A 56,739-nucleotide genomic window follows, 5' to 3' on the forward strand; every position below is an offset into this window, starting at 1 on the left:
GTCCGCATTCGAGGCGCGCCTCGGCGTTCGTTTCACGCGTGTCTCCGGCATCATGCACAGACCCCAGCCGGAGCAGACTCTGGCGCGTCTGCAGGCAGAACTGGAAGCGTGCAACGACTTCCAACTCGCCGCGCTGAAGATGCTTTCCAGCCTTTCCGCCTCGCTGGTCATCGCATTGGAGGCGATCAGGCCCAGCGCCGATGCGGACGCCTTGTGGGTGGCCGCCGAACTGGAGGCCGACTGGCAGGTCGAACTCTGGGGTGAAGACTGGGAAGCCACCGAACTTCGTGTCACGCGCTTCGCAGCATTCAAGCTGGCGATGAAGCTGGCCGAACTGGCGCGTTAAGGGCGCGCACCACGCGCCCTCGCGCTCTGCGGCTCCCTGAGCAATCGACGCCCCACTTTCAGCCCATCCACAAAAAAGCCCGCACCGGACGAATCCGGCACGGGCCCTCCTGTCAGAGCGGGTGCATGAGGACACCCGCCCTTCTTCTTGAGATCAGAACTTCGCGCCAAGGGCGATCACGCCGTTGTGACGGCTCACGCCCATCTCGTAGTTGGAGTAGCGGTACTCGGCCTTGACGAAGAACTTCTCGTTCAGGGCGTGCTCGTAGCCCGCGCCGAGACGGAAGCCGTCGAGGTCGGAATTCGCCTTCACGTTGCCGATATCGAGGCCATATGCGTCGCCAACAGCGTCAAGGCTGTTGCCGGAGAAGCTCAGCTCTGCGCGGGCGTTGGCGTAGCCACCCATCAGGTACAGCTTGCCCTGCGGACCGACTGCGGTGCCGACGCGAACCAGCGCTGCAACGTCACGGCCGGCCTCGAGGCACAGCTTGTCGCCATCGGCGCGTGCGCAGCTCTTGGTCTCGCTGTCCGAATAGGTCGCCTGCACGCCGACGAACATGCCGCCCGACAGCTGCATGTCGTAACCGACCGAGCCGCCGTAACCGATGTTCGCCTTGGAATCGCCGTCGGCCGACACGACGTCGAGGCCGGTTTCGGCCTGAACGAAAGCCTGTGCATTGGCGGCAGCCGGAACGGCGAACAGCGCGGCAGCGGCCGCTGCGGTGACGAACTTCTTCATGGTATGCTCCTGCAAATTCTTATCGTGCCGCCGTCGAAAGCAGCGGGCCCGCGCCCCTTAGCCGGAGAGAATTTGCCGTCAAACCATGGAGTTGGAAGAAAGTGTCATCGAAACGTCATTGTGATGAATAAGCCACAGAGAACCAGATGAAGAACGGCGTTTCCACCATGCTCTATGGGCATTTCACGGAAATCGCGAATTATTGCCAGAACATGGCCAAACTATTTTCAGCACTCAGCCCTTTATTATCGGCCTGACGGTTCCTACGGGCACCACGCCAGCAAAAACCTGCTCATTCACCCCTTCACCCAGTCCGCAACCTGCCGCGCGACGTCGTTCGCCGCCTGATTGAGCGCAGCGCCCACAGGCTTCGCCTTCGCCTCGACGCCGTTCACGACCGCCTCGAAACGTCGGGTCTGCAACGGCGTCCCCCCGCGATCGGTGCGAACCGCATCGAAGCGCACGACGACGGCGCTACGCTGCGCGTCATATCCCATCTGAAGCAGGCGTCCGCCGATCAGGGTCCTGCCGGTAACTTCGAAATCACCGCCCTCGACCACCAGCTTTCCGGTGCGGGCGCGCAGGGTTTCGGCCAGAACCGAGCGGAATTGGCGCGTGGGCTTCTCAATCCACAGCGCGTCCTTGAGGTAGGCCACGCTGGAAGCATCGACCGTGACCGGCACGCGCAACACGTCCAGCCCGCGATCGGCCTCAGGGTCGAGAACCACGATAGCTTCGCTGAGCTGGCCGCTGGATGTCGTACCTGCCGGCGCGGTTTCCTGCGCGGTAAGACGCAGCAGTTCGTCCGGCGGCTTGGTGCCAAGGCTGACGCAGCCCGACAGGGTGAGCGCGGCGGCGACAGCCATGAAGCCGGCCCGATAGATGCTGCCTACGCGGATCTTGTGCAAGCGGGTCATCGCGCTTTCCTTCACGGCTTATAGTCGGGCAGCTTCTGCCCCTTGAGCAGCGCACCGGCGCCCTGCTCGTCGATCTTCTCGGTAACGCTGCGCAGCGCCTTGCTGGTCGCACGCAGGTCGCGGATCGCGGCTTCGGCGGCGGGCAGCGTCTGTTGCGACACCTGATCGAGCGCCGGCTGTGCATGCAGCATCGTGCTATCGAGCTGCTCCATCGACTTCTGGGCGGAAGCCAGCGTCTTGCGCAGCTGGTCGGCCAGCGAACTGCCCTCACCGCCAAGCAGATCGTCGGCCTTGCCGGCCACGCCCTGGAAGGCCTTGAGCGTCTGTGTCGCCTGAGCGAGGGTGCCGCGCATCTCCACCATCGTCGCGCGGAATTCCGGTGTCGCCTGCGAAAGATCAGCCGTCATCTTGTCGGTATTGTGGAGGATGCCGGTGATCGACTTGCGGTTATCTTCGGACAGCATCTGGTTGAGATTCTCTGTCAAAGTCGCCAGCCGCTCCATCAGTAGCGGTGCATTGCTAAGGATTTCGCCGAAGCCGCCGGGCTTGGTCGGGATCACCGGCACACCCTCAGGCCCCGGCTCCGTGATGAGCGGAGCGCCCTTGACCGCGCCCGCCAGCTGGATGTCGGAAACGCCCGTGAAGCTGCCCTGCACGGTCGCGGTGGTGCCGATCGTGATGGGCACCTTCTCATCGACCTTGACGCGCACGCGCACGAAGCTGGGGTCCTGCGGCCACAGTTCGATCCGCGTTACCTGCCCCGCCGGCACGCCGGCGTAGCTGACCTCAGACCCCTTCGCGAGGCCGTCGACCGACTGCTTGAAAAAGATGTCGTATTCGTTCTGGCTGCCCTCGTTAAGGCGCGCAATCCAGATGACGAACACCGCCAGAGCAGCCATCAGCACCAGCGTGACGGCTCCGACCCATACGTGATTGGCCCGTGTTTCCATCGCTTGTGCCTATGCCCCCGACTTTCTGATATCTGTCTTTCCAGCGCCGTCCATGCCGGACGGCTCCACCTCGTTCGAGGTCGAAGACGTGTCAACGGCCTTCGCCGTATCCTGTTCCGGCTTCACCGCCGGGTCGTCTTTTCCGGCCAAAGCCGCACGGCCGCGCGGGCCGTTGAAATATTCCTGAATCCACGGATGGTCGAGCGCCAGCAGTTCCGGGATCGTGCCTACCGCGATCACCTGCCTGTCCGCCAGCACCGCGACACGGTCGCAGATGGCGTATAGCGTGTCCAGATCGTGGGTGATCAGGAACACGGTCAGGCCCAGCGTCTCCTTGAGTTCGCGGGTCAGGCTATCGAACGCGGCCGCACCGATCGGGTCGAGACCCGCGGTCGGCTCATCGAGAAACAGGAGTTCGGGATCGAGCGACAGGGCTCGGGCCAGGCCGGCGCGCTTCTTCATGCCGCCCGAAAGCTCGTTGGGATACTTGAACGCCGCTTCCTCGGGCAGGCCGGACAGGCGGACCTTGAAGCGCGCGATCTCGCTGCGCAGTTCGTCGGTGATCTCGGGGAAGAACTGCTTGAGCGGCACTTCCACGTTCTCGCCCACGGTCAGCGTCGAGAACAGCGCGCCGCCCTGGAACAGCACGCCCCAGCGCGAACGCAGGTCGATAGAGTCTTCCTCCGTCGCTTCGCCCATCTTGTGGCCGAGCACGGTGATTTCCCCGGCGGTAGGCTGCTGCAGCCCGATGATCGAGCGCATCAGCACCGACTTGCCGGTGCCCGATCCGCCGACCACGCCGAGAATCTCGCCGCGACGGACCTTGAGCCCGAGATCCTCATGGATCACATGATCGCCGAAGGTATTGCGCAGCCCTTCCACAATGATCGGAAAGTCGTCGCTGCTGGCGGGGGAAAGGTCGGTCATGACCAGCCGATCTTGGTGAAGAAGATAGCAAAGAAGGCGTCGAGCACGATCACAGTGAAGATCGCGGTGACCACCGCCTGGGTGGTGCGTGCGCCCACTTCCTCGGCATTGGTGGTGACCTGCATGCCCTGATAGCACCCCGCCAGCGCTACGATCAGCGCGAAGACCGGGGCCTTGATGAGGCCGATCCACACGTCAGTGATGGGAACCACTTCCTGCGTGCGCTGGAGGAAGGTCCAGAACGGGATGTCGAGCGCGAAATTGGCGATCGTGGCGCCGCCGATGATGGCCAGCACCGAGGAATAGAAGCCCAGCAGCGGCATCATCAGCATCGAGGCCAGCACGCGCGGCACCACCAGCGCTTCCATCGGCGAGACGCCGATGGTGCGCATGGCGTCGACTTCCTCGGTCAGTTTCATGGTGCCGATCTGCGCGGCGAAGGCGGAACCGGAGCGGCCCGCCACCATGATCGAGGTCATCAGGATGCCCAGTTCGCGCATCGAGAGGCGGCCGGTCAGGTTGATCGTATAAATCTCTGCGCCGAACTGTGCGAGCTGGACCGCGCCCTGCTGGGCGATGACGATGCCGATCAGGAAGCTCATCAGGCCCACGATCCACAGCGAATTGATGCCCACATACTGCATGTGGAACACCAGCGCCGTGCCGCGCAGCCGCGAAGGGCGGCGGATAACGTGGCCGAAAGCGATGATAAGCTCGCCCAGGAAGCCGATCAGCTTGTAGAGACCATCGCCCCACATCGCCACCATATCGCCCAGATCGGCGAGTGTGCGGGGGATCAACGGCAGTATGGGTTCCGGCTCCGCAGCCGGCTCGTCCATGTTGCCGATGGCGGCGAAGAGGCGGCGCGCCTGTTCGCTTTCACCAGTGACTTCGAGGCCCCGTTCTCCCGCATAACGGGTGACGAGCCAGGCACCGGTGGTATCGATATCGGTGACGCCGGACATATCGACCCGCGTGAAATTCCCGCTGAGACCGGCAAGTTTGGCGTCGAGATTGCCCAGAGAATTGACGCGCAAAGGCCCCTTCAGCGCCAGGACATGGTCGGCGCCTTGGTCGTTTTCCGACAGGGTGAATTCAGCCCATTCCCGCATGTTCGCTCGTATCGTGGAAAAAGCGTGGACCGGCAAGAGGTTCCACGGGCGCGACGAATTGTGATCTTTAGGTTTACACGATGCTTGCCAGCCGCTTGCGGCAAAACCGTGGCAATGCGGCGGTATTGGCTTCTTGCGCGCAAACCCGCGCACTGGCAAAGCCCCGCGCCATGACCGACGAGATTTCAGAAGCCGCGCCGGAAGCCGCGCTCGACAAGACTTTCGACCCCGCCCGGATCGAGGCCAAGTGGTTCGCCCACTGGGAAGACAGGAACCTCTTCCGCCCCGAGCGCCCGGACGCCACCCCCTTCACCATCGTAAATCCGCCGCCAAACGTGACGGGTTCGCTGCACATCGGCCACGCGCTGGACAACACGTTGCAGGACGTGGTGATCCGCTACGAGCGCCTGCGCGGCAAGGACGCGCTGTGGGTCGTCGGCACGGATCACGCCGGTATCGCCACGCAGATGGTGGTCGAGCGCAAGATGGAAGCCGCCGGCGACAAGCGCACCAACTACACGCGCGAAGGCTTCATCGAGAAGGTCTGGGAGTGGAAGGCCGAAAGCGGCGGCACCATCACCGGCCAGCTGCGCCGGCTGGGCTGCTCGATGGACTGGAGCCGCGAGCAGTTCACCATGGACCCGCACTTCACGCGCGCCGTGGTCAAGGTCTTCGTCGACCTGCACAAGCAGGGCCTCATCTACCGCGACAAGCGGCTGGTGAACTGGGACCCCAAGCTCAAGACGGCGATCAGCGACCTTGAGGTGGAAACCCGCGAGATCAATGGCAGCTTCTGGCACTTCAAGTACCCGCTTTCGGACGGGTCGGGCCACATCATGGTCGCTACAACGCGCCCTGAGACGATGCTGGCCGACATGGCCGTGGCCGTTAACCCGGCGGACGAGCGCTACAAGCCGCTGCTGGAACGCGGCGCCACGGTGACGCTGCCGATCACGGGGCGCGAGATCCCCATCGTCGCTGACGAACACGCCGACCCGGAACTGGGTTCAGGCGCGGTGAAGATCACCCCCGGTCATGATTTCAACGACTTCGAGGTGGGCAAGCGCGCCGGTTTCAAGGCCGCCGACATGCTCAACATGCTCGATGCCGAAGCGAAAGTGCAGCAGACCTCGGACGGCCTGATCCCGCACGAATTCATCGGCATGGACCGCTTCGAGGCGCGGGGGCGCGTGGTCGAGATGCTCGACGACGATGGCCTGCTCGAAAAGGTCGAGGACCGTGTGATCGCAACGCCTTACGGCGACCGCGGCGGCGTGGTGATCGAACCCTGGCTGACCGACCAGTGGTACGTCGACGCCGAAACCCTCGCCAAGGCGCCGCTGGAAGCCGTGCGCACCGGCCAGATCGAGATCGTCCCCAAGACCTGGGAGAAGACCTTCTTCAACTGGATGGAAAACATCCAGCCCTGGTGCGTTTCGCGCCAACTGTGGTGGGGGCACCGCATCCCGGCATGGTTCGCCGAAGACGGCGAAATCTTCGTCGCCGAGACCGAGGAAGAAGCCCAGGCGCTTGCCGGCAACAAGAAGCTGACCCGCGACGAGGACGTCCTCGACACCTGGTTCTCCTCTGCGCTGTGGCCCTTCGCCACGCTGGGCTGGCCGGACGAGAATGCGCCGCTGCTGGCCAAGCACTACCCGAACGACCTGCTCGTTTCCGGCTTCGACATCCTGTTCTTCTGGGATGCGCGCATGGCGATGCAGGGCATCCACTTCATGAAGGAAGTGCCGTGGAAGCGGCTCTACCTGCATGGACTGGTGCGCGCCGCCGACGGCCAGAAGATGTCCAAATCCAAGGGCAACGTGGTCGACCCGCTCGGCCTCATCGACCAGTACGGCGCCGACGCGCTGCGCTTCTTCATGACCGCCATGGAGAGCCAGGGCCGCGACGTGAAGATGGATGAAAAGCGCGTCGAGGGTTACCGCAACTTCGCCACCAAACTGTGGAATGCTGCGCGTTTCTGCCAGTCGAACGGCATCGCGGCCAGCACTTCGGTCGCCGCGCCCACCGCCACCTCGGCCGTCAATCGCTGGATCATCGGCGAAGTCGTCGAGACCGCCGCCGCGCTCGACAAGGCTATGGCGGACCTGCGTTTCGACGCGGCTGCCAACGCGATCTACTACTTCGTCTGGAACCAGTTCTGCGACTGGTACATCGAACTCATCAAGGGTCAGTTCGATGAAGAGACGAAGGCCGTCGCCGGCTGGGTGCTCGACCAAATCCTCGTCATGCTCCACCCCTTCATGCCCTTCGTCACCGAAGAGCTGTGGAGCAAGATGGGCGCGCGCGAGAACGAGTTGATCGTCGCACGCTGGCCCGTCCCCGAGGCGAAGGTCGATGCCGCCGCCAAGGTGGAGGTCGAATGGCTGATCGCGCTGGTCGGCAACCTGCGCGGCGCCAAGGCGGAACTGGGCATCTCGCCCGGCGCCCGCCTGACCGCCTACCTGCCAGCTCCTTCCGAGGCTACGCGCGCGGTGATCGAGCGTAACGGCAAAGCAATCGACCGCCTCGCCCGTCTCGACGCGATCCGCTTCGAAGCGGCGCCCGCAGGCCCGGCGATGCAGGTCGGCGCAGGCGATGCGATGCTGGCGATCCCGCTGGACGGCGTGATCGACATCGCCGCCGAAAAGGCCCGCCTCGAAAAGGCGTATGCAACGTCGATCAAGGAGCGCGATTCGCTCGGCAAGCGGCTCGACAACCCGGCATTCGCGCAGAAGGCCAAGCCCGAAGCAGTGGAAAAGGCCCGCGCTGACCATGCTGCCCATTCGGCTGAAGCGGAACGCCTCGCAGCTGCACTGACAAGGCTGGGCTAAATTCCTCCCCTTTCGGGGGAGGAAGACCATCCGGAGGGTTGTGGAGGGGCACTCCCGCATTTCGGGCAATCCCGTAGCAGGAGGCCGCCCCTCCACCATGTTTCGAATGCAGCCCTCTCCCCATTTCGGGGAGGATTTCGCTACGCCGCTTCAAAAGGTGACACCTCTCCGAGCGGGATGACACCACACCTCCCCTCGGCCGTGTAAACCGTGTAAACCCCTGCCATCTTATGACCCTGACTCTCGCCACCACCACTCCGGGGGAACCGGAAATCTTCGCCTCGCTGCAAGGCGAAGGCCCATCCATGGGCCGACCCAGCACGTTCGTGCGCCTCTCGCGCTGCAACCTCGCGTGCCAGTGGTGCGACACCGCCTACACATGGCGCTTCACCGGCGACAACCGCTTTCACCGCGACGACCTGGCCTTCGAGCGCCGCGAGAACCAGGTGACGATGGAAGAAGGCGACCTCGCCCGCGCCGTCGCCGATCTCGTGCCCGACCGCCTTGTCATCACCGGCGGCGAACCGCTGCTGCAGGGCGCCGCGCTCGCCCGTATGGTCACCGCGCTCAACGATCTGCGCCCAGGCATGCACGTGGAGGTGGAGACGAACTCCACCGTCGCCCCCCACCCCGCACTCGACGGCCTGGTCCACCAGTACAACGTCAGCCCCAAGCTGGCGCACAGCGGCAACCCCGCCGAACTGGCCCTGCTGCCCGAGCGCCTAACCGCGTGGGCCGCGAATCCGCGCGCCTTCTTCAAGTTCGTGATTGCAGAGGAATCGGACCTCGATGAAGTCATGGCACTGCAAGAAACTTACGCCATTCCCGGCCAGCGCCTGTTCCTGATGCCCGAGGGCCGCTCCAGCGATGTCATCAGGCAGCGTTCGGGCTGGTTGGCGGATTTCTGTTCGCTGAACGGACTGCGTTTCACCGACCGCTTGCACATCCATCTCTGGGGCGACACGAGAGGCACATGAACGAAGCATCCCCCATTCCCCTCGGCGAGGAAACGCCCGGTGCTGCCTCGCCGCAGGAACAGGCCGCCGCAAGGCCGGCAATGCGGGGGGACCTGACCAAGGGGCCGATCCTCAAGACGCTACTGCTGTTTTCGATCCCGATGCTGCTGTCCAACGTGCTGCAGACGCTGAACGGGTCGGTCAACGCGATCTGGGTAGGCCGGCTGCTGGGCGAAGCGGCGCTGGCGGCGACGGCGAACGCGAACATCGTGATGTTTCTGGTCTTTGCCGCCGTGTTCGGCTTCGGCATGGCCACAACGGTACGCGTTGGCCAGCACTTCGGCGCGCGCGACATCGACGCCGCGCGGCGCACTTTCGGCACCGGTGTCGGCTTCTGCCTAATCATCTCGGTAGTTACAGGCGCGATCGGCTGGTTCGGCGGCGGAGCCCTGCTCGACGCACTGGGCACGCCCGCAGCCAGCCGCGGCGAAGCGCTCGCCTATCTACAGGTGATCTTCGTTACCCTGCCGCTGGGGACCATCAACATGATGGTCTCGATGGGCATGCGCGGCGCCGGCGATTCCAAGACGCCGCTCTACGCGATGATCCTGGCGGTGACGCTCGACATCGCCTTCAACCCGATCCTCATCATGGGCCTCGGCCCGATCCCCGCGCTGGGCGTGGCCGGGTCGGCCATCGCCACGGCCTGCGCCAACACGGCGGGCATGCTGTTCCAACTCTGGCACATCTATCGCAAGGACCTGTCCCTGCGGCTGCGCGGACCGGAACTGCGCTATCTCATCCCGCGCGGAGCAGACCTGCGCTATGTCGTGACCAAGGGCCTGCCGATGGGCGCGCAGATGCTGATCGTCTCTTCCGCCGGCCTCATCATGGTCAGCCTCGTCAACCGTGAGGGACTGAATGCCGCCGCCGCCTATGGCGCCTCGCTGCAGCTGTGGAACTACCTGCAGATGCCCGCCTTCGCCATCGGCTCGGCGGTGAGCGCGATGGTCGCGCAGTCGCTGGGCGCAGGGGATCATGGGCGCGTCGACAAGGTGACGATGACCGGCCTCGGCGCCAACCTCGTGATGTCCACGGTGGTCGCGGCGCTGATCGTCATCTTCGACCATCCGCTACTGGCGCTGTTCCTGGGCGGTAGCAGCCCGGCCATGCCGATCGCCGAACATATCCAGCTGATCTGCACCGCCTCGTTCGTGATCGTCTCGGTGACGATGATCATGACCGGCACGATGCGCGCCTACGGCTCGGTCGTGGCGCCGCTGGTGATCCTGTTCCTGGGGCTCTACCCGGGGCGCCTGGGCTTTTACGCTCTGGCAGTGCCGTACATCGGCAGCGAAGCGGTATGGTGGTCCTACCCGGTCGGCTCGGCGCTGACGGTACTGATCACGTTGGGCTACTACCGCATGGGTAACTGGCGCGCGGCGTATAAGGGCTGAGCCCTTACGCGCGGGGTCAACGACCCTGCGCGCGCCAGCGCTGGACGGTGCGCATGACCATCTCCTCCTCGCCGCCGGTGGAGTTCCACAGGCGGGTGAACGAAGGGTCGGCCGAGGCCGGGCGCTTGTGCTCCTCGAGGTCATCGAAGGAGACCCGCATCGGGATCGCCACGCCCTCGCCGCAGATGATGCATTCACGGTTGCGCAGGGCCGGGATCGAATCGAGGAACCCGCGCGCACCTTCCGGCATCGCAGCGCGCACGAAGGCCTGATCGCGGTCGTTGTTGAGGCGCATCGAAATGATCGTGCCGCACTGCGACAGCACACCCTCGGCAAGGTCCGAGGGCCGCTGGGTGATGAGACCCAGCGAAATGCCGTACTTGCGGCCCTCCTTGGCTATGCGCGAAAGGATGCGGCCGACAGAGGATCCATCGGCATTCTTCTCGTTCGGGACGTAGCGGTGGGCTTCCTCGCAGACGAGCAGGATCGGCCGGGTCTGCTCCTCACGCGCCCAGACGGCGAAGTCGAAGACCAGTCGGCTGAGCACTGCGACGACAGTGGAAGTGATCTCGGTCGGCACGCCCGAAACATCGATGATCGAAATAGGCCGCCCGCGTGAAGGCAGGCGGAACAGCTTCGAGATGAACTCGGCCATGATATCGCCCACCAGCATGCCCGAGAACATGAACTGATAACGCGGGTCGCTCTTCAACTCGTCCACCTTGCTGCGAATGCGCAGATAGGGCGCGCTGGTATGGCCCTTGTCGAGCTTGCCCATGGCATTGTTGAGGATCATGCCGAGGTCCGAAAGCAGATACGGAATCGGCGAATCGACAGTGATCTTGCCCATCTGCTCGGCCAGCCGGTTCTTCGAACGCGCCTCCAGCAATGCCCTGCCCAGGATTTCGGCGTCAAGCTGGCGATCGTCCCCGCGCGAGGTCAGCAGGACTTCGCAATGCTCCTCGAAGTTCATCAACCAATAGGGCATCTGGAGGTTGGTGACGTCGAGGATCACGCCGGTATCGCGAAACGCAGCGGCATATTCGCCGTGCGGGTCGACCATGATGACATGGCCTTCGGGCGCATGTTCGCAGATCCGGTGGAGGATCAGCGCGGCGCTGGTCGACTTGCCGGTGCCGGTCGAACCGAGCAGCGCGAAATGCTTGCCCAGCAGCGCGTCGACATAGAGGCCGGCGCGGATGTCTCTGGTGGGATAGACGTTGCCGACCTGAATCGAGGAGCGCCCGTCGCTGGCGTAGATCTGGCGAAGATCGTCGCTTGTAGTCGGATAGACCAGCGTGCCGGGGATCGGATAGAACGTGACGCCGCGCCGGAAGGCCTGAATGCGCCCGGTCAGCCGCTCCTCCTGCCCTTCGCCGAGGAAGTCGACGTCGGAGAGAACCCCGCCGGACATCTTGGCGTCCTGCTTCTGGTTACGCACGCTGGCCAGCAGCCAGCCGCTGCCGACGCGAATCTTGACCTGACTGCTTACCTGGCCCGACAGCGCGACGGAGGGGTCAGGGTCTGCGGCGATCTCGTTCAGGCGTTCGAGGTCGAAGGCGATGCGGCTGCCCGCGCCGCTGATCTCCAGCACGACACCGATCGGTTCATGGCCATATACGGGGGCAGCGCCGGTCATGGGAACCGCTCCTGCCTGCGGCATGTGAACCTCATCGAGACCGTCAACATGCATCTGTTCTTCAACCATCGGAATTGTTGGCAACCGATTGCAGGTCTTAAAGCTACCTGGGTTAATTTCCGGCTAAGAGCGGTACTGGGTCACTCATAGCGCCCCACCGCCCGGATCGATGGCCGTCAGATCAGCGCGAACAGACGCCCTGCAAGCCAGCCCATCGCCACCGAAACGAAGACCGCCATCAGGCCATAGACGAAGCCGTAGTTTTCGGAAAAATTGGCGATGGCGCGCTCGATGCCGAGCTTGCGCACTTCGACCTGACTACTGGCGGAAGCCACCACCCTGCCCTTGGAAACTGCATAGGTTTCAGCGGTGTAGATGCCGGTCGGCACGCGCGAGGGTAAGCCGATGCGTGCCTGATAGAGAACCTGCTCGCTCACTTTCACGCCGCCTTCTTCCTCCCGGTAGAGGCCATTACGCCGGTTGACGTCGACAAGCCCGGCGGAAAAACGCGCCTGTTCATCCGGGTCAATCGCGCCGATGGGCGAGAGTTGCAGCCATTTCAGCCCCAGTTCGTAGATCGCGGCAGTCTTGTCGTCGACGATATCGGCAATCGGCTTGGTGGAGGCGATAGCGTAATAGCTTGGCGCGCTGCGTAATTCTGTGCTGGCGACGTTGATCCAGATGCCGGCCACTTTCTGCTTTTCGCGCAGGACGATCGACTGGGTCGGACCCTTGAGAACGACGATGATGTCGTAATCCTGCGCCGCGCGCGAACCCTCAGGCGTGAGGATTGCGCCGAACAGCAGTAATTCGGTGCCGGTGAAGCCCTGCTGGAGGTCGACCTCGTGCTGCGAGACTTCGGGCACCAGGATCGGGTCGCGGGCGCCGGTGAGCATGACCAGCGCGAAAAGCGCCAGCAGCGACGACGCGAATGCCTTCACAGCGGCGCCACCGTGTAGATTTCATCAGGCCGATAGCCCAGTCCCAGCGCCATGCGCCCGGCAACGAGCAGGACGATCACGGCGAGCAGCAAGCGCAGTTTCACCGGGCTGGCCTTCTGCGCGAACTGCGCGCCCACTTGTGCGCCCGAAACCGAACCCAGCAGCAACAGCGCGGCGAGTACTATGTCCACCGCGTGGGTGGTGAGCGCATGCATCATCGTCGTCGCCATGGTGACGAAGAGAATCTGGAACAGCGAGGTGCCAACCACCACATTGGCGCTCATCCCCAGGATGTAGAGCATCGCGGGCACCAGTACGAAGCCGCCGCCAATGCCCATCAGCATCGTCAGGATGCCGGTGCCGATCCCAAGGAGCAGCGGCGCGAGCGGCGAGATGTAGAGGCCCGAGCGATAGAAGCGCCAGCGCATCGGCAGGCTTGCCACCATCGGATGGTGGCGCCGCTTGCGCGCGGGCAGCGGCACGCCCGAACGCTCTGCCCGGATAGACTGGATGCTTTCCTTCGCCATCAGCCCACCGATCGAGCCGAGCAACACGACGTAAAGAATATTGATGACGGTATCGATCTGCCCCAGCTTTTCCAGCAGGTTGAACAGGATCGCGCCCAATCCGGTTCCGATGATACCCCCGGCCACCATGACCGCGCCCATCTGGTAGTCCACCCCGCCGCGCCGGGTATGCGCGAACACGCCCGAGACGCTGGCACCGGTAACCTGACTGGCGGCCGATGCAGCCGCAACGGTCGGCGGGATTCCGTAGAAGATCATCAGCGGTGTCGTCAAAAACCCGCCGCCCACGCCGAACATGCCCGAAAGCAGGCCGGTGAGCGCACCCAGGCCGACGATGATGAGACCGTTGACCGAAAGGTTGGCGATGGGAAGATAAACGTCCATTGCGGGTTCTCGCTACCGCAGCATCAGCCGCGAGAAAAGCGGCGAATCAGAAACCTGCGGATAGCGTCAGGGCAGGCCCCGAATTCGGCACGGCATCCCCGGCCAGTCGGAAGCGCCAGTCGATCGCAACGCGGCCCGCCGTACCGCGGCCCAACGGCATGGCAAGCGAGGCGGACGGCCCCGCGTCGAGCCGCGCCGCGCCTTTCTGCGCGCCGCCCCAAACCCCGGCACCGATGCGCGCCTGAACCTTGCCGAGAGAGACAAGCGCCCGGTCAGCCTTAAACTGGCCATCGGCGAAAGGCGTGGCGAAACGGCCGGCAACATAGCCTGCCTGCCCATAGGCCTCACCCCGAAAATCCGCCGGGAGCGCGAACCATGGCAGTTCCGTCACCGCCAGCGCAACGGGCTGGAAACGGCGGCGTCCGCCTTGGTCGGTCAGCCGAGCCTCCAGTGCAGCGATGACCGGGAACGACGGCAATGGCCGCGCAGACAGGCCCAGCGCCGCCGACGTTTCCTGCAATTGCCCCAAGGTCGAAGTCGTGCGCATGTAGGCCGTTGGTCGATAGGCACTCGTCGGTGCCAGTCGGTAACGCAGCACTGCGCCTGCCTGACTGGCGCCGTAAGTTGCCGGCAAGGCTCCGGGCGAGGCCGGAGCGCCCGATTCGTCACGGCGCAGCAACGCCCACGCATCCGCAGACCATCGCCGCACGCGCTGGGGGCCGGCTTCCACGCTTGTCGACGCCGAAGATGACGGGGGCCGGGACATGCCCGGCGGCTCCGGAGCGTAGAAACGCGGCAGCGATTCGGTCAGCGCGAACTCGCTGCGCAGATGTCTGGGGATGTGAGCAGGATCGGCCGGGATAGACGAACTGCGGTTCCATCCCTGACCAGCTGTCAGCGCCGGCAGCGCGGCGTAGCGCCAGTAGGGCGTCGATGCCGCCGAAGCCGCTACGGAGCCCCCCGGGTAGACAGGTCCTGTATCGGCGGAAGCCAGGCCAAGCCCTGTCCCGGGCAGCGACTGCGGCCCGCCCCAACTATCGGCCACGGAGCCACCTTCCGGCCCGGATGCCCCCTGCGCGGCCACTTGCAGCGCTGCGGCAAACGGCGGCTCCCAGGTCGCCGCGCGCCCGCCGACCCAGCCACCCAGTACCGCGAGAAGGGCCATGACCGGGTGTCCGCGCGAAATGCCTCCCCCTCCGCTCATCGCGCAAGGCCCCTCGCCTGTTCACTCATGGCGGGGAGACCAAGGGCCGGATGCCCCTCGTGTTCCGTCTTCTCCCAGCGCACCGCCAGTCCTCGCAGCGACAGGATATAGCTGGCGAGCGCGCGCTGGCCCGCGAGGATCGCTATCACATTGGCGACGGGTATGCGCATCACCGCCCCGAGCCCTTCTACGACCCCATATTCACGCGTGGTGAATGCAAAGCGAAACGCTGCCCGCCACAGGAAACCGGCAAGGCAAATCTGGAGCAGCCCATGCAGCATAGGCGAAACCATGACATGCACCTGTATTCCGGCCACCGCGGCAAGCGCCTGAAGCGCCTCGATCACCAGCAGTACGTAAGCGCAGGCGAGGACTATCGCTGTCAGCGGCCCGCGGCGGTCGCGCAGGGCCATCCACAGTTCGGTTCGCCCGCTGCCCCACCCCATCCGGTCCCAGCCTTGGAAGGCAATGCCGTGAATCCAACGCGATTTCTGCCGCACGGATGCTTCGAGGCAGGCCGGGAAGTAGGCGCGGGTTGCCACCAGTTCGCCTTGCTCATCCCGCACCCGCAGGAACCGCGAACGCCCGCCCTCGCGCCGGACCAGCAGGCCCAGTTCGTAGTCCTCGGTGAGACATTCGGCAGCGAAGGGACCGCCCTCCCCGCATCCCGCCGCACCGCGCCGCCGGGCGATGCGCGCGATCATCTCGCGCGAAAAGCCGCAGCCCACACCCGCCGCAGGCATGGCTGCGCCCAGCGCATCGCGCACGACCATCGCCTTGGCGTGGGCTTCCGCGAATTCATCGGCATAGTGCCCGGCGATCCAGGGCGACTTCGGTTGAAGTTCGGGCCGGACCGGCAGTTGCACGAAGTCCGCCTGCGCAAGCCCGGCGTCGATCACCGCAAGTTCGGCGGGATGGACCATATCCTCCGCGTCATGGAGAATGACCGAGCTATAACGCCGGGCGTATCGCTGCTCATCCTTGCACAGCGCCGCGTATATGCGGTTGAGGCAATCGGCCTTGGTGGTCGGCCCCGGACGTTCGCTGATGACCAGCCTGACGCGCGGATCGTCCCCCGCCGCTGACATCGCCGCCGCAATGGTCTCCGGGTCGTTGCAGTAGCAGCCCAGGTACAAGGTGAAATCGCCCTGCCGCCATGCCGACAGCGCATGGCTGATGGTATGGCCGATGACGCCCGCCTCCTGCCAGGCGGCAATGAATACCGCCGCCCGGCCGCCCAGCGGGGCCGAAGCTGTCGCCCGCGTAATGCGGCCGTCGCGCGCGCGGCCGGTCAGCCTCAGCCAGATCCAGCACAAGTCGACGCCGAAATCGTCCAGCGCGCCCAGGATGAACCAGAATCCCGTGAAGAGCAGCAATTCGTGCTTCGCCACCTGCAGGCAAAGGGCGACATATTCCACCACAGGCGTTCCCGGCACCGATTCCCCCTTGGCCGCGCCAAATCATGCGGACTGCACCCCATGCAGTCCCTCACGGACGGGGAATATGATCACCCACGTAAAATTCACCAGTCGCGTTGAGCGCTGTTTCATAAAGTTAATAAATGTAAAATGGCAGGAGCAAGGCCCGCAGCCGGCCCGCGATCCCGCGTTTTGCCAGCGGCGGCAAAACGCGGGAGCCGAGGTCAGCTTACCAGCTGCCGACGTTCGGCATGCTCGCCCAGGGCTCTGCCGGGTCGAGGCGTCCGTCCTGTAGCAGCTCCACCGAAATTCCGTCCGGCGTAAGCACGAAGGCCATGTGGCCGTCACGGGGGGGGCGGTTGATGGTGACGCCGCCGTCCTGCAGCCGCTGGCAAGTCTCGTAGATGTTGGCGACCTGGAACGCGAGGTGGCCGAAATTGCGACCGCCGGTGTATTCCTCTGCCGCGCCGTCCTCTGCAGGCCAGTTGTACGTCAATTCGACTTCCGCCTCTTCCTGCCCCGGAGCGGCAAGATAGATCAGCGTGAAGCGCCCCTGATCGCTGGAGAAGCGGCGGGTTTCCTTCAACCCGACCAGTTCGAAAAAGCGGATCGTCGCGTCGGGATCGGTGACGCGGATCATGGTGTGCAGGTAGCGTGTCATGGAACAAGCTTTCTCGGTTCGTCTATGAAATTGAACGGTTCATCGTACATGCAGCCGCCACCCAGCATAACGAGGTGACGATAAGGGAGATATGCGATGAGCGAAGATAGTTCGGGCGGGACAGCAGGCAAGGGCACAGGCGGCATGAATTCCGTCACCACGCGCTGGCTGGCAAGTTCAGTGATCCTTGCGATGGGACTGGTGGTCGGCGGCTTCGCGCTGGGCGACGGCATCAAGCGTGCACAGCGGGCCGACCGCGCGGTGACCGTCAAGGGTCTGGCCGAACGGGAAGTGACCGCCGACCTTGCCACCTGGACGATCAGCTATTCCGCCAGCGCCCCCGATCTTGCCAGCGCGCAATCCAGCGTCGACCGCGACACGGCGCAGATCCGCGCCTTCTTCAGCGAACTCGGCTTTCCCGCAGACGCGCTCCAGCCCACCGGCGTCAACGTCAACCAGGCGAAGGACAACAACGGAATCGTCACCTTCACCGTGCGCCAGCGGGTGAGCCTGCGCACAACCGACATCAAGCGCGCACAGAATGCGGTGCGCCGCCAGTTCGACCTCGTAAAACGCGGCGTTATCCTCGAGGAAGGCTCGGGGATGGCCTATACGTTCACCAAGCTCAACGGCATCAAACCAGAGATGGTGGCGGCCGCCACAAAGGACGCGCGCGCGGCGGCCGAGCAGTTCGCCAAGGACAGCGGATCGCAGGTTGGCGCGATCAAGAACGCGGCGCAGGGCTATTTCTCGGTCGAGGCGCGCGACGGCGATTCGGGCGGCGGCTGGGGCCAGTCGGACACGCCCTACAAAAAGGTGCGCGTGGTCACGACGGTCGACTTTTACCTGAAGTAGTTTCCGCCCCGGAAACGAAGAACCCGCCCGGATCGATCCGGGCGGGTGTCCTCCTGCAAAGCCTGTCGGCCTGCCGCTTTTTAGAACGAGGCGGTGAGCGTAGCGACGACGGTGTCGTCGGTGTAACCGTCGACGCTGGGCCCGGTGACGCCGACATAGGACACGCTCAGCGAGAGCGGGCCGTAAACGGTAGCTGAAGCGCCGATCGACCAGTCGAAGCCGGTGCGGTCCGAGGTGGAATAGTAGGACGGAGCAAGCGCGCCATCGGTGTAGCCCAGGTGGCCCGAGACCGTCAGCGGCGTGCTGGGGATCGCGACATCGAGGTTGCCGTAAAGATAGAGGTTGTCCGACTTCTTGTTGCCCGCGAAGTTCGGCAGCGCGCTCTGCTTCCAGGCGTAAGTCGCGCCGACCTTGAGCTTGCCGGGGCCGACCTGGCCGGTGACCGATGCGTAAGGCTCGAAGAATTCGGAGTCGCCGCCGGTGCCGTTCGGGTAGGCGTAGTACAGCAGGCCGACATCGGTGGTCAGGCCCGATGTCAGGGTGCCCGTCCATCCGCCAAACAGATCAAGCTCGGTGCTGCCGTAGAGGCGGCCCAGATCAATCGAGGAACCCCAGGTGCCGACGTAGAAACCGCTGGCGTGCGAAACCGTGATGCCGCCCTGGATCGCAACGTCGCCGCCCGACTGCGACACGCCGCGAAAGCGGTAGTCGCTGGTCACGGCAGCGCTGCCGGTGACGGTGATTTCCTTGGGAGCCTCGGCGTCCTGCGCGAAGGCCGGAGCGGCGGAAAGCGCAGTTCCCGCAAGGAGAGTGGCGGCGATAGCGCCGCGGACGGACAAAAGCATGATCGTTCCCTCACAAATTATGTCTTTGATGCCTCGTCCCTGCCTGCATCCGCCGCATCCAGTCTCGTTGCGGACCTGAATTGCCGCGGCACAATATTGCTGCACCGCACACAGAGGTCGCACAAGAAACATTTCAATTGAGCAATATTTCGGACATGAAGTGTGGGTTTTTTGCCACGGGTACTTTTCGCATTCGTAACGGCTTCATTGTTTCAGCAACGGGTTGTACCGGCCTGCCGCGCGCCCTATATTGCGGCGCAACAAATGTTTTCCATGATCCGCAACCTCATGGGCCGCCGCGATGTCAGGCGAGCCCCCTCGACCCCCGCAGGCGAACGCGTCTATGCCGTGGGCGATATCCACGGCAGGGCCGACCTGTTCGAGGACCTGATTCACGCTATCGAGCAGGACGATGCTGCGCGTGGCCGCGCCTATACCACGGTGGTCCTGCTGGGCGACCTGATCGACCGCGGGCACGACAGCGCCGCCGTCGTTGAGCGCGCGCGCCGCTGGGGAAGCCAGCGCAACGTCGAATTCATCCAGGGCAACCATGAGGAAATGCTCCTCGTCAGCCGCGACGATACCGACGCGCTGCGCAGCTTCCTCAAGTTCGGCGGGCTGGAGACTATCCTGTCCTACGGCGTAGACCCTGAAGCCGCGTCATCCGCCGAATTGGACGAATTGCAGCGCCTGATGAACGCGGCGATCCCGCAGGAGGACATCGACTTCATCGATGCCTTCAAGAAGATGCTGCGCATCGGTGACTATGTCTTCGTGCATGCCGGCGTTCGGCCCGACACGCCTCTGGAACACCAGTCCGGCCGCGATTGCCGCTGGATTCGCGAACCGTTCCTGAGCCACCGCGGCGACTATGGCGGCTTCGTGGTCCACGGCCACACGATCACGCCCCAACCGGACGTCTGCTCCAACCGCATCGGCATCGACACCGGCGCCTTCCTTCACGGCACGCTCACCGCGATCGGGCTGGAAGGCGAGGAACGCTGGTTCATCCAGGCCCACGATTCGGCGGCGCGCAGCGAAGCGGCCTGATGCCGCAACCCTTAGGCTGATCCGGCGGTTGTGGTAGGTTTTCAGGGCATTCTCTGCCCCTTTTCAGATAGTTTCACCGCGCAGGTACGCCATGCCTGCACGCCGGGATCATCTCCGAGCCCGCGATGAAACCTGGTGACTGATCCCTGATGCGCCGGGGAGCCTGTAAGCCGGGTTCTGTTCCTGGCGTGGTCTCCCAATCGAGGGACCTTACGCCGCGGTGGCAGCCATTCCTCTAGGCGGCGTATTGCTACGCCGCTCAAGCGACCAACCCGGGCTGCCTGGGTTCGAAACGAACCCGCCGATCTCCCGCTTTCGCGACGCCAGCGCGCAGCCCCTATTCGGTCTTGCTCCGAGTGGGGTTTGCCTTGCCGCTTACCGTTACCGGCAGCGCGGTGCGCTCTTACCGCACCCTTTCACCCTTACCTCCCCGCCCGATCCTTCGACAAGCTCAGGATTAGCGGGGTTGGCGGTCTGCTCTCTGTGGCACTTTCCCTAAGCTTCAGGAGGCCTGGAAGCCCCCCTCGCCCGGCGGGCGTTACCCGCCACCCTTGTTTCGTGGAGCCCGGACTTTCCTCGCGGTCCCGAAAGACCCCGCGGCTGCCCGGCTCCCCGGCGCGGGGGTCACCTAGCACGCCCGGTGTCACGCTCCAACAGCAGTTCGAGCAGTATTCCGCCGATCTCGCCGTCGATCTCGCCGTCGATGATTTCCGGCCGCCAGCGCCGCTGAAACGCCCGCACGGCAGCGCGTCCGTCGGTGATGTCGTAACCGAAGCGCTCCAACGCGAGGTAGAAGGCGCCGGGGTTGTCGTAGAACAGATTCATCTTCGCGCGCGGAATATCCAGCGCAAGGCCAAGCTCGGCAAGGCGCGGCCAGTCGAAGTACTCGCCCGGATCCTGCTTGCGCGCAGGCGCAATGTCGGAATGGGCAACGACATTGGTGCGGGGGATATCATGGCGGTCGAGGATATCAGCGAGCAGCGGCGTCAATGCATCCATCTGCGGCTCGGGAAAGGGGCGATACCCCCATTCATGCCCGGGATTGACCAGCTCGATGCCGATACTGGCCGAATTCACATCGGTAATGCCGCGCCAATAGGACTGCCCCGCATGCCAGGCCCGCTTGCCCTCAGGCACCAGCGAGGTGACCACGCCCTCCTCGTCGATCATGTAGTGTGCCGAGACCTGAGCCTCGGCATCACACATGCGTTCCAGCGCCTCGTCCGCAGACTTCATGCCGGTATAGTGGAGCACGGCCATGGTGACCGGCAGTTTACGCTCGTTCCAATTGGGGGAGGAGACCTTGCGGTTGACGAGCCAGCGGTTCATCCCTCGTGTCCTCCCACTTCTTGTTCAGGCTCCCGGCAGGACCGCGCCGAGAATCAGCGCATCATCCGCCAGGACATATTGCAGCTTGCCGCCAATCGTCTTGGCAAGCTGGTCGAGCATGGCCGCCGGAGCCGTTCGGCTCGACAGATCGCCCTCGGGCAGTGTGCCTTCGAGGGCACGGCCGATATCGCGGTCGAACGCAATGCGCGGACCGGCTGACCGAACAACGATCTCGCTCGCCCCGTGATCGGCGCGGTATTCCGCCGCGATGTCCAGCGTGCCGCCGCGCGGCAGCGCCTCAAGCCCGATCAGCGCGAAGTTCAGCAGCGTCTTGATCGCAGGCTTGGGCAGCGAATTGCTCGGCAGCGCCCAATTCAGCGTGATGCGCGCATTGTTCGAAACCAGCGCGTCGATCACCGCCTTGGCCTCGCTCACCGGCACCATCTCGCCGAAACCACCCGCCGCACCGAAGGCAAGGCGGAAGAACTTGAGCTTGTCGGCGGAAATCCGCGCGCTCTGGTCGAGAAGCTCGAAGCAACGGGCCCGCATTTCCGGGTCCTTCTCGTCCGCTAGCAGTTCGAGGCCGTTGGACAGCGCGCCCACGGGGCTCAACATGTCATGGCACAGGCGCGAACACAGGAGGCTGGCAAGTTCGAGCGAACTCGTGGTCATGGGATGAGGTACTTTCCGTCTTCTTTTTCAGTCGGCCTCAACTCGGACACACGCCGTCAGTCCACGACGCGCAAGGCCAATGGCGCAAAGCCATTCCCGCTATCGCGCCAGAATGCAACCTCGCTATCGGCGATGATCGCCCAGATGCGCGAATCCCCGGTGGAATGTTCGCAATCGGTCGCCGAGGGCACGGGATGCCCCTTAGGATGCGAGTGATAATAGCCCAGCACCCTAGGCCCACCGCCCCGCGCCGCCTTGTGCGCGGCAAGCAGTGCAAACGGATCAATCTCGAAATGAATGCGCCGGTTCACGGCAACGTTGGCCGCCACCTCGGCAATCTCTATCTGCTCGCCGTACCCCAGGAGCAGCCCGCAGCATTCTTCATCCCCGGCTTTCTTCGCCTCGACACGCAGTATGGCCAGAACGCCACTTGTCACCTCGACTTCCATCCCCAAATCGTACCTGCAATGGGGCTCAAATCAAATATCATCGAAGGCCGGATCGGCGCCGTGGGCGGCCGCCTGGACAAAGCACTGGCAGACGCGAGCGGACTGTCGCGCGAACGGATCAAGGCGCTCATGAGCGAAGGCCGCGTGAACCTGGCCGGGGCGCGCGTTTCATCGGGCTCGTCCAAGGTCGAACCCGGCACCGCTTTCACCATCGAGGTCCCCGAAGCAGCACCGGCGGAAGCCGTCGCGCAGGACATTCCGCTGAGCGTCGTGTTCGAGGACGAATACCTGATCGTGATCGACAAGCCCGCTGGCCTCGTCGTCCATCCCGCCGCCGGCAATCTCGACGGCACACTGGTCAATGCCCTGCTTCACCATTGCCGGGGCCAGCTTTCCGGCATCGGCGGCGTCGCCCGGCCGGGTATCGTCCACCGCATCGACAAGGACACCTCGGGCCTGCTGGTGGTCGCCAAGACCGACAAGGCGCACGAGGGTCTGGCCGTCCAGTTCGCAGACCATTCGATCGTGCGCGCCTACATGGCCGTCGTCGGCGGCCGCCCGGTCCCTGCCGCCCGCACCGTGACCGGATCGATCGCCCGCTCCAACCACGACCGCAAGAAGATGGCCCTGGTGGAGGATGGACGCGGCAAGCACGCCGTAACCCATTTCCGCACGCTGGAACTGATGAACGGCGCCACCCTGATCGAATGCCGGCTGGAGACGGGGCGTACGCATCAGGTCCGTGTTCACATGGCGTCAATCGGTCATGCGCTACTGGGTGATCCTGTCTATGGACGTACACCTTCTTCCTTGCGCGCGATTCTGCAAAGACTCGATTTTCGCCGTCAGGCGCTCCACGCTGCGGAACTTGGCTTCGTTCACCCCGTTACAGGGGAAAGCGTCCATTTCACGAGCCCGCTACCCGACGACATGCGGGTACTGATCGATGAACTGCGACACTGAAATCGCTTTTATATGCTATCATGAGAAGGTGGCCACAAGCTAAGACGCCTTCAAGGGTCTTTGACCGTGTGCCGACCTAGAAAGGACGGATGATCGTGAGCAACAATCGTAACGTGGCGACCGTACCGGCGCTTGGTGGTGAGCAGAGCCTCAACCGCTACCTGTCCGAAATCCGCAAGTTCCCCGTGCTGGCCCCCGAGCAGGAATACATGCTCGCCAAGCGCTACTCGGAACATGAAGACCCCGCCGCAGCCGCGCAGCTCGTCACCAGCCACCTGCGCCTCGTCGCCAAGATCGCGATGGGCTACCGTGGCTATGGCCTGCCCGTGTCCGAGCTGATTTCCGAAGGGAACATCGGCCTGATGCAGGGCGTCAAGAAGTTCGAGCCCGAGCGCGGTTTCCGCCTGGCGACTTACGCCATGTGGTGGATCAAGGCCTCGATCCAGGAGTACATCCTGCGTTCGTGGAGCCTCGTGAAGATGGGCACCACTGCTGCGCAGAAGAAGCTGTTCTTCAACCTGCGCCGCATGAAGAAGAATCTCGACGCCTACGAGGACACCGACCTGCACCCCGTCGACGTCACCAAGATCGCGACGACGCTGGGCGTTTCCGAGCAGGAAGTGGTCAACATGAACCGGCGCATGATGATGGGCGGCGATGCCTCGCTCAACGTCAGCCTGCGCGAGGAAGGCGAAGGCCAGTGGCAGGACATCCTCGCCGATGACCGTCCGCTGCAGGACCAGACCGTTGCCGATGCCGAAGAAGCCACCGTGCGCCACGATATGCTTATCGAGGCCATGGGGTCCCTGAACGAGCGCGAGCGCGACATCCTGATGGAGCGCCGCCTCACCGAGGATCCCAAGACCCTCGAGGAGCTGAGCCAGGTCTACTCGGTCAGCCGCGAACGCGTGCGCCAGATCGAAGTGCGCGCTTTCGAGAAGCTCCAGAAGGCTATGAACCGCATCGCCACCGACAAGCGCCTGCTCCCCGCAGCCGCCTGATCGCCAACGAATAAAGGGCCGGGTCATCTGTAAGGATGGCCCGGCTTTTTCGTGTCCGCGCCGCTCACAGACCGCTGATGCTGAGCCGGTCGAAGCATGCTGGCGCAAACGCCCGACTTTCGACTAGAGAGAACGGGCATTTCTCCCTCAACCAAGGCCCGTCCCTGCCCATGCGTCTTATTGCCAAGTTCATCATCTGGTTCGTGGCGATCAGCGTGGGACTGGTGGTGCTCTACCGCTTCGTGCCCCCGCCGGTGACAGTGACGATGCTGGTCGACGGCAACGGCATCACCAAGGACTGGGAGCCGCTCAGCAATATCGACCGCAACATGGTCGCCGGGGTGATCGCCGCCGAGGACGGAAAGTTCTGCACTCACAATGGCTTCGACACCGACGCTATCGAAAAGGCGATGGAGCGCAACGCCAAGGGCGGCCGCCTGCGCGGCGGCTCCACGATCAGCCAGCAGACTGCCAAGAACGTGTTCCTCTGGCAGGGCGAAGGCTGGACCCGCTACGCCCGCAAGGGGCTGGAGGTCTGGTTCACTTTCCTGATCGAGAACCTGTGGGACAAGCGCCGGATCATGGAAGTCTACCTCAACGTCGCCGAGACGGGCATCGGCACTTACGGCGTCGAAGCCGGGGCACAGCGCTACTGGAGCAAGTCGGCCTCTAACCTCTCCACGGCCGAAGCGGGCCGCATGGCCGCAGCCCTGCCCAGCCCCAAGACGCGCAGTGTCACCAACCCCGCCGGCTTCACCCGCCGCTACGGCAACACGATCGCCGGACGCATCGGCATGGTGAAGCGCGACGGCTACGACGCCTGCGTCTACGAATAAACGCACCCGCAAGGCATGCGAACCGCCCGCAGGCGAATGCGGGCTGATTCCGGGAAAACGCGGACCCGAAACAAAATCCGATCAGCGCCGGAAACACTCCTCCTCAAAACACGGGTAGGAGCCTGCATGCACGTCGCGAACGCTTAAATAGCGGCGAGCGCGGGCCGGATCAGCCTTATTTAAACGATCCATGGCTTCGCCTGCCACTGCGGAAACGCCTACGGGCCCAGGCGGAGGGAACGCAAAGGGCACTGTCACCCGTTCCGCCCCGCGCAAACGAAAAGGGGAGGAACCTCGCGGCTCCTCCCCTTCCCTGTTTTCGTCAATCGATCGAAGCGATCAGAAGCCGAAGCTGACCGAACCGATGAACGTGCGCGGGGTGCCGATGAAGGCATTCGGCACGTTGGTCTGCGAGGTGCCTGCACCGTCGAAGCCACCGACATAGAGCTTGTCGAAGACGTTGACGACGTTGAGCTGCAGGAAGGTCCGGTCGCCCAGACCCAGGAAGTCGAGCTTCACCTTCGCGTCGAGGTCGACGAGGGTGTAGGCCGGGGTCTTCTTGGCATAGACCTGCGTGTTAGCGATCACGATCGCCAGGTTCTGGTCGTTCACGTAGCGCGGACCGGTACGCTTCACCTGCACACCCAGTTCCACCGGACCGATGTTGCCGCTGGCGCGGCCACCGATGGTGTAAACCGGTGCGCCCGCTTCACGCTTGCCCTTGGTGGCGGCGTAGATCGGATCGCCTGCAGCGTTAACGCCGGTCTCGACATCTTCCTTGATCTTCGACTTCAGGTACGAACCGAAAAGGTAAACGCTGAACTCGGGGATCGGGCGAACGGCAAAGCTGCCGTCGATGCCGTACTTGTCGACGCGACCGAGGTTACGGTAGATCGTGACGTCAAGGTCACGGTCATATGCCGAAGCCAGACGGTTGTCGTAGCGGGTGTACCAACCGGTCAGCGACGCCTGGATGATGCCCGAGGTATAACGGACGCCAAGGTCGAAGTTGTTGGTGGTTTCCGGGGTCGGATTTGCCGCATCCTGGTCACGCGAGTACCAGAATGCCTGGTACAGGTTGTCGGTGCCGGGGACCTGCAGGCCCTTCGAGTAGTTGAAGAACACGCTGGCGTTGTCGGTCGCGTCGAACACCACACCGGCAGTCGGCAGAACCTTGTTGTAGTTAAGGACGCGGTTCTGCGGGGCCTTATAGTTCGGGTTTGCCGTAGCATACGTGGCCTGATCCGCTGCGTTCGTGGTGAAGCAGTCGACGAAGCCCGATGCGCTGGTGGTAAGGCAGTTGTTGGTCAGGTTGCGCTTGAAGAATGGCGCGCGGACGCCAAGGTTCAGGTGCAAGCTGTCGTTCATGAAGTCGCCGGTGTATTCACCCGAAACCTGATGCAGGATCGCGTAGGACAGACGATCACGCTTCTGGAGGATGTTGCCATCCGCGTCGGTCAGCTTCGCATCGGAGAACACGTCGCCGCCGAAGCCGTTGGACTTGAGCAGGCTCAATTCGCCGGTCTGACGGTGACGACCGCGATCGTACGAATAGGCTACGCGGATGCGGTTATCGTCGTTGATGTCGTAACGCAACGAAGCGATGACACCGATGCGCCAGGTCTCGGTGTTGCTCGGCGCCAGGATACGCACCTGGTCGCGCGTGTCGCCGTCACCGTTGAGGTCGACGCCGTTGAAGTACGGCGAACCGCCGATGTAACCCGAAATCGGCGTGGTAATCGCGCTGCGCGTTGCATTGGCGGTCTGTGTGAAGCCACCTTCACGAGCGACAACGGTGCCGCCGCCGTTGGCCTTGGTGTACTGCAGGCTCGGATCGACGTTCAGCGTCAGCTTGTCGGTCAGCGTGAAGCGCGAATTGATGCGAAGGTTACCGGTGTTCGACGGGTTGAAGCGGTAATCGTAAAGCGAGCCGCAGCTGCTGGCCGCATCCGCAACGCCCGTGACGCCTGCCGGAACCTGACAATCGGCGATCTCGTAGAAGCGCTCCTTCTTCGTCAGCGGGAAGCGGTTGGTAGCCGAATCCGGGCCGACGGTGCGGGTCGGGTCGAGACGCAGCGGGGTCGAACCGAAGAAGTTGTTGCGGTTGCGGTTCCAGTGGCCCGCGACCGAGATGAAGTCGCCGTTATCGCCCAGCGGCTGGTAAATCTTGGCGTTGAACTGCGTCTTGTCGATCTTGCCGATACCGCCGTAGACGGTGTCGTTGGTCGCCTTCGAAGCCGAGAAGAACGCCTTGGTGCCGCTGGAGTTCAGGACGCCGGTGTCGATCTCGCCGAACATACGGAAGAAGTTGAAGTCGCCGGCCGAGCTCAGGAAACGCACGCCGAAATCATCGTGCGGATTGCGGGTACGGATGTTGACGGTCGAGCCCGAAGCAGCAGCGGTCGGCGAGTCGACGTCGGTGGTGCCGAGGTTGACGTTGACCTGCTCGATGATTTCCGGGTCAATTTGCTGGTTCGAATAGAGCGAATAACCGCCCGTGTCGTTCAGCGGAATACCGTCAACGGTCTGCGAGATGCGCGAATCGTCGAAGCCGCGGATGGTCAGCGTACCGCCTGCCGAACCGAAAGCGTCGTTGTTCTGGAAGCTGACGCCCGGCATCAGGTTGATGGTGTCGTTGATCGTCTGGCCGGGAACCTGAGCGGAGATGATCTCCTGAGTCAGGACCTGCTTGGCCTTCGAAGTGTTGGGAACCTGCACGCCGGCAACGCCGCGCTGGACCTGGCCGGTGACGACGATCGTGCTTTCTTCGAAGTCGACCGCACCGGTCGACTGGGCGAAGGCGGGAAGCGCTGCCGCTGCGGCGCCCAGCGCCAGCGTGCTGGTCGCGATCTTGAGAAGAGTGTGGGATTTCATTTTATGCCCCTGAGCTTGTCAGACTGAAGTGGTCACAATGTGCGACGAACTGCTTGCGCCGCATGATTGCTGCGGCTGCTAAGAGCAGCGAGATATGACAACTTTCTGACATTTGGGAATCATTTGACTACAGCGACGCGAAATTTTGTGACACTATGGTCACATTTGCAATATTTTGTGATTTATTTCCATATATTACAGCATGTTGCGCTTTACGCCGCATAGCGCCCGGTGGCATAAATGTCACGTCGATCAGAAACCGATTGCTGCACCTGCGGCACGCAATCACAAGAGAAAATCAATCACTTCGCCAGCGCAGTGCGATGCGGCGTGTGATGTTACGTCATAGCTTGATGCCCGCAGGCAACACGTGCCAATCCCCTTCCATGGGCGCTGGACATCATCACGGACATTCGCACGGGCACAACCATACGCATGGCCATGGCCACTCCCACGGCCACGCGCACCATGCCCCGCCTGCAACGGGCAGCGTCGGCAAGGCTTTCGCCGTCGCCGTTTCGCTCAATCTCGTGTTCGTCGTGGCGGAGATCGCCGCAGGGCTGCTCAGCGGCTCGATGGCGCTGCTGGCGGACGCCGGGCATAATTTGTCGGACGTGCTTTCGCTGATGCTGGCCTGGGGCGCCAGCGTGCTGGCGGCGCGCCCACCCTCCGAGCGTTTTACTTATGGACTGAAAAGTTCGTCAATCCTCGCGGCCATTGCCAATGCAGCCCTGCTGTGGGTGGCTATCGGCGCAATCCTGGTCGAGACGATCCGCCGCATGGCCGATCCCGAGCCGGTCGCGGGCACGATGATGATGATCGTTGCCGGGTTAGGTATCGCGGTCAACGCGCTCTCCGCGCTGCTGTTCGCCAAGGGCGCTAAGTCGGACCTGAACCTGCGCGCCGCTTTCGTCCATCTTATGGCCGACGCGCTGGTTTCGGTGGGCGTGGTGATCGCAGGCATCGTCATCGCTACCACCGGATGGGCGCTGGTCGATCCGATCGCCTCGCTGGTGATTACCGCCGTGATCGGCTGGTCGAGCTGGGGCCTGCTGCGCGATTCGCTCCACATGGGCATGCTGGGGGTGCCGGAAGGTATCGACGGGCCCAAGGTCCGCGCCTTCCTGGAAAGTCAGCCGGGCGTCACTCGCGTGCACGACCTTCACATCTGGCCGATGAGCACCACCGAAACCGCGCTCACTGCGCACCTGCTGATGCCGGGAGGCCAGCCGGGCGACGCGTTCCTGTGTGCGCTGGCCGACGGCCTTGCCCACGAATTCGGCATCGGTCACCCCACGATCCAGATTGAAACGGACGCCGCGAGCCCTTGTGCGCTGGAAAGCGAAGCGGTGGTCTAGGTTCGATAGCGAGCCGCCACACCCGCGCCCTCACCCTAGCGCGGATGACGAGCGGCCAGCGCGATTCCGGCCAGGTTCTGCTCGCGCTTGATCCAACGGACCCGCCCCGGCGGGGCGTTACCGGCGAGGGCAAGGAAAGTAGCGGCATGGCCCGGCGCCGCCCGGCCGCTCCGCAGGACCGCATCCGCCTCGTCGATGATCTGGCGCGCATCGCCGATCAATTCGACATCGGCAAGGCCGGCCGACTTTGTCAGTTCCAGCGCGCAGATCAGGGCCAGCCACTCCGCGTCGGCGTTGTTGCCCTGCCCCAGGTCGTCGAAAAGATGCACCGCGCCGCGCATAACGACGGCCACTTCGATCCGTCCGGGGTTGGGCCGGCAGCCGCCGTCGAAGAATACTTTCAGCCTGCGCCGCATGATCGTCGTTTCCGTCCGCTTCCCAACGAAAAGGCCGCCCACCTTGCGGAGGGCGGCCCTTCAATTTGCCGTGCCGAAGCGTGCCGCCCTCAGGCGACTTCTTCCGCTCCGCTGCCCTTAGGCAGCTTCCTCGGCCTTGTCGCCCTTGAGGACGCGGACAGGTTCCTTGCGGCCCTCCACAACGTCCTTGTCGACCACGACTTCGGCGATATCACGCTCAGTCGGCAGGTCGAACATCGTGTCGAGCAGCAGCCCTTCCACGATCGAGCGAAGCCCACGTGCGCCAGTCTTGCGCTCGATCGCCTTCTTGGCGATCGCTTCGAGCGCGTCTTCGGTGAACGTGAGTTCCACGTCCTCCAGCTCGAACAGGCGAGCGTACTGCTTGATCAGCGCGTTCTTGGGCTCCTTCAGGATCTTGACCAGCGCCTCGATGTCGAGGTCATTCAAGGTCGCGATCACCGGCAGACGACCGACGAACTCGGGGATCAGGCCAAACTTCAGCAGATCCTCAGGCTCGGCCTTCTGGAGCAGTTCACCCACGCGGCGCTTGTCCGGGTCGGCGACATGCGCGCCAAAACCGATCGAACGCTTCTGCAGGCGGTCGGCGATGATCTTGTCGAGACCGGCGAAAGCACCGCCGCAGATGAACAGGATGTTGGTCGTGTCCACCTGCAGGAATTCCTGCTGCGGGTGCTTACGACCGCCCTGCGGCGGAACCGAAGCCGTGGTGCCTTCCATCAGCTTGAGCAGCGCCTGCTGCACGCCTTCGCCCGACACGTCGCGCGTGATCGACGGGTTTTCGGCCTTGCGGCTGATCTTGTCGATCTCGTCGATGTAGACGATGCCCTGCTGCGCCTTCTCGACATTGTAGTCGGACGACTGGAGCAGCTTGAGGATGATGTTCTCCACATCCTCGCCCACGTAACCGGCTTCGGTCAGCGTGGTGGCATCGGCCATGGTGAAGGGCACGTCGAACGTCTTGGCCAGCGTCTGCGCAAGCAGCGTCTTGCCCGAACCGGTCGGACCGACGAGCAGGATGTTCGACTTCGAAAGCTCGACGTCGCCCTGCTTGCCGCTGTGCTTGAGGCGCTTGTAGTGGTTGTGGACAGCCACCGACAGGACCCGCTTGGCGCGTTCCTGACCGATCACGTAGTCGTTCAGCGTCTCGCAGATTTCGCGGGGAGAGACGACTTCGCCGTCCTTGCGTCCCGCGATCCCGGCCTTCGTTTCTTCGCGAATGATGTCGTTGCAAAGCTCGACGCATTCGTCGCAGATGAAGACCGTAGGGCCCGCGATCAGCTTGCGCACTTCGTGCTGCGACTTACCGCAGAAGCTGCAGTAGAGGGTGCTTTTCGCGTCAGATCCGCTCAATTTCGTCATTTTCCGTCTTTAGCCTCCAATCGAGGCGACTCGTCCACTCTACCCCGTGGGGGACCGGTTTTGCAATCCTAGTGCCAATTCCTTGCCATAGACTGAAAAACACGGTCCCATTTCAGGGCATCAGGCCATCCGTTCAGGCAGCGGGCTTGTCACCTTCCGGGCGGGTCTCGAAAACCTTGTCAACGAGGCCGAAGGCCAGCGCTTCATCGGCTTCGAGGAACGTGTCGCGGTCCATCGCCTTCTCGATTTCGTCGAGGGTCTTGCCCGTGTACTTCACGTAGAGATCGTTCAGGCGGCGGCGCATCCGCAGGATTTCGCGTGCCTGGATCTCGATGTCGCTGGCCATGCCCTGCGCACCGCCCGAGGGCTGATGCACCATGATGCGGGCATTGGGCAGCGCGATGCGCATGCCGGGTTCGCCGGCGGCGAGCAGGAAGCTGCCCATCGAGGCAGCCTGGCCGATGCACACGGTCGAGACGCGCGGCTTGATGTACTGCATGGTGTCGTGGATCGCCATGCCGGCAGTCACCACGCCGCCCGGCGAGTTGATGTACATCGAAATATCCTTCGAGGGATTTTCCGATTCGAGGAACAGCAGCTGCGCAACGATCAGCGAGGCCATATGGTCTTCGACCTGGCCGGTGATGAACACGATGCGCTCGCGCAGGAGGCGCGAATAGATGTCGAAGGAGCGTTCGCCGCGGCTGGTCTGCTCGACGACCATCGGCACGAGCGCACCGGTCACGGGATCGGTGTGGAACTTTCCTTGGGCGCCCGAAGCGCCAAACAGGTCGAGCATGGGAGTCCTCATTTGGGTTGGACCGCCTATGTCGCGTGGCCGGGCCAGACATTCAAGGGGATTAACCGATCAATCGGCACCGCGCTTGGGACAACTCTGTTGGAAGGGGCTGCACGGGCACGCATATTCGCCTTCGCATCCCGTGCCGGAAGGCAGGTTCTCCCTTATGGGCCGATCCGCATCATCGTCCTCGCCCAACCTAGCCTAGCCGGGCTGCCGCTGGCTTTGGGCGGCGGGGCGGTGCCCACCGGCTCGCCCGGGCGTCAATCGGTATGGAAACCAACGAGCCCGTCACCTCGCCCTCCTCGCCGATCGATCTCGTTATCGGCGATCACTGCCTGGACCTCGGCGCGGGCAGCGAGAGTGTGCGCAGCGCCGTCCTCACCAACCCCGGCCCGCATCTCTGGTGGAAACAGGCGGCCCCGGTACGTTCGCCGTCAAGCCCGCGGGCGACGCCTGGGGACAAGCATTCCCGTGCTCGCCCGGTATCGGACGTAATCCTCGCCGAACACGCCGATCAGGTCGCGCTCCTCGAAACGAATCGCAACGATCATGAAGACGGAGAGCGCGGCGGCCAGCAGCAGGTGCCCCGCAGTCATCAGCGGCGTCGCCCAGAAAGCGAGGAAGAAACCGGAATAAAGCGGGTGCCGTACCAGCCGGTAGAAGAATGGCTGGCGAAGGACCGCCGGTGCGGCCATTTTCCCGCGCAAGTTGTTCCAGACCTGCGTGAGGCCGAACAATTCGAAGTGGCTGATAAGAAACGTACTTAACAGCACGATCAGCCAGCCGGCGGCGAATAGCGCCCACAGCAGCCCTGCCCCCAGCGGAGTGCCGACCGACCAGACCACGGCGGGGATCGGCCGCCAGAACACCATCAGGACGATCAGGGCGGCGCTGGCGGCAAACACATAGAAGCTGCGCTCGATCGGCTGCGGCATGATTCGTGTCCACGCCGCCTTGAAGCCCGGCCGGGCCATTACGCTGTGCTGCACCGCGAACAGGAGAATGAGGGCAAGGTCGATCACCGCAGCCACACCGGCAGCAGTGGCAGGGCCGCCTGCGTCGACAGTACGCGGCAAAACCGGCAGTCCGGCAACGAATGCAATCAACCCAAGGAACGTCGCAAAGAATACCGCGTAGGAAATTCCGCCGAACAGAAGAAAGATAATGCGCATCCCGGCCCCCCAAGATTGCTTTCTTTAGCGATAATAACACAGAGATAATTCATTGTCAGTTTCCCCGAAAATACCCGGTACTTTGACGCAAACTTCCTGATAAGATTGACATGGCACGCAATGGTAAGCGGCCGGCGCCATGTCCGCAAAGGACCGACTCGCCGGGCCCGAACGAAAACGGCCCGGCGCATTGCTGCACCGGGCCGTTTTTCGAAACGGTCGAACCGTAAGGAGGATCAGTCCTCCTTGTCGGCAGCCGCCTTCTTCTTGGCGGGAGCCTTCTTGGCGGGCTTGGCTTCTTCAGCCTCGTCCTCGGCTGCGTCGTCGGCCTTCTTGGCAGCGGCCTTCTTCGCAGGAGCCTTCTTCGGCTTTTCCTCGGCATCCGCTTCGGCTGCAGGAGCCTCGTCGGCGGCGTCGTCGGCCTTCTTGGCGGCCTTCTTCGCCGGAGCCTTCTTGGCGGGCTTCTTGCTGGCCGCAGGCGTCTCGCCGTCGGTGTCAGCTTCGATTGCGGCCTGCAGTTCCTCGCGGGTCACTTCGCGCTCGGTGACGTCAGCCTTCTCGATGAGGAAGTCGACGACCTTGTCCTCATAAAGAGGCGCGCGCAGCTGGGCTGCCATCATCGGGTCCTGCTGGACGTATTCGAAGAAACGCTGGCGATCTTCCGGACGATACTGCTGGGCAGCCTGGCCGACCAGCATCTGCATTTCCTGCTGGGTCACTTCGACGCCGTTGGCCTGGCCGATTTCCGACAGGAGCAGGCCCAGACGCACGCGGCGCTCGGCGATCTTGCGGTAGTCGTCCTTTTCGGCTTCGATCTCTTCCAGGGCAGCGGCGGGGTCTTCCTCGCTCTGCGCTTCCTGGATGAGCTGCTGCCAGATCTGCGAGAATTCGGCTTCCACCATCGTCGGCGGCACGTCGAAGTCATGGCCAGCAGCAAGCTGGTCGAGCAGCGAACGCTTCATGGCGGTGCGGGTCAGGCCGGCGGTTTCCTGCTCCAGCTGGCCGCGCAGCAGGCCGGTGAGCTGCTCGAGGCTTTCCAGGCCCAGTTCCTTGGCGAAGTCGTCGTCGATCTTCGATTCGGTGGGCGCCTTGATCTCGTGAGCGAGGATGTCGAAAGTGACTTCCTTGCCGGCGAGGTTCTCGGCCGGGTAGTCCTCAGGGAAGGTCACGGTGATGACGCGGTCGTCGCCGGCCTTCATGCCGACCAGCTGCTCCTCGAAACCGGGGATCAGGCGGCCCGAACCGATCACGATCGGCTGCTTCTCGGCCTTGCCGCCGTCGAACTCGACGCCGTCCTGCTTGCCGGTGAAGTCGCAGATGACCTGGTCGCCGTCAGCGGCCTCGCCGTCCTTGGTGTCGAAACGCTGCTGCTGCGAAGCGATACGCTCCACAGCTTCGGTCACGGCGTCATCAGCGACGGGAACGGTCAGCTTGTCGAGCTTGAGACCGTCGAGCGACGGAGCCGCGATCACGGGCAGGATTTCGAGGCTGACGGTCAGCTCGGCGTCCTTGCCTTCTTCGTAGCCGTCGGTCAGCTGGACGTCGGGGTTCATCGCCGGACGCAGCGCGTTGTCAGCAACCAGCTTGTCCATGGCTTCACGAATCGAGGTGTTCAGCGCTTCCTGGTGGATCGCCGGCCCGTGCAGCTTCTTGACGAGGTTCACGGGAACCTTGCCAGCGCGGAAGCCGGGCATCTTCACCTGCGGTGCAATCTTCTTGACCTCACCCTCGATCTTCGCGGTGATGGCCGAGGCGGGGATGGTGACCGTGTAGGCGCGCTTCAGGCCTTCGTTGGTCGTTTCGACGATCTGCATTTCGATGCCTTCCTGTGCAATCCAAAAGGCCTTTCGGCCTGTATTACCTGGCTCCCGCCCACACAGGTGACGGATTGGTGCGGGCGAAGGGACTCGAACCCCCACATCTTTCGATACTGGTACCTAAAACCAGCGCGTCTACCAATTCCGCCACGCCCGCATGAGAGAAGCCGAAAACTCAAGGGACGGGCCCTTATAGGCACGCGCGATAAAGGGCAAGACCGCTGATTCGCATGGGGTTGCGCAGCGTGACGGGCATGCCCACTTCGAGGGGGGAGACGGGGCAAGTTTCAGGAGTGAAAACGACCATGGCCACCCAGCCGGCAGACAATCCGGGCGACACGCCCGCAGAGTTCCCCACCCCCGCCGATCCAGGCGCTCCGGGCACTCCCGACGAAAGCCCTTCGCCGGGCCCGGACTACGATCAGCCGAGCGAAGCGCCGGTGGAACTGCCGCCACCGGATTGAGCGCAAACGAGGCGGGACGGAACAGCTCCATCCCGCCTCTCACTTGTTGAAACCGGCGCATTCCGCCAACTTTCGTCCACTCTGAGCGTAGCGAAGGGGCAGGCGCCGCGTGCCTACTTCCACCCCGCCAGCCGCGCCAACAGCGCAAGCGTCGAACTCTCGCCCGGTGCCTTCGCAGCCTTGCGATAATCCGGCGCCATCGCGCATTCGAGGCACATCGCCTGCACGCCCTGCGTCGCCAGCAGCGCGTCGAGCCGGTTTACCGCCTGGCCCATCTCCAGCCGCTGGCGCGTCGCCACCATGCCCGCGAAATCGTAGGCCGCCGCCTTCTCCTGCGAGCCCGAGGTCAGCCCGTCCAGCAGCGCGCTGAACGAATCCGGCGTATCCTCGATATAGTCGGCATGCCACTTGCCGTTGCCCACGCCGCCCAGCTTGGCGGCATAGGCCAGCGCATCCTGCAATGTGCCCATCTGGTCCACCAGACCGATGCGCTGCGCTTCATTGCCCGGCCAGACACGGCCCTGCGCGATCTGATCGACCTGCTGCGGCGTCTTGCCGCGCGCCTTGCCGACCACGCCGAGGAACTTACCGTAGATACTCTCGACCGAGCTTTGCAGCAGGCCGTCGACTTCGGGGGTAAGCCCGCCCAGCAGGTCGGGTTGGCCCGAAAGCCCGGTGGTGCGCACGCCGTCGCTGGTCACTCCGTAGTCGGCCAGCGTCTTTTCGAAACTGGCGATGACTGCGAAGACGCCGATCGAGCCGGTGATCGTCGCCGGCTCGGCAAAGACCCGCTGGCCCGGCGTCGAAACCCAGTAGCCGCCGCTCGCCGCCATGGTGCCCATCGAGACGACGACCGGAATCTTCGCATCGCGCCAGCGCATAATCGCGCGGCGAATACGTTCCGACGCCATGACAGATCCACCGGGCGAATCGATGCGCACGACCAGCGCCTTGTACTTCTGCTCGATATTGTCATCGAGCAGCGCGGCAATGCGGTCGCCGCCTGCCGTGCCCGGCCCTGCATCCCCGTCGACGATCTCCCCGGCGATGGTGATGACGCCGATCTTCGCGCCCTCGGCCTTCTCGGGGTTGGCGGCGAGCCAGGTGGCGAGGCCGGTGTGGGCGTAATCCGGCGCATCGGTCTTGCCGGGACGCGCGATGCTGGTTTCGCCGGCGATCTCGGTGACGCGCTTCTCGAACTCGGTCTTGTCGCCGATGCGGTCGACGAGGCCGGCCTTCTTCGCCGACTCCGCCATATCGCCGCCCGATGCCTTGATCCATGCCACTGGATCGGCGGTCATGCGGTCAAGCTGCGCCTTGGGCCGGGCCTTGGCGATTTCGCTCCGGTAGGCGGCCCACTGCGCGTTCAGCACGCCCGCAAAGTCCTCACGCGCCTCGGGCGAGAGGTCGGAGCGCAGGTAGGGCTCGACCGCGCTCTTGTAAGTGCCGACGCGGTAGACGTGGGCGCTCACCTTGAACTTGTCGAAAAGGCCCTTGTAGAACTGCATGTTGCCGCCCGGCCCGGCCACGAAAGCGCCGCCCATGGGATCGACCCAGGCCTCGCTGGCGTGGGCCGCAAGCTGGGCGCCGTCGTCGGCATAGACATTGGCGAACGTCAGCACCGGCTTGCCGGCGCCTCGCACGGCGTCGATGGCCGCGCCAATATCGCGCAGGTGCACATAGCGGCCGCCAAGGAAGCGCGACAGATCGAGGACGACGACCTTGATCCGCTTGTCGGTGGCGGCAAGGCGCAGGGCCCGCTCCACGTCGCGGGCCTGGAACTCATGGGACGAGGCACCGCCTGCCATCAGCAGTGCGACGGGATCCGCCTGGCTCTTTTCCTCGACGATCGAGCCGTCGAGCGCGAGCAGCAGCGCGCCGTCCTCGACCCGGCCCGGCGCCGGACGCGCGGCGAGCGCGGCGTAGACGATGCCGAAGAACATCAGCAGGAACAGGAGCGCCATGACGTCCTTCACCGCGACGAGCAGCTTCCAGACCTTGCTTGCGAATCTCATGAACTGACCTGCCTTTCGAAAGCAGCCTTACCTGCTGCAGCGCGGTGTAGGAAAGGGGCGGATCGCGATGGGGTTCCAGCCGCGTATGTGGTCCCCATCCTTCGACAGGCTCAGGATGAGCGGAGTGGATGGTTCGGATGATCCGAGAGAACCTCTCGGGGTTTAGCGTAGCACCACCCTCAACCCCGCTCAGGCTGAGCTTGTCGAAGCCCACGCAGACCCGACACGACGAAGGCCGTGCACATCCCGCCCATACCCCCTTGAGCCTGCCGCCCCCCACGCCTAAGGCATGGTCTTTAATGACACCCCCAGAATATACATATCCGGACGGCGCCCTCGCCTTCCCGCATCGCGGCCTCGTAGGCATCGCGGGCCTTGCCCCGCACGAGATCTGGTTCCTCCTCGACGAGGCGGAACAGTGGGTCGAGATGAACCGGGGGGCGCAGAAGCGGCGCGAGCTGCTTTCCGGCCTTACCATCATCAACGCCTTCTTCGAAAACTCGACGCGCACGCTGTTGAGCTTCGAGATCGCCGGCAAGCGCCTCGGCGCCGATGTGGTCAACATGGCGGTCGCCAATTCCAGCGTGAAGAAGGGCGAGACCCTGATCGACACGGCGATGACGCTCAACGCCATGCGCGCCGATGCCATCGTGATCCGCCATGCCTCCTCAGGCGCGGTGGCGCTGATCGCCGGCAAGGTGGACTGCCCGGTTCTGAACGCCGGTGACGGCCAGCACGAACATCCCACCCAGGCCCTGCTGGATGCTCTGACGATCCGCCAGGCCAAGCGCGCCTTCAACGGCCTACGGGTGACGATCTGCGGCGATATCCTGCACAGCCGCGTCGCCCGCTCGAACATCCTGTGCCTGGCCTCGCTGGGCGCAGAAGTGCGCGTCTGCGCGCCGCCCGCGCTGATGCCAGCCGATATCGAGCAGATGGGCGTGAAGGTCTTCCACGATTTCGACGCGGCGCTGAAGGGCGCCGACGTGGTGATGATGCTGCGCCTCCAGCTGGAGCGCATGGAAGGCCAGTTCATCCCCTCCCCACGCGAATATCGCCACCTTTACGGGCTGACGCTGGAACGGCTGGAAAAGGCCGAATCCAACGCGCTGGTCATGCACCCCGGCCCGATGAACCGCGGCATCGAGATCGACAGCAACGTCGCCGATCTGGTGGAACGCTCGATGATAACCACGCAGGTCGAAATGGGGGTCGCCATCCGCATGGCGTGCCTCGACGTGCTGACCCGCAAGGGCCGCAAACAGGAAGGCTGGGCATGAGCCTTCACGCACCGCTCACCATCACCAATGGCCGCCTGCTGCTGGCGGACGGCCGCATCGAAACCGGCTCGATCCGCTGCGAGGCCGGATTCATCACCGCCCTAGGCCCGGATGTGAAGCCGCAGGAAGGCGACACCGTCCACGACGCGCGGCGCAGCCTGATCGCGCCGGGCCTTGTCGACATCGGCGTCTTCGCGATCGACAAACCGGCCTTCCACTTCGGCGGCGTTACCCGCGCCGCGCTGATGCCCGACCAGAACCCGCCGCTCGACGTGCCGGCACGGGTGCGTTTCGCCGCGCAATCGGGCAAGCCGGACTTCTGGGTCCACCCGCTCGCCGCCGCGACGCAGGGGCTTGGCGGCACCGCGCTGGCCGAGATCGCGATGATGCGCGATGCGGGCGCCCGTGCGGTCTGCACCGGACGGCGCTGGGTCGGCGATTCGGGCACGATGCTGCGCCTGCTCCAGTACACCGGGATGCTGGGCATGACGGTCATCACCCATGCCGAGGACGCCGGGATCGTCGGCAGCGCCGTTGCCACCGCCGGCGAGATGGCGACGCGCCTCGGCCTCCCCAGCGCGCCCGCGCAGGCAGAGCCCCTCGCCATCGCCCGCGACATCGCGCTGGCCGAGATGGCAAATGCCAGCATCCACTTCCGCAACGTCACCACCGCTGCCGGGCTGGACCTGGTGCGCGGCGCGAAGGCGCGCGGGCTGAAGGTTACCGCGGGTGTCAGCCCGGCCTACTTCATGCTCTCGAACCTTGCGATCGGGGCGTTCCGCACCTTCACCCACCTTTCGCCGGCCCTGCGCTGCGAGGAGGACCGGCAGGCGGTGATCGCCGCCGTGGCGGACGGCACGATCGACATCGTCGCCTCCGGCCACGATCCGCGCGGGCCTGAGGACAAGCGCCTGCCCTTCGCCGATTCGGCGCCGGGCATGTCGGGCGCGGAGACGCTGCTGCCGCTAACGCTCAGCCTCGTTCGCGACGGCGTGATCGACATGGCCCGCGCCTTCGACCTGCTCGCCGCCAACCCCGCGCGCCTGCTGGGCGTGAATGCCGGACGGCTGGAAGTGGGCGCCGAAGCGGACATCGCCGTGGTGGACACAGAGCGTCCCTGGATCGTCAATTCAGACAAGATGGCCGCCAGTGCCGGCAACACTCCCTTCGACCGCCAGCCGGTGCAGGGCCGCGTCCTTGCGCTGTTCAAGGGCGGCGTGGTGGTGCGCACCAAAAGGACGGCGGGATAACGCGAAAGCCCTTCGGCAGGGTCACGGTGAGCGGGGTTGGGCAGCAAACCGCCTCCCGTTCATGCCGAGCTTGCCAAAGCACCCCTCGCACACGAAAAAACGGCCCTCCGTCCCGAGGGACGAAAGGCCGCGTAAGGTTCACATGGAAATGTTGAACTGATTCAGCGGCGTGCTTTTAGCGGGCCGCTGCCGCCGCCGGCCACTACACCCGGAAGCTGACGCCCCTCGGCATAGGCAAGGCACGCGCCGCCGCGCTGCTTCACGGTCGAGCACAAGGTCTGCGCCGAGCCCCGGTCGAAGCCCACGGCGGCGACGCGGAAGTAGCGCTGGCCCTGCACTTCGGCCTCTGTAATGCGCATGGTATGATCACGCAGGCCCGGATCGCGGCGTTGGTAGATGCCCCAGGCGCGCTTGGCTCCCTCCATCGTGCGGAACGAACCCAGCTGCACCACATGACCGGCGCCGCGCGGCTGCTCGGCCCGAGCGACGGGCTGGAAAGCACGTTCGATGCTGGTCCGGGCAGGCTTGGGAACCGAAACCTTTACAGGCCCGGCAGGCGCCGGAGCGGCGGCCAGCATGGGCATTTGCGCAGCAGGCTCCGCCTGACTGGCGCCCCAGAAACTCTCGCCCGTCGCCACTGCCGGAAGCTCGGTAGCGGGGACGGGAGCAACAGACGCCTCTGCCATCGCCATGAGCGGGGCATGGCCACCGCCGTTCAGCGCCAGCGCGGCGGGCTGGCCAGCGTCTGCAGGCATCGGCGTGCCCAGCAGCCCGGCAACGCGGGCGCGGGACTGGTCGGGGCGGCCATGGCTCGCCCATTCGCCGAGGCGGGCATCGAGCTGGTCGGCCGGAACATCCTGCGAAGCGATGATGCGTGCCTCGCCCCAGCGCCCGTCGAGCGCATAGGCATAGGCCAGGTTCTGGCGCACCTTGGGGTTGTTCTCGCCCCCGCGCAGCGCGTCGGAAAGGATCGCCACGCCCTGCGCCGGCTGCCCGGCCAGAGCCACGGCGAGGCCAAAATCGCCCGCCGGGATCTGGTCACGCCAGCGCGAAAGAACGCCGAGCGCCTCTTCACTACGACCCGAACCGATATAGGCAAGGGCCAGGCTCAGCCCCGTGCGCGGGTTGTTGTCGCCAAGTGAGACGGCATCCTCGAACGTCGTGGTCGCCGACGTGAAACGACCAGCGGCAAGGTAGAGCTGCGCCAGATCGGCGCGTGCCGAGGCGTTGTCAGGCGACTTGGCAACACGCGCCTCGGCCCGGGCGATCGCCCGCTCGACCACGCCTTCGCCCTGCCCCGCAGCGGATGCCTGCGCGAGCGGCGCGGCACCTGTGCTGGCAAGCGAGGGCTGGCCCGAACAGCCCGCCAGAAGCGCGGCGACCATCGCCGAGCAGAGAGTGAAGCCCGCATTCCTGGCAGTAGTGCTGGAGCGTTCCATCTTGGTATTCCTCAAATCAGGACACGGTTACGCGGCGGCCGAAGCCGCCAACGGGGCGCAAGGCGCCATGAATCAAAGGCTGCCCGGGTGCGGGAGCCGCAAAAACGGTACGTCGGAAGTTCTTCTCAAGCCGGTCGGCGATGTAGTTCCACAAGGCCGCGACTTCAGCGGCAGAGCGCCCCTTCGGATCGACTTCCATCACCGTGCGCCCGTCGATCATCGAAGCGGCGAAATCGGTCCGCTGATGCAGCGTGACCGGCGCAACCGTGCCGTGCTGCGACAGCGCAACGGCGGCTTCGGCAGTGATTCGCGCCTTAGGCGTGGCGGCATTGACGACGAACAGCAGCGGCTTTCCCGAACGCTCGCACAAGTCGACCGTGGCGCCCACGGCACGCAGGTCATGGGGGCTGGGGCGGGTCGGTATGACAATCAGCTCGGCCTGCTGGATAACGGTCTGGATCGCCAGCGTGATCGCCGGCGGCGTGTCTATCACCGCCAGACGGAAGCCCTGCTGGCGCAGAATCTGGAGATCGCCGGCCAGCCGCGCCACGGTCGTCTGCGCGAAAGCGGGCATTTCCGCCTCGCGCTCGTTCCACCAGTCGGCCAGCGAGCCTTGCGGATCGATGTCGATGAGAACCACAGGCCCGGCACCCACGCGCTGCGCCTGCACGGCGAGATGGCCGGACAGGGTCGTCTTCCCCGAACCGCCTTTCTGCGATGCCAAAGCCAGTACGCGCAAAACCGATACCCCCGGAAACCATGCGATGGGCAAAGCCTGCCCAGGCCCGTAAACTTGGCAGATCGTTCCTAATTTACGGTTAATCGCGTAGATGTGGCGAGGCGCCGTCCAACGCCTCTGCCCGTACCGCATTTTCCGGTAAAGTCGGGGCCGCGGCGACTACCATCCGCGCCGGAGCTGGTGCGGCACCGCGCAGCTCCTCATCCACGGCCCGTTAACTCTTCTCGGTTAGGCCGTTTTCCGGTTCAAAATGGGACCTTGGCGCGCTTCACGCTGGCGCGCTTGGCTCCATTGCGGTTACCATAGGACTTAAACGGGCTGGACCGGGCGACATCGACTTGAGCAAGAATCTATCTCTCCTGCGTTCGGGTATCCTCGCGCTCACCGCTGCGGCTCTGGTTGCGCCTGCCGCCCATGCCGACGTGAAGGGCGGCGTCGATGCCTGGTCGGCGGGCGACTACGATGCCGCTATCCGCCAGTGGCAGCCCCTTGCCGCCGGCGGCGATCCCGATGCCGAATTCAACCTCGCGCAGGCCTACAAGTTGGGCCGCGGCGTGCCGATGGACCTCGGCAAGGCCGAAGACCTCTATGGCAAGGCTGCCGCCAAGGGCCATACCCAGGCGGCCGACAGCTACGGCCTCCTGCTGTTCCAGCGCGGCGAGCGTACCCGCGCCCTGCCCTATATCGAGGCCTCCGCCGCACGCGGCGATGCACGGGCGCAGTACATCCTGGGCATCGCGCATTTCAACGGCGATATGGTCAAGAAGGACTGGGTACGCGCCTACGCCCTCGTCAGCCTTGCCCAGCAGGAGGGTTTGTCGCAGGCCACCAATGCGCTGGCCCAGATGGACCAGCACATCCCGCTCACCGACCGGCAGAAAAGCGTGAGCCTGGGCGCCGAGATCGCCGCGCAGGCGAAAGCCAACCGCCTGCGCCTCAACACTTCCGCCGAACTGGGAACCCAGCTGGCCAGCGCCCCTCCCGGACACACGCCCGCCCCTGAAATCGTCGAGCCACAGAGCGCGGTGACACAGGCTACCCGCGTCGCCGGAACCACACCTCCCTCGGCCGCCGGAGCGGACTATGTCCGCGCAGCCGCCACGCCCACCCAGTCAAGACCGATGGTGACCACCAAGGCGGAAGCGCCGAAACCCGCGCCTGCGCGCACGGCTGCGCCTGCCTCCCCCGTCGCTGCCAAACCGCCCGCAGCCATGCCCAAGCCCAAGCCCGTTCCTGCGGCCAACGGACCATGGCGCGTGCAGCTCGGCGCTTTTGGCGTCGCAAGCAATGCCGAGGCGCTCTGGGCAAAAGTAAAAGGCCGGCCCGAAATGGCAGGCCACGCCAAAGCGCTGACGCCGGCCGGCAAGCTGCTCAAACTCCAGGCCACCGGCTTCGCCTCCAAGACCGATGCCGATGCCGCCTGCTCCCGCCTGTCCGCCAGTGGCTTCATGTGCCTGCCGGTCAGGGACTGACCCCCCACGACATTCCGGTGCCGGACGCGGACGAGACGCTTCCGGCCCCCCTGCCGCGTCTTGTGACGCTCGACCTGATTCGCGGCGTCGCGGTGCTGGGTATCCTGACGATCAACATCGCCGGGTTTGCCGGGCCGACGATCGCCTCGACTACGCCTAACCTGCCCCATGCCGTGGGCCCGCTTGACGAAGCCGCCTTCGCCTTCAACTTCCTGTTCTTCGAAGGCAAGATGCGGGCGCTGTTCTCGCTGCTGTTCGGCGCGGGACTGGTGCTGTTCTGGGAACGCACCGAAGCGGCCGGGGGCGACGGTGACATCCTGCAACTGCGGCGGCTCGGCTGGCTGCTGCTGCTGGGAATGCTCCACTACCTGCTGCTTTGGTGGGGCGATATCCTGTTCGTCTATGCTGCCTGCGGAATCGCCGCCCTGCTGCTTAGACCCCTGCGAAACGGTACGCTGCTCGCGTTGGCGCTGCTGCTTTATTACGGCTGGCACGTGTGGGGGATGCTCGATTCGGCGGCGGCTATCACTGCCGAAAGCGCCCTGCGCACCCATTCCGCCAGCGCCGCCCAGCTCAGCCTGTTGGCAGAACGGCTCGACCCCATCCAAGCCTGGGCCGCACAGGAACTACGCGAAAGCCGACTGGGCTGGCTCGAACTTTTGCGCATCAAGCTGGTTGAGCGTCCGTTCTGGCAGATCCAGATGGTGTCCGGCGTCTTTTCCGAAACGCTGCCGCTGATGTTGATCGGCATGGTCATGTATCGCCGGGGCTTCTTCGACGGCGGAATGCCCCGCCGGCAACTGGCCGAAGTCTCAATCGTCTGCACGCTCGCCGGTCTCGCGCTGACCGCGATGTTCCTGGACTGGGCATGGCCGCGCCATTTCCCGCCCGTCGCGATGAACGCCGCACTGGTCTGGGGCCTTGCCATGCCGCACCTCATGGGCGGATGCGGCTATGCCGGGCTGCTCGTACTTGCCGCCCCGCGCCTGGCCCGAACCCGAATCGGACGCCGCCTCGTTTCTGCCGGACGCATGGCCTTCACCAACTACGTACTCACCAGCCTGATGATGACTTTTGCCTTCTATGGCTGGGGCCTGGGCCTCTACGCCAAGGTTGGGCCTCTGGCGCAGTGGCTTTTCGTAGTGGGCGGATGGGCCCTCATGCTGATCTGGAGTCCCCTGTGGCTGCGCCGTTTCAGGCGGGGACCGCTGGAGTGGCTGTGGCGCTCGCTGGTCGAGCACAGGGCCCTGCCCAACCGCCTCTGAGGGTCCGGCTCCGGCACAGCCTGCCCGGAGTGTCCCGAAAATATGCTATTGCGATCTATTCGCACTCGCATATATTGGGGGGCATAGAGAGGATTCGCTCATGTACGTGTGCATCTGCAATGCCATCCGGGAAACCGAGCTTCGCTGCGCCGCAAGGCGCTACCGTGGCAGTGCCGAATCCATTTACGGCGCGCTGGGCCGGACCCCTCAATGCCGCCAATGCCTCGACGAGGCGGATGACATCATCGCCGACGAACACTCGTCGGCCGGAATGGGAATCGCTGCAGCCGCTTGACATGACCTGACCTGACTTGCCCTGACCCGACTGTTTCGCTTATATGCCGCGGCTCACATAGAGGAGTTTCCGCGCGATGAATGGCGACCAGAAGGTCATCGAGTTTCTCAACAAGGCCCTGTTCAACGAACTGACCGCGATCAACCAGTACTGGCTGCACTACCGCATGCTGGACAACTGGGGCATCAAGAAACTCGCCGAGTACGAACGTCACGAATCGATCGACGAAATGAAGCACGCCGACGTGCTCGCCGATCGCATCCTGTTCCTTGGCGGCCTCCCCAACTTCCAGTCGCTCGGCAAGCTGCGCGTTGGCGAAACGGTCGAGGAAATCCTCAAGGCCGACCTCGCGCTCGAGCATGACGCCCTGCCGATGCTGCAGGACGCCATTGCCCACGCCGAATCGGTGCGCGATTTCGTCAGCCGCGAAATCTTCGCCCGTATCCTCGAGAGCGAGGAAGAGCATGTCGATTTCCTCGAAAAGCAGTTCGACATGATCGAGCGCATGGGTATTCAGAACTACTGCCAGCTGCAGAGCAAGCCCGCGGAAAGCTGATCCCAGGCCCTCTGCGCCACTGAGCGCGGGAACCGCCGCTCCTCTCAGGCCTTGTGCGTGGGAGGAGCGGCCGGCTGCCGCACCCAAGACGTCCAGGGGGAAAGAATGAGTTCACCGCGCCCGCAATCACAGGGCCTGCAAATCGAGGATATTGGCTTCGCCGTCCTCGTCGTAATCATCTCCCTCGCTGCCGCATACCTTCTTGCTCCCTATTTCGGGGCCGTATTGTGGGGGGTTGTCGCGGCAATCATGTTCCAGCCCCTTACGGCCAAGCTCACCCAGCGGCTGAACGGGCGCAAGAATTTGGCGACCTCGATCGTCCTGTTCGGACTGATCGCGCTCTTCGTGGTTCCCACGATCCTGCTCGGCATTAACATCGCCAACGAGGCGACCGCCATCTACGGCAAGGTCAGCAGCGGCCAGATCGATATCAGCGGCATCTTCCAGCAGGTCCTGAATGCCCTGCCCGAACGCATCCGCGGCATGATCGACGAATACGGCCTGACCGATTTCGAAAACATCCGCCGCCAGTTCGGCTCCAGCATCACCAGCGGCCTGCAGACCGTGGCCGGCCGCGCGCTGACCGTGGGCCAGGGCGCGCTCAGCTTCGTCGCCGCGCTCGGCGTCATGCTCTACCTTAGCTACTTCCTGCTGCGCGACGGCGAGCGCTACGGCGACATGGTCCGCACCAGCCTGCCGCTCCACGCAGAAACGCGCGATGCGCTGATCGACAACTTCCTGCTGGTGGTGCGCGCAACGATGCGGGGCACCGTTGTGGTCGCCGTGGTGCAGGGCGCGCTGGGCGGGCTGCTGTTCTCCGTCTTGGGGATCGAGGGCGCGCTGATCTGGGGCGTGCTGATGGGCTTCTTCTCGCTGCTGCCCGCCGTGGGCACCGCGATTATCTGGGTGCCCGCCGCCATCTACCTCTTCGCCACCGGCGACACCGTTAAGGCCTCGATCGTGGTGTTCTGCGGCGTGTTCATAATCGGCATGGTCGATAACGTGCTGCGCCCGATCCTCGTCGGCCGAGATACGCGCCTGCCGGACTTCGTGGTGCTGATCGCGACGCTTTCGGGGCTGGAACTGTTCGGCCTCAACGGCTTCATCATTGGCCCGGTGATCGCCGCGCTGTTCATCTCCGTATGGAACCAGCACCGCGACCGCCGTCAGGCCAAGGCGCGCGTGGCTGGATCACCGATCCCGCCGCAGACGCAGGTAAATGCCGAGCGAGCTGCTGAGGAAGCGGTAGCGCATCCATCCTAAAGCAGGGTGAGCGGGGCCGGGTGACGTCCCTCCCGCCCTGATGGTGCCTCAAGATCAGCGGGGGTAGGTCAAAGCCTACTCCCGCCATAATCGTTTAAATCACCATCCGCTCAAGCTGAGCTTGTCGAAGCATCAAGCCCCGACTCCCCCCGCATCAGTCCTTCGCGAACGGATTCTTCGCACTGCGCAGGTTCATGCGGATCGGCACCGATTCGAAGCCGAGGTTCTTGCGCATCCCGTTGATGAGATAGCGCTTGTAGCTTTCCGGGAGCAGGTCGAGGCGCGTGCCGAACACAACGAAGCCCGGCGGGCGGGTCTTGGCCTGGGTGATGTAGCGCAACTTGATGCGCTTGCCGCCCGGTGCCGGCGGAGGGTTGGCTGAAAGCGCATCGTCGAACCAGCGGTTGAGCGCGGCGGTGGGCACGCGCTTGCTCCAGGCTTCGCGAATGGCGAAGCCGGCGGCCACCAGTTCGTCGAGGCCCTTGCCGGTCCGCGCCGAGACCGCCAGCAGCGGCACGCCGCGAACCTGCGCCAGACCTTCGTCGAGCGCCGCGCGAATGCCGTTGAACAGGCCGGAAGCGCCTTCGGCCACGTCCCACTTGTTGATCGCGATGATCAGCGCACGGCCCTCTTCGAGCACCTTGGAGGCAATCGTCAGATCCTGATGCTCAAGCCCGCGCGTCGCATCGAGCAACAGCACGACGACTTCGGCGAAGTCGATCGCCAGACGCGCATCGGCCACGGCCATGCGCTCCAGTTTCTCGGTAACGTTAGCGCGCTTGCGCATGCCTGCGGTGTCGATCAGGCGAACTTCGCGCACGTTGCCGGTGCTGGGGTCGGTCCATTCCCAGTCGACCGTGATCGAATCGCGGGTAATCCCCGCTTCCGGGCCGGTCAGCAGGCGGTCTTCGCCCAGAATGCGGTTGATGAGCGTCGACTTGCCCGCGTTCGGACGCCCGACGATGGCGAGCTTGAGCGGCTGGAGCAGACGCGATTCGTCGTCCATTTCCTCCTCGAACTCCGGCTCTTCGGGCTGGAGAGGATCGAGATGGGGCAGCAGCGATTCGAACAGGTCGGACATGCCGATGCCGTGTTCGGCGGAAAACGGAATGGGATCACCCAGGCCCAGCGAGTAGGCTTCCAGCACACCGCCCTCGCCTGCACGGCCTTCGGCCTTGTTGACCAGCAGGATCACCGGCACCGGCGATGCGCGCAGCCACTGGCCGATTTCCTCGTCGAGCGGAGTAAGGCCCGCGCGCGCATCGACCACGAACAGGGCAACGTCGGCGCTTTCCAGCGAGGCTTCGGTCTGCTTGCGCATCCGGCCCGGCAAAGTTTCGGCCTCCTCGTCCTCCCAACCGGCAGTGTCGACGATCTGGAATTTCAGGCCGAGGAGTTCGGCGTCGCCGAAGCGACGGTCACGCGTGACCCCGGGCTGATCGTCGACAAGCGCGAGCTTTTTGCCGATCAGGCGGTTGAACAGCGTGGACTTGCCGACGTTGGGTCGGCCAATGATGATGACTTGGGGAAGCATGATTCCCAGCGCATGGGGATTTCCTGCGGTTTTGGCAAGCTTTGCGCGATTCGGGAAGTCTTACCGTCATCTCAGGCCGGTCCCGGATCGCCGCCCTTCTGCTATGCACCGCCTTGCAAAAAGTTAAACGCGGCTCTGCCCGCACCGTCCGATCAAGCCCGGCGTGGGACTCTGCACTAATCCTGAATTGCAATCGTTTGCCGGAGGTTTCTCCGTCATTTTACGGAGGAATGCGGAACAAAATCTTGCTCCGCGATTAACCAACCACAGCAGAAAGACACTAACTTTCGCAGGGCAAAAGGGCGGCATGAGGGTTTACCGCAAAGTAATCATTCTTGGGCTCGCCGCAGCGTGCATGACGCCGGCCAGCGCCCGCACCGCCATCGATGGCCTGACCGATACCGGAGGCTCCATCACGGGATCCGGAATCGATTCCGAGGCCGGATCGGCGCTCATTGTACCCAAAGGTCCGGGGCACCTCGAATGCGTGCCTTATGCGCGCACGACTTCGGGCATCCAGATCTACGGCGATGCGCATACATGGTGGGGACAGGCGAAAAATCGCTATGCGACCGGGCACGCACCGCGCGTCGGCGCGGTCATGGCGGTCCAGCCCCACAACAATTCGCGCCTCGGGCATGTGGCGACGGTGAGCCGGGTCGTCGATTCGCGCACGATCTTGCTCAGCCATGCGAACTGGTCGGTCCCGGGCGAGATCGAGCGTAACGTCACCGCGCTCGACGTGTCCCCCGCCAACGACTGGAGCCAGGTGCGCATCTGGTATGCGCCTGCGCGAGGGCTTGGCACCACGCGCTGGCCGGTTTCGGGATTCATCTACAACGCGAAGCCCGGCTCCGTGCGGGATCTGGGCACCACTCGCCTCGCCGCATCGGCCGAGCCGGTGAAGATGGCCCCCATGAAAGTGGCGAAATCCACAAAGACCTCAACCGGCCGGCGCAACGACCCGATCGGCGTGATCATCGCCGGGGCCTATTGAAAAAAAACGCCGCGTTGAACGCGGCGTTTTGAAATTCAGTCCTTCTTGGCGACCGGTGCACCGTCGCCGATGTCTTCGTACCACGCCTCGACCGGGCCCATGAGCTTGATCGTCAGCGCATTGCCGTGGCGATCCATGGACTTGCCGGCCTGAACGCGAATCCAGCCTTCCGAGATCGAGTATTCCTCGACGTTGGTGCGCACGGTGCCCTTGAAGCGGATACCGATGCCGCGCTGCAGCTTGTCCTGGTCGAAGAACGGGCTGCGCGGGTTGATAGCGAGGTGGTCGGGCGGCACGTCGGGGCCACTCTGGACGGGCGTGGGGGTCTCTTCGGTCATGTCCGTGCGTTTAGATGGAGATCAGCGCTTGTCAATTCGATCTCAGTTGTCTAGGGGGCCGCTTCCGCACTGATAGCGGGCGCGTAGCTCAGTGGTAGAGCACACCCTTCACACGGGTGGGGTCGCAGGTTCAATCCCTGCCGCGCCCACCATCCTCCCTGGCGAGGATGGTCCTTTCGACCATCGGCGGATAGCTCGACATCGGCGGCATAATTTCCTTCGCGGCTTGCGAGCGCTTGGCCTGTTCGGCATAGGCGGCTCACCATGCATGACATCCGCCAGATCCGCGAAAATCCCGAAACCTTCGACGCCGGCCTCGCGCGCCGCGGCGTGGAACCTGTCTCCGACCGGCTCATCGCGCTGGACGAGCAGCGCCGCTCGGTCGCCACGCGGCTGCAGGAAAGCCAGAACCGGCGGAACGAGGCATCCAAGGCAATCGGCAAGGCCATGGGCCAGGGCGACACCGCCGCCGCCGACGCGCTCAAGGCCGAAGTAGCCCAGTTGAAGGACACCCTCCCCGCACTCGAAGCCGAGGAGAAGGATGTCGCCGCACAGTTGCAGGATGCGCTGGCCGGCCTGCCCAACATTCCGGTCGCCGAAGTGCCTGACGGCGAAGACGAGACGCAGAACGTGGAAGTGCTAAAGTGGGGCACACCCGGCACCTTCGCCTTCACGCCCAGGGAACATGCCGATATCGGCCCCGCGCTCGGCCTCGATTTCGAGACCGGCGCCAAGCTTTCGGGCGCGCGTTTCACCTTCCTCAAAGGCCAGATGGCGCGCCTGCACCGCGCACTGGCGCAGTTCATGCTGGATACGCAGACGGCCACTAACGGCTTCATGGAATGCAACGTGCCGCTGCTGGTCCGCGATGAAGCGGTATACGGCACCGGCCAGCTTCCGAAGTTCTCGGAAGACCTGTTCCGCACCACGGACGGCCGCTGGCTGATCCCCACCGCCGAAGTCAGCCTTACCAACGCAGTGGCAGGCGAAATCCTCGACGCGGCCGCAATGCCGCTGCGCATGACGGCTCTGACCCCGTGCTTCCGCTCCGAGGCTGGCTCTGCGGGCCGCGACACGCGCGGGTTCATCCGCCAGCACCAGTTCGAGAAGGTGGAACTCGTCACCATCTGCCGCCCCGAGGAAAGCGAAGGCGAGCACGAGAAGATGGTCGCTGCCGCCGAATCGATCCTGCAGGCGCTGGACCTGCCCTATCGCAAGGTGCTGCTCTGCGCCGGCGACATGGGCGCCACCGCGCGGCTCACCTACGACCTTGAAGTGTGGCTGCCCGGCCAGCAGGCCTACCGAGAGATCAGCTCGATCTCCAACTGCGGCGACTATCAGGGCCGCCGTATGAACGCGCGCTACAAGCCCGAGGGCGCGAAGAAGACCGAATTCGTGCATACTCTAAACGGCTCGGGCCTTGCGGTCGGGCGCACGCTGGTAGCGGTGCTGGAGAACTATCAGCAGGAAGACGGCTCGGTCATGGTGCCCGAAGTGCTGAAGCCCTGGATGGGCGGCATCGAGAAACTGGAAGCGCTGGGGTAGATACGGGCGGGGCTTCGACAAGCTCAGCATGAGCGGTTTTGAGAGGGTATTACGCTACTCCCGCTCATGCTGAGCTTGTCGAAGCATCATGCTCAGCCTCTCGAAGGGTCTATTTCAACGTGGCGGCCGTCTTTCAGTAGCCGGGCCCAAGCGGTTATGGTTAAAGGCAAGTCATGCGCATCCTCCTCACCAACGACGACGGCATCAACGCTCCCGGCCTCTATGTGCTGGAGAAGATCGCCGCCCAGCTTTCCGACGACATCTGGATCTGCGCGCCGAGCGAGGAACAGTCGGGTGCGGGCCACTCGCTCACCCTCACCCGCCCTGTTCGTATGCGCCAGCACGCCGAGCGCCGCTTCTCGGTAACCGGCACGCCGACCGATTCGGTGACGATGGCGCTGCGCAAAGCCATGCCCGGACCGCCGGACCTTATCCTCTCAGGCGTCAATCGCGGTGCCAACCTCGGCGATGACGTGACGTATTCGGGCACCGTATCGGCCGCGCTGGAAGGCGCGCTGGCGGGCATACGCTCGATCGCCATGAGCCAGGTCTATTCGAAGGAAGGCCAGGGCGACGCAGTCAGCTTCGCCGCCGCCGAGGCATGGGGCGCCAAAGTGCTGCGCCCGCTGCTGGACCAACCTTTCGCGCCGCGCACGCTGGTCAACGTCAACTTCCCCGCGCTCGCCCCGGACGAGGTCAAGGGCATCCGCGTGGTGCGCCAGGGCTTCCACGACTATGCGCGCGGTTCGGTGGTAGAAGGGATGGACCCTCGCGGCTTCCCCTATTTCTGGTTCGGCCTGCACGGGATCGAACATACACCCGGCCACAACACCGACCTCGAAGCCATCGCAGAAGGCTATGTTGCGGTGACGCCGCTGCAACTCGACCTCACCCACGATGCCTCGCTGGCATCGATCGCGCAGCGTTACGGCCAAAGCTCCAGCCAGTGAGCCGCACACTTCTCGCCGCCGGCGCTCTGCTGATGAGCGCCCCCGCCTACGCAGCTTCGCCCGAAGAAGAGAGCGCCCACGTCGTCAAGGCAGGCGAAACGCTGGGCGGTATCGCCAACCGCGCGGGAGTATCGGCCACGGCAATCGCCAAGGCCAACGGCTTGAAAGAGCCCTACGTCGTGCGCCTCGGCCAGAAGCTGACGATTCCGCGCGCGGCGAAAGTCGCCGCAAAGCCGGCCACGGCAAAGCCCTCCCCCAAGCCAACGCCCAAGCCCACACCCTCCGTGCCCAGCGCCGAACTTTCCGCGAAAAAGGCCGAGAAGACCGCCGCCCGCGTGATCGAAGCGCGCCAGCCGTCTGGCAGCCCCGAGACCGAAACCTCGCACAAGGTCGGCGAAGGTGAGACGCTGGGCGGCATCGCCGCGCGCGCCAAGGTGCCGCGCGTCCTCATCATCGAGGCCAACGGGCTGCAGGCACCGTTCGACGTGCGCGTCGGCCAGACCCTGCGCATCCCGCGCACCCGCCGCCACGAAGTGAAGAACGGCGACACCGGCTTCTCGATCTCGCTCGACTACGCAGTGCCGTGGGAACAGATCGCGCTGGCTAACAATCTCGACGCGAACGCGCCGGTCAAAGTCGGTCAGAACCTGCTGATCCCGACCCTGCTCGATCCGCCTGGCATCGGCGCGAAAACCCTGTCGCCTGCGCCCAGGCCGGCCGCCGCACCCGTATCTTCGCGGCCCGCGCGCTTCGCCTGGCCGCTGTCAGGTCCGGTGCGACGCGGCTATGCCAGCGGCAGCGACTATCACGACGGCGTCGACATCACCGCCCCCAAGGGCGCGATGGTGCGCGCCGCGGCCGCCGGAACCGTCACGTTCGCGGGCAAGGAAAAGAGCCAGTTCGGCAACCTCGTCGTGCTCGACCACGGCGACGGCTGGTTCACCGCCTATGGCTTCCTCAGCCGCGTGACGGTCAAGGAAGGCGCCAAGGTCGCCGCCGGTGAACGCGTCGGGCTGGTCGGCGACACCGGCCTCGCCAAGGGTAGCGAACTGCATTTCGAAGTCCGCCAGGACGGCAAGCCGGTCGATCCGCTGGGCGAACTTCCCAAGTCGCCCTGAGCCGCATGAGCAAAAGGCGCCCGCCCCTCGCTCTGACAAAGCCACTGCGCCGCGCGGTAGCCCTGCCGGTTTGGGCCGACGTCGCGCTCCGGCTGGGCGCCGCGTTCGCCCTCGTGTTCTTCGTGGTCATCATCCACTGGATCGACCGCGACGGTCTCAAGGACACGCACGACGGCACGGTCAGCTTCCTCGACGTGTTCTATTTCACGATGATCTCGATCACCACGACGGGCTTTGGCGACATCGCCCCGGTGAGCGACAAATCGCGGCTGATCGAGGCGGTGATCGTCACGCCTATCCGATTCGCGGTGATTTTCATCTTCGTGGGCACCGCCTATAACTTCATCATCAAGCGTAGCTGGGAGACGTGGCGCATGAAGCGCATCCAGGAACGCCTGGCCGACCATATCGTCGTGCTGGGCTACGGCGTCAGCGGCTCGGAAGCCGTGCAGGAACTGATCGACCGCGGCACAGACCCCTCGGACATCGTCGTTGTCGACCCCTCGTCGGCGCGGCTCCGGCTGGCCGAGCAGGCTGGCTGCAACGTGCTGGAAGGTGATGCCACCCGCGACGAGACTCTGGCGGCAGTGCGCATCGATCTCGCCCGCTCGATCCTGATCTCCGCCGGGCGCGACGATACGACGATTCTGATCGTCCTCACCGCGCGCCACGTGGCGCCGGGCGTGCCGATCACTGCGGTCGTCCGCGCGGACGACAACGAACTCCTCGCGCGGCAGGCCGGGGCCGACAACGTGATCAACCCGGTGCGCTTCACCGGACTGCTGTTGGCGGGATCGGCGGAAGGCCAGCACATCGCCGAATATATGTCCGACCTCGCCTCAGTGGGCGGGCGCGTCCAGCTCATTGAACGCCCGGTCACCGCCGGCGAGATCGGCAAGCCGCTGGATCAGATTCCAACCGGCAAGGGCCTACGAATCTATCGCGGCGACACGGCAATCGGTTTCTGGGAGGCCGAGGCGCATAGCCTGGAGCCGGGTGATATCATCGTCGAGATCGCTGCCACCTGCATCAAGGAAGCCTCGCCGGGCTGATCGCTCCGCGGTTATTGTCTCAGGCCATAATCCAGAACACCAGGCCCATGGCAAGGTAGGCTACCAGCCAGAACAGGCAGTCGATCACGCGGCGCATCGGCTCGGTGCGATTGCGCAGGTGCGTCAACCATACTGAAGGAATGACGAAGGCGATCGCGACGCCGCCCGTCTGCATGAAATAGAGCCACGGCTTGATCGCCAGCGTCTCGGCGCCGATCCGTGCAAAATTGTGGCCGAGCATGATCGAACTGATCAGCAAAACGACCCCCGCGATCACAAAACCGCTGGTTCGCTCGGCGTTGCCGGAGATGAGCTGGCGCCCGCTACGAAACAGCGGGCCGTTCCACACGATCCCGATCGCCAGCGCGAGTGCGGCGGCAAGCACCACCGCCAGCCAGTTCACAGGACCCATCGCATCTTCCCTTTTTGTTCAATAGTGACCTGTCTTGCAGGCCATGAAGGGATACGCAAGCGCGCGACGCCGGGTCTTTGCAACATACCCCGTCGACACAACACTTCATCATCGCGGGTCTGGCGAAGCCGCCTGGCAGCGCCCCCTGCCGCTCCCCGGGCGGCTTCACCAAGCCAGCGACGACAGGGATTTGGTGGGAGACTTCAAGCTGGCGATTCGTTTTTCGTGACTCGCGCGTCTAATGAGAGTATCGGCCGCGCCAATCCCATGGCAATAGAAATCCCCAATCCGCCCAAGGTCGGCATGGTCAGCCTCGGCTGCCCCAAGGCGCTCGTTGATTCCGAGCGTATCCTCACGCGCCTGCGTGCCGACGGCTACACCATGAGCGCGGATTATTCCGGCGCTGACGTGGTCCTCGTCAACACCTGCGGTTTCCTTGATTCCGCCAAGGAGGAAAGCCTTGCCGCCATCGGCGAGGCGATCGCCGAAAACGGACGTGTCATCGTGACCGGCTGTATGGGCAACGAGGCCGATGTCATTCGCGCCAAGTTCCCGCAGGTCCTGGCCGTCACCGGCGCGCATCAGTACGAGGCGGTCGTAGAGGCCGTCCACGAGGCTGCGCCGCCTGAACTGTCACCTTACCTCGACCTGATCCCGCATGCCTATGACGAAGCGGGCGTGAAGCTGACGCCGCGCCACTACAGCTACCTGAAGATTTCGGAGGGCTGCAACCACGCCTGCTCCTTCTGCATCATCCCCAGCCTTCGCGGAAAGCTGGCAAGCCGGCGCATCGATGCCGTGCTTCGCGAAGCGGAGAAACTGGTCCAGGCCGGCACCCGAGAACTCCTGGTCATCAGCCAGGACACCTCCGCCTACGGCGTCGACGTGCGCCATGAGGAGCGCATGTGGAAGGACCACTCCGTCCGCACCCACATGACCGACCTTGCGCGCGAACTGGGCCAGCTTGCCGATTCGCAAGGTCGCCGCCCGTGGGTGCGCATGCATTACGTCTATCCCTACCCTCACGTCGATGCGGTGATCCCGCTGATGGCGGAAGGGCTGCTGACGCCGTACCTCGATATCCCATTCCAACATGCCGCGCCTTCGGTGCTCAAGGCCATGAAGCGCCCTGCCAACGAGGCAAAGGTGCTCGGACGCCTGCGCAACTGGCGCGAAATCTGCCCGGACATCGCGATCCGCTCCAGCTTCGTGGTCGGTTTCCCCGGCGAAACCGAGGCGGATTTCGAATATCTGCTCGACTGGCTTGAGGAAGCGCAACTCGATCGTGTCGGAGCGTTTCGCTTTGAGCAAGTGGAAGGCGCTGCCGCTAATACTTTGCCCGGCGCCGTGCCGGAAGAGGTCAAGGAAGAGCGTTACGCCCGTATCATGGAGAAGACCGCCGCGATCAGCGCGGCCAAGCTCCAGGCAAAGGTGGGCCGCAAACTGCAAGTCATCATCGACGAAATCGGCGATGCGGACGAAGAAGGCGACATTGGGGCAACCGGCCGCTCGCAGGCCGACGCCCCCGAGATCGACGGCAACGTGTTCCTCCGCGATGTCGGCGGATCTCTGCAAGTTGGTGATATCGTTGAAGTTATTGTTGAAGATGCCGACGAGCACGACCTTTACGGCGTGATCGACCAAGCCTGATCCGTCTCGCTGAACGCCGCTTAGTTGCACTCCTTGCAACCAGCGTAAAGGTTTTCACATTTGCGGGAATCATCGATTCCCAGCATACGGATCGGGCCTTTCAGGCATCCTCTCCCAAAACTTTCATAGGGCTGGTCTTCGGACCGGCCCTTTCTTTTTTGCACTCGCGAAGGCGCGCTGAGCGTCTCGCGAAACCTCTGCCGTGCGCTTCGCCCATGCGATTATATGGTTGCATTATATGCAATATTGCTAAAGTTTTTCGCATTTGCAGCATAGCC

The 56,739-nt window shown here is 64.2% G+C and carries 51 protein-coding genes, 2 tRNA genes and 1 other RNA gene (1 of these 54 running past the window's edge); 25 read left to right on the forward strand and 29 right to left on the reverse strand.

The features are described from left to right. Positions 1-346, forward strand: partial view of an ATP12 family chaperone protein gene (locus GVL61_RS07370; protein ID WP_159978538.1) — the final stretch only. Its footprint begins 347 nt before the window's first position; the window shows 346 of its 693 coding nt (coding positions 348-693); its start codon lies off the left edge, out of view; the stop codon is at positions 344-346. 153 nt (positions 347-499) lie between these two features. Here GVL61_RS07370 and GVL61_RS07375 read toward each other — a convergent pair whose 3' ends face one another. The 5 genes from GVL61_RS07375 to GVL61_RS07395 all read right to left on the reverse strand — a co-directional run bounded on the left by GVL61_RS07375 (position 500) and on the right by GVL61_RS07395 (position 4,990). Next, positions 500-1,084: an outer membrane protein gene (locus tag GVL61_RS07375; RefSeq protein WP_159978540.1), complete on the reverse strand. Its 585-nt coding sequence runs from the start codon at positions 1,082-1,084 to the stop codon at positions 500-502. Positions 1,085-1,380: 296 nt separating this feature from the next. Then, positions 1,381-2,001 carry an ABC-type transport auxiliary lipoprotein family protein gene (locus GVL61_RS07380; protein WP_159978542.1) on the reverse strand — a complete coding sequence of 207 codons (621 nt, stop codon included), beginning with the start codon at positions 1,999-2,001 and terminating at the stop codon, positions 1,381-1,383. A gap of 11 nt (positions 2,002-2,012) precedes the next feature. Beyond that, entirely contained in the window at positions 2,013-2,951 is a 939-nt protein-coding gene (locus GVL61_RS07385; protein WP_159978544.1) for an MlaD family protein, read from the reverse strand. 9 nt (positions 2,952-2,960) lie between these two features. After that, a complete protein-coding gene (locus GVL61_RS07390; protein ID WP_159978546.1) occupies positions 2,961-3,878 on the reverse strand; it encodes an ABC transporter ATP-binding protein in 918 nt (305 codons plus the stop codon). Beyond that, entirely contained in the window at positions 3,875-4,990 is a 1,116-nt protein-coding gene (locus GVL61_RS07395) for an MlaE family lipid ABC transporter permease subunit (RefSeq protein ID WP_159978548.1), read from the reverse strand. Before GVL61_RS07395 ends, GVL61_RS07390 begins: the two co-directional genes overlap by 4 nt. 170 nt (positions 4,991-5,160) lie before the next feature. Between GVL61_RS07395 and GVL61_RS07400 the strand changes: the two genes are divergently transcribed. The 3 genes from GVL61_RS07400 to GVL61_RS07410 all read left to right on the forward strand — a co-directional run bounded on the left by GVL61_RS07400 (position 5,161) and on the right by GVL61_RS07410 (position 10,234). Then, positions 5,161-7,821, forward strand: a complete 2,661-nt coding sequence (locus tag GVL61_RS07400) for a valine--tRNA ligase (protein ID WP_159978550.1) — start codon at positions 5,161-5,163, stop codon at positions 7,819-7,821. A gap of 230 nt (positions 7,822-8,051) precedes the next feature. Beyond that, positions 8,052-8,798, forward strand: a complete 747-nt coding sequence (locus GVL61_RS07405; protein WP_159978552.1) for a 7-carboxy-7-deazaguanine synthase QueE — start codon at positions 8,052-8,054, stop codon at positions 8,796-8,798. Then, positions 8,795-10,234, forward strand: a complete 1,440-nt coding sequence (locus tag GVL61_RS07410; protein ID WP_159978554.1) for an MATE family efflux transporter — start codon at positions 8,795-8,797, stop codon at positions 10,232-10,234. The genes GVL61_RS07405 and GVL61_RS07410 overlap by 4 nt, the downstream gene beginning before the upstream one ends. A gap of 16 nt (positions 10,235-10,250) precedes the next feature. On the opposite strand, the gene GVL61_RS07415 is transcribed toward GVL61_RS07410, so the two are convergent. From GVL61_RS07415 to GVL61_RS07440, 6 genes are all read right to left on the reverse strand, one after another. Then, on the reverse strand, positions 10,251-11,873 hold the full coding sequence (locus GVL61_RS07415) for an ATP-binding protein (RefSeq protein WP_235037569.1): 1,623 nt from the start codon (positions 11,871-11,873) through the stop codon (positions 10,251-10,253). Positions 11,874-12,049: 176 nt separating this feature from the next. Next, the gene (locus GVL61_RS07420) at positions 12,050-12,814 is read right to left on the reverse strand and encodes a TIGR02186 family protein (RefSeq protein WP_159978556.1); all 765 of its coding nucleotides are present in this window, start codon (positions 12,812-12,814) and stop codon (positions 12,050-12,052) included. Further along, positions 12,811-13,725, reverse strand: coding sequence for a sulfite exporter TauE/SafE family protein (locus GVL61_RS07425; RefSeq protein WP_043976295.1), 915 nt, complete (start codon positions 13,723-13,725; stop codon positions 12,811-12,813). Before GVL61_RS07425 ends, GVL61_RS07420 begins: the two co-directional genes overlap by 4 nt. A 46-nt stretch (positions 13,726-13,771) precedes the next feature. Further along, positions 13,772-14,929, reverse strand: a complete 1,158-nt coding sequence (locus tag GVL61_RS07430) for a hypothetical protein (protein WP_159978558.1) — start codon at positions 14,927-14,929, stop codon at positions 13,772-13,774. After that, complete coding sequence (locus GVL61_RS07435; RefSeq protein ID WP_159978561.1) at positions 14,926-16,365, reverse strand: glycosyl transferase family protein; 1,440 nt, start codon at positions 16,363-16,365, stop codon at positions 14,926-14,928. The genes GVL61_RS07430 and GVL61_RS07435 overlap by 4 nt, the downstream gene beginning before the upstream one ends. 211 nt (positions 16,366-16,576) lie before the next feature. Beyond that, positions 16,577-17,008, reverse strand: a complete 432-nt coding sequence (locus tag GVL61_RS07440; RefSeq protein WP_159978563.1) for a VOC family protein — start codon at positions 17,006-17,008, stop codon at positions 16,577-16,579. 144 nt (positions 17,009-17,152) lie between these two features. Here GVL61_RS07440 and GVL61_RS07445 point away from each other — a divergent pair, with 144 nt between their 5' ends. Continuing rightward, positions 17,153-17,863 carry an SIMPL domain-containing protein gene (locus tag GVL61_RS07445; protein WP_159978796.1) on the forward strand — a complete coding sequence of 237 codons (711 nt, stop codon included), beginning with the start codon at positions 17,153-17,155 and terminating at the stop codon, positions 17,861-17,863. Positions 17,864-17,943: 80 nt separating this feature from the next. Here GVL61_RS07445 and GVL61_RS07450 read toward each other — a convergent pair whose 3' ends face one another. Beyond that, positions 17,944-18,708 (reverse strand): TorF family putative porin, encoded by a 765-nt coding sequence (locus tag GVL61_RS07450; protein ID WP_159978565.1) that lies wholly within the window; start codon positions 18,706-18,708, stop codon positions 17,944-17,946. A 264-nt stretch (positions 18,709-18,972) separates the two neighbouring features. Between GVL61_RS07450 and GVL61_RS07455 the strand changes: the two genes are divergently transcribed. After that, a complete protein-coding gene (locus tag GVL61_RS07455) occupies positions 18,973-19,758 on the forward strand; it encodes a metallophosphoesterase (protein ID WP_159978567.1) in 786 nt (261 codons plus the stop codon). 150 nt (positions 19,759-19,908) lie between these two features. On the opposite strand, the gene rnpB is transcribed toward GVL61_RS07455, so the two are convergent. The 4 genes from rnpB to GVL61_RS07475 form a co-directional block, all read right to left on the reverse strand. After that, an RNA gene (gene rnpB, locus GVL61_RS07460) (RNase P RNA component class A) lies at positions 19,909-20,374 on the reverse strand. An 8-nt stretch (positions 20,375-20,382) separates the two neighbouring features. Continuing rightward, entirely contained in the window at positions 20,383-21,087 is a 705-nt protein-coding gene (locus GVL61_RS07465) for an N-acetylmuramoyl-L-alanine amidase (RefSeq protein ID WP_159978569.1), read from the reverse strand. 24 nt (positions 21,088-21,111) lie between these two features. Next, entirely contained in the window at positions 21,112-21,759 is a 648-nt protein-coding gene (locus GVL61_RS07470; protein ID WP_159978571.1) for a histidine phosphotransferase family protein, read from the reverse strand. A gap of 56 nt (positions 21,760-21,815) precedes the next feature. Next, entirely contained in the window at positions 21,816-22,181 is a 366-nt protein-coding gene (locus GVL61_RS07475) for a Mov34/MPN/PAD-1 family protein (RefSeq protein ID WP_368667107.1), read from the reverse strand. A gap of 45 nt (positions 22,182-22,226) precedes the next feature. Here GVL61_RS07475 and GVL61_RS07480 point away from each other — a divergent pair, with 45 nt between their 5' ends. The 3 genes from GVL61_RS07480 to mtgA all read left to right on the forward strand — a co-directional run bounded on the left by GVL61_RS07480 (position 22,227) and on the right by mtgA (position 25,008). After that, positions 22,227-23,171, forward strand: a complete 945-nt coding sequence (locus tag GVL61_RS07480) for an RluA family pseudouridine synthase (protein ID WP_159978575.1) — start codon at positions 22,227-22,229, stop codon at positions 23,169-23,171. Between the two features lie 89 nt (positions 23,172-23,260). Beyond that, positions 23,261-24,172: an RNA polymerase sigma factor RpoH gene (gene rpoH / locus GVL61_RS07485; RefSeq protein ID WP_159978577.1), complete on the forward strand. Its 912-nt coding sequence runs from the start codon at positions 23,261-23,263 to the stop codon at positions 24,170-24,172. A gap of 170 nt (positions 24,173-24,342) precedes the next feature. Then, a complete protein-coding gene (mtgA, locus tag GVL61_RS07490) occupies positions 24,343-25,008 on the forward strand; it encodes a monofunctional biosynthetic peptidoglycan transglycosylase (RefSeq protein WP_159978579.1) in 666 nt (221 codons plus the stop codon). A 339-nt stretch (positions 25,009-25,347) separates the two neighbouring features. Here the strand turns inward: mtgA and GVL61_RS07495 are convergent, their stop codons facing one another. After that, the gene (locus GVL61_RS07495) at positions 25,348-27,882 is read right to left on the reverse strand and encodes a TonB-dependent receptor (protein WP_159978581.1); all 2,535 of its coding nucleotides are present in this window, start codon (positions 27,880-27,882) and stop codon (positions 25,348-25,350) included. Positions 27,883-28,268: 386 nt separating this feature from the next. Here GVL61_RS07495 and GVL61_RS07500 point away from each other — a divergent pair, with 386 nt between their 5' ends. After that, the gene (locus tag GVL61_RS07500) at positions 28,269-29,240 is read left to right on the forward strand and encodes a cation diffusion facilitator family transporter (protein ID WP_159978583.1); all 972 of its coding nucleotides are present in this window, start codon (positions 28,269-28,271) and stop codon (positions 29,238-29,240) included. A gap of 35 nt (positions 29,241-29,275) precedes the next feature. Here GVL61_RS07500 and GVL61_RS07505 read toward each other — a convergent pair whose 3' ends face one another. From GVL61_RS07505 to GVL61_RS07530, 6 genes are all read right to left on the reverse strand, one after another. Further along, positions 29,276-29,656 carry a ribonuclease HI gene (locus tag GVL61_RS07505; RefSeq protein ID WP_159978585.1) on the reverse strand — a complete coding sequence of 127 codons (381 nt, stop codon included), beginning with the start codon at positions 29,654-29,656 and terminating at the stop codon, positions 29,276-29,278. Between the two features lie 117 nt (positions 29,657-29,773). Then, a complete protein-coding gene (gene clpX, locus GVL61_RS07510; protein WP_159978587.1) occupies positions 29,774-31,036 on the reverse strand; it encodes an ATP-dependent Clp protease ATP-binding subunit ClpX in 1,263 nt (420 codons plus the stop codon). 133 nt (positions 31,037-31,169) lie between these two features. Then, positions 31,170-31,835, reverse strand: a complete 666-nt coding sequence (clpP, locus tag GVL61_RS07515; protein ID WP_159978589.1) for an ATP-dependent Clp endopeptidase proteolytic subunit ClpP — start codon at positions 31,833-31,835, stop codon at positions 31,170-31,172. Positions 31,836-32,272: 437 nt separating this feature from the next. Then, a complete protein-coding gene (gene mddA, locus GVL61_RS07520) occupies positions 32,273-33,010 on the reverse strand; it encodes a methanethiol S-methyltransferase (protein WP_159978591.1) in 738 nt (245 codons plus the stop codon). A 236-nt stretch (positions 33,011-33,246) separates the two neighbouring features. Then, positions 33,247-34,824, reverse strand: coding sequence for a trigger factor (gene tig, locus GVL61_RS07525; RefSeq protein WP_159978593.1), 1,578 nt, complete (start codon positions 34,822-34,824; stop codon positions 33,247-33,249). Positions 34,825-34,899: 75 nt separating this feature from the next. Next, positions 34,900-34,984, reverse strand: a tRNA-Leu gene (locus tag GVL61_RS07530). 148 nt (positions 34,985-35,132) lie between these two features. Between GVL61_RS07530 and GVL61_RS24745 the strand changes: the two genes are divergently transcribed. Continuing rightward, positions 35,133-35,291, forward strand: coding sequence for a hypothetical protein (locus GVL61_RS24745; RefSeq protein WP_200844819.1), 159 nt, complete (start codon positions 35,133-35,135; stop codon positions 35,289-35,291). Between the two features lie 113 nt (positions 35,292-35,404). Here the strand turns inward: GVL61_RS24745 and sppA are convergent, their stop codons facing one another. Beyond that, positions 35,405-37,306, reverse strand: a complete 1,902-nt coding sequence (gene sppA, locus GVL61_RS07535) for a signal peptide peptidase SppA (protein WP_159978595.1) — start codon at positions 37,304-37,306, stop codon at positions 35,405-35,407. Positions 37,307-37,605: 299 nt separating this feature from the next. Here sppA and GVL61_RS07540 point away from each other — a divergent pair, with 299 nt between their 5' ends. Continuing rightward, complete coding sequence (locus tag GVL61_RS07540; protein ID WP_043976331.1) at positions 37,606-38,586, forward strand: aspartate carbamoyltransferase catalytic subunit; 981 nt, start codon at positions 37,606-37,608, stop codon at positions 38,584-38,586. Then, positions 38,583-39,836 carry a dihydroorotase family protein gene (locus GVL61_RS07545; RefSeq protein ID WP_159978597.1) on the forward strand — a complete coding sequence of 418 codons (1,254 nt, stop codon included), beginning with the start codon at positions 38,583-38,585 and terminating at the stop codon, positions 39,834-39,836. Before GVL61_RS07540 ends, GVL61_RS07545 begins: the two co-directional genes overlap by 4 nt. 161 nt (positions 39,837-39,997) lie before the next feature. On the opposite strand, the gene GVL61_RS07550 is transcribed toward GVL61_RS07545, so the two are convergent. Next, entirely contained in the window at positions 39,998-41,275 is a 1,278-nt protein-coding gene (locus GVL61_RS07550) for a tetratricopeptide repeat protein (RefSeq protein WP_159978599.1), read from the reverse strand. Between the two features lie 16 nt (positions 41,276-41,291). Further along, the gene (locus tag GVL61_RS07555) at positions 41,292-42,014 is read right to left on the reverse strand and encodes a ParA family protein (RefSeq protein ID WP_159978601.1); all 723 of its coding nucleotides are present in this window, start codon (positions 42,012-42,014) and stop codon (positions 41,292-41,294) included. 338 nt (positions 42,015-42,352) lie between these two features. On the opposite strand from GVL61_RS07555, the gene GVL61_RS07560 reads away from it, so the two are divergent. The 5 genes from GVL61_RS07560 (at position 42,353) to GVL61_RS07580 (ending at position 46,865) form a co-directional block, all read left to right on the forward strand. Further along, the gene (locus GVL61_RS07560; RefSeq protein WP_159978603.1) at positions 42,353-43,486 is read left to right on the forward strand and encodes an SPOR domain-containing protein; all 1,134 of its coding nucleotides are present in this window, start codon (positions 42,353-42,355) and stop codon (positions 43,484-43,486) included. Next, positions 43,465-44,751, forward strand: a complete 1,287-nt coding sequence (locus GVL61_RS07565) for a DUF418 domain-containing protein (protein ID WP_159978605.1) — start codon at positions 43,465-43,467, stop codon at positions 44,749-44,751. Before GVL61_RS07560 ends, GVL61_RS07565 begins: the two co-directional genes overlap by 22 nt. Before the next feature lie 100 nt (positions 44,752-44,851). Next, complete coding sequence (locus GVL61_RS07570; RefSeq protein WP_159978607.1) at positions 44,852-45,046, forward strand: bacterioferritin-associated ferredoxin; 195 nt, start codon at positions 44,852-44,854, stop codon at positions 45,044-45,046. Positions 45,047-45,122: 76 nt separating this feature from the next. Beyond that, a complete protein-coding gene (gene bfr / locus GVL61_RS07575; RefSeq protein WP_159978609.1) occupies positions 45,123-45,602 on the forward strand; it encodes a bacterioferritin in 480 nt (159 codons plus the stop codon). Positions 45,603-45,707: 105 nt separating this feature from the next. After that, the gene (locus tag GVL61_RS07580) at positions 45,708-46,865 is read left to right on the forward strand and encodes an AI-2E family transporter (RefSeq protein ID WP_159978611.1); all 1,158 of its coding nucleotides are present in this window, start codon (positions 45,708-45,710) and stop codon (positions 46,863-46,865) included. 154 nt (positions 46,866-47,019) lie between these two features. On the opposite strand, the gene der is transcribed toward GVL61_RS07580, so the two are convergent. Next, positions 47,020-48,399 (reverse strand): ribosome biogenesis GTPase Der, encoded by a 1,380-nt coding sequence (der, locus tag GVL61_RS07585; RefSeq protein ID WP_159978613.1) that lies wholly within the window; start codon positions 48,397-48,399, stop codon positions 47,020-47,022. Positions 48,400-48,706: 307 nt separating this feature from the next. On the opposite strand from der, the gene GVL61_RS07590 reads away from it, so the two are divergent. Then, a complete protein-coding gene (locus GVL61_RS07590; RefSeq protein ID WP_159978615.1) occupies positions 48,707-49,396 on the forward strand; it encodes a CHAP domain-containing protein in 690 nt (229 codons plus the stop codon). A 35-nt stretch (positions 49,397-49,431) separates the two neighbouring features. On the opposite strand, the gene GVL61_RS07595 is transcribed toward GVL61_RS07590, so the two are convergent. Then, the gene (locus tag GVL61_RS07595) at positions 49,432-49,734 is read right to left on the reverse strand and encodes a DUF3297 family protein (RefSeq protein ID WP_043976349.1); all 303 of its coding nucleotides are present in this window, start codon (positions 49,732-49,734) and stop codon (positions 49,432-49,434) included. Between the two features lie 77 nt (positions 49,735-49,811). On the opposite strand from GVL61_RS07595, the gene GVL61_RS07600 reads away from it, so the two are divergent. The 5 genes from GVL61_RS07600 (at position 49,812) to GVL61_RS07620 (ending at position 54,399) form a co-directional block, all read left to right on the forward strand. Further along, positions 49,812-49,886, forward strand: a tRNA-Val gene (locus GVL61_RS07600). Between the two features lie 112 nt (positions 49,887-49,998). Further along, positions 49,999-51,279, forward strand: a complete 1,281-nt coding sequence (serS, locus tag GVL61_RS07605) for a serine--tRNA ligase (RefSeq protein ID WP_159978617.1) — start codon at positions 49,999-50,001, stop codon at positions 51,277-51,279. 173 nt (positions 51,280-51,452) lie between these two features. Then, a complete protein-coding gene (surE, locus tag GVL61_RS07610; RefSeq protein WP_159978619.1) occupies positions 51,453-52,229 on the forward strand; it encodes a 5'/3'-nucleotidase SurE in 777 nt (258 codons plus the stop codon). Continuing rightward, on the forward strand, positions 52,226-53,347 hold the full coding sequence (locus GVL61_RS07615) for a LysM peptidoglycan-binding domain-containing M23 family metallopeptidase (RefSeq protein WP_235037570.1): 1,122 nt from the start codon (positions 52,226-52,228) through the stop codon (positions 53,345-53,347). Before surE ends, GVL61_RS07615 begins: the two co-directional genes overlap by 4 nt. 5 nt (positions 53,348-53,352) lie before the next feature. Further along, complete coding sequence (locus tag GVL61_RS07620) at positions 53,353-54,399, forward strand: TrkA family potassium uptake protein (protein ID WP_159978621.1); 1,047 nt, start codon at positions 53,353-53,355, stop codon at positions 54,397-54,399. Between the two features lie 19 nt (positions 54,400-54,418). On the opposite strand, the gene GVL61_RS07625 is transcribed toward GVL61_RS07620, so the two are convergent. Next, the gene (locus GVL61_RS07625) at positions 54,419-54,811 is read right to left on the reverse strand and encodes a DUF1761 domain-containing protein (RefSeq protein WP_159978623.1); all 393 of its coding nucleotides are present in this window, start codon (positions 54,809-54,811) and stop codon (positions 54,419-54,421) included. A 267-nt stretch (positions 54,812-55,078) separates the two neighbouring features. On the opposite strand from GVL61_RS07625, the gene rimO reads away from it, so the two are divergent. Further along, positions 55,079-56,461, forward strand: coding sequence for a 30S ribosomal protein S12 methylthiotransferase RimO (gene rimO / locus GVL61_RS07630; RefSeq protein ID WP_159978625.1), 1,383 nt, complete (start codon positions 55,079-55,081; stop codon positions 56,459-56,461). Positions 56,462-56,739 lie beyond the last annotated feature (278 nt).

Source organism: Novosphingobium sp. 18050 (assembly GCF_902706195.1).
GTDB lineage: Bacteria > Pseudomonadota > Alphaproteobacteria > Sphingomonadales > Sphingomonadaceae > Novosphingobium.

Excerpts from the sequence above, each read along its gene's own strand:
- GVL61_RS07395 (WP_159978548.1), bottom strand. The coding sequence starts at position 4,990 with ATGCGGGAATGGGCTGAATTCACCCTGTCGGAAAACGACCAAGGCGCC.
- tig (WP_159978593.1), bottom strand. The coding sequence starts at position 34,824 with ATGCAGATCGTCGAAACGACCAACGAAGGCCTGAAGCGCGCCTACACG.
- GVL61_RS07405 (WP_159978552.1), top strand. The coding sequence starts at position 8,052 with ATGACCCTGACTCTCGCCACCACCACTCCGGGGGAACCGGAAATCTTC.
- serS (WP_159978617.1), top strand. The coding sequence starts at position 49,999 with ATGCATGACATCCGCCAGATCCGCGAAAATCCCGAAACCTTCGACGCC.
- GVL61_RS07470 (WP_159978571.1), bottom strand. The coding sequence starts at position 21,759 with ATGACCACGAGTTCGCTCGAACTTGCCAGCCTCCTGTGTTCGCGCCTG.
- GVL61_RS07415 (WP_235037569.1), bottom strand. The coding sequence starts at position 11,873 with ATGACCGGCGCTGCCCCCGTATATGGCCATGAACCGATCGGTGTCGTG.
- mtgA (WP_159978579.1), top strand. The coding sequence starts at position 24,343 with ATGCGTCTTATTGCCAAGTTCATCATCTGGTTCGTGGCGATCAGCGTG.
- GVL61_RS07445 (WP_159978796.1), top strand. The coding sequence starts at position 17,153 with ATGAATTCCGTCACCACGCGCTGGCTGGCAAGTTCAGTGATCCTTGCG.
- GVL61_RS07540 (WP_043976331.1), top strand. The coding sequence starts at position 37,606 with ATGACACCCCCAGAATATACATATCCGGACGGCGCCCTCGCCTTCCCG.
- GVL61_RS07580 (WP_159978611.1), top strand. The coding sequence starts at position 45,708 with ATGAGTTCACCGCGCCCGCAATCACAGGGCCTGCAAATCGAGGATATT.
- GVL61_RS07390 (WP_159978546.1), bottom strand. The coding sequence starts at position 3,878 with ATGACCGACCTTTCCCCCGCCAGCAGCGACGACTTTCCGATCATTGTG.
- GVL61_RS07550 (WP_159978599.1), bottom strand. The coding sequence starts at position 41,275 with ATGGAACGCTCCAGCACTACTGCCAGGAATGCGGGCTTCACTCTCTGC.
- rpoH (WP_159978577.1), top strand. The coding sequence starts at position 23,261 with ATGATCGTGAGCAACAATCGTAACGTGGCGACCGTACCGGCGCTTGGT.
- clpX (WP_159978587.1), bottom strand. The coding sequence starts at position 31,036 with ATGACGAAATTGAGCGGATCTGACGCGAAAAGCACCCTCTACTGCAGC.
- GVL61_RS07620 (WP_159978621.1), top strand. The coding sequence starts at position 53,353 with ATGAGCAAAAGGCGCCCGCCCCTCGCTCTGACAAAGCCACTGCGCCGC.
- mddA (WP_159978591.1), bottom strand. The coding sequence starts at position 33,010 with ATGCGCATTATCTTTCTTCTGTTCGGCGGAATTTCCTACGCGGTATTC.
- GVL61_RS07495 (WP_159978581.1), bottom strand. The coding sequence starts at position 27,882 with ATGAAATCCCACACTCTTCTCAAGATCGCGACCAGCACGCTGGCGCTG.
- GVL61_RS07410 (WP_159978554.1), top strand. The coding sequence starts at position 8,795 with ATGAACGAAGCATCCCCCATTCCCCTCGGCGAGGAAACGCCCGGTGCT.
- GVL61_RS07455 (WP_159978567.1), top strand. The coding sequence starts at position 18,973 with ATGTTTTCCATGATCCGCAACCTCATGGGCCGCCGCGATGTCAGGCGA.
- bfr (WP_159978609.1), top strand. The coding sequence starts at position 45,123 with ATGAATGGCGACCAGAAGGTCATCGAGTTTCTCAACAAGGCCCTGTTC.
- GVL61_RS07570 (WP_159978607.1), top strand. The coding sequence starts at position 44,852 with ATGTACGTGTGCATCTGCAATGCCATCCGGGAAACCGAGCTTCGCTGC.
- GVL61_RS07465 (WP_159978569.1), bottom strand. The coding sequence starts at position 21,087 with ATGAACCGCTGGCTCGTCAACCGCAAGGTCTCCTCCCCCAATTGGAAC.
- GVL61_RS07590 (WP_159978615.1), top strand. The coding sequence starts at position 48,707 with ATGAGGGTTTACCGCAAAGTAATCATTCTTGGGCTCGCCGCAGCGTGC.
- GVL61_RS07375 (WP_159978540.1), bottom strand. The coding sequence starts at position 1,084 with ATGAAGAAGTTCGTCACCGCAGCGGCCGCTGCCGCGCTGTTCGCCGTT.
- GVL61_RS07505 (WP_159978585.1), bottom strand. The coding sequence starts at position 29,656 with ATGCGGCGCAGGCTGAAAGTATTCTTCGACGGCGGCTGCCGGCCCAAC.
- GVL61_RS07430 (WP_159978558.1), bottom strand. The coding sequence starts at position 14,929 with ATGAGCGGAGGGGGAGGCATTTCGCGCGGACACCCGGTCATGGCCCTT.
- der (WP_159978613.1), bottom strand. The coding sequence starts at position 48,399 with ATGCTTCCCCAAGTCATCATCATTGGCCGACCCAACGTCGGCAAGTCC.
- sppA (WP_159978595.1), bottom strand. The coding sequence starts at position 37,306 with ATGAGATTCGCAAGCAAGGTCTGGAAGCTGCTCGTCGCGGTGAAGGAC.
- GVL61_RS07425 (WP_043976295.1), bottom strand. The coding sequence starts at position 13,725 with ATGGACGTTTATCTTCCCATCGCCAACCTTTCGGTCAACGGTCTCATC.
- GVL61_RS07625 (WP_159978623.1), bottom strand. The coding sequence starts at position 54,811 with ATGGGTCCTGTGAACTGGCTGGCGGTGGTGCTTGCCGCCGCACTCGCG.
- rimO (WP_159978625.1), top strand. The coding sequence starts at position 55,079 with ATGGCAATAGAAATCCCCAATCCGCCCAAGGTCGGCATGGTCAGCCTC.
- GVL61_RS07400 (WP_159978550.1), top strand. The coding sequence starts at position 5,161 with ATGACCGACGAGATTTCAGAAGCCGCGCCGGAAGCCGCGCTCGACAAG.
- GVL61_RS07380 (WP_159978542.1), bottom strand. The coding sequence starts at position 2,001 with ATGACCCGCTTGCACAAGATCCGCGTAGGCAGCATCTATCGGGCCGGC.
- GVL61_RS07480 (WP_159978575.1), top strand. The coding sequence starts at position 22,227 with ATGGGGCTCAAATCAAATATCATCGAAGGCCGGATCGGCGCCGTGGGC.
- GVL61_RS07500 (WP_159978583.1), top strand. The coding sequence starts at position 28,269 with ATGGGCGCTGGACATCATCACGGACATTCGCACGGGCACAACCATACG.
- GVL61_RS07545 (WP_159978597.1), top strand. The coding sequence starts at position 38,583 with ATGAGCCTTCACGCACCGCTCACCATCACCAATGGCCGCCTGCTGCTG.
- GVL61_RS07440 (WP_159978563.1), bottom strand. The coding sequence starts at position 17,008 with ATGACACGCTACCTGCACACCATGATCCGCGTCACCGATCCCGACGCG.
- GVL61_RS24745 (WP_200844819.1), top strand. The coding sequence starts at position 35,133 with ATGGCCACCCAGCCGGCAGACAATCCGGGCGACACGCCCGCAGAGTTC.
- surE (WP_159978619.1), top strand. The coding sequence starts at position 51,453 with ATGCGCATCCTCCTCACCAACGACGACGGCATCAACGCTCCCGGCCTC.
- GVL61_RS07595 (WP_043976349.1), bottom strand. The coding sequence starts at position 49,734 with ATGACCGAAGAGACCCCCACGCCCGTCCAGAGTGGCCCCGACGTGCCG.
- GVL61_RS07450 (WP_159978565.1), bottom strand. The coding sequence starts at position 18,708 with ATGCTTTTGTCCGTCCGCGGCGCTATCGCCGCCACTCTCCTTGCGGGA.
- clpP (WP_159978589.1), bottom strand. The coding sequence starts at position 31,835 with ATGCTCGACCTGTTTGGCGCTTCGGGCGCCCAAGGAAAGTTCCACACC.
- GVL61_RS07385 (WP_159978544.1), bottom strand. The coding sequence starts at position 2,951 with ATGGAAACACGGGCCAATCACGTATGGGTCGGAGCCGTCACGCTGGTG.